The organism is Pseudonocardia sp. GCM10023141 (genome assembly GCF_042653605.1).
Map to the genome: position 1 here is coordinate 53,881 of NZ_JBHSIR010000059.1, position 48,626 is coordinate 102,506.

Annotated in this window: 52 protein-coding genes, 1 pseudogene and 1 riboswitch (1 of these 54 running past the window's edge); of the genes and pseudogenes, 28 read left to right on the top strand and 25 right to left on the bottom strand. The window is 70.0% G+C overall.

Going from position 1 to position 48,626, the window contains the following annotated elements; genetic code table 11:
* The 4 genes from ACFPFQ_RS33560 to ACFPFQ_RS33575 all read left to right on the top strand — a co-directional run.
* On the top strand, positions 1 to 145 hold the final stretch of the coding sequence (locus ACFPFQ_RS33560) for an ABC transporter substrate-binding protein (protein ID WP_379626144.1). 758 nt of this gene lie to the left of the window's left edge; 145 of the gene's 903 nt are visible here — the last part of the coding sequence; its start codon lies off the left edge, out of view; it ends in the stop codon at positions 143 to 145.
* Positions 142 to 1,122 (top strand): ornithine cyclodeaminase family protein, encoded by a 981-nt coding sequence (locus ACFPFQ_RS33565; RefSeq protein ID WP_379626146.1) that lies wholly within the window; start codon positions 142 to 144, stop codon positions 1,120 to 1,122. The genes ACFPFQ_RS33560 and ACFPFQ_RS33565 overlap by 4 nt, the downstream gene beginning before the upstream one ends.
* 179 nt (positions 1,123 to 1,301) lie before the next feature.
* Complete coding sequence (locus ACFPFQ_RS33570; RefSeq protein ID WP_379626148.1) at positions 1,302 to 1,973, top strand: GntR family transcriptional regulator; 672 nt, start codon at positions 1,302 to 1,304, stop codon at positions 1,971 to 1,973.
* 174 nt (positions 1,974 to 2,147) lie between these two features.
* The gene (locus ACFPFQ_RS33575) at positions 2,148 to 2,447 is read left to right on the top strand and encodes a WhiB family transcriptional regulator (RefSeq protein WP_379626150.1); all 300 of its coding nucleotides are present in this window, start codon (positions 2,148 to 2,150) and stop codon (positions 2,445 to 2,447) included.
* Positions 2,448 to 2,562: 115 nt separating this feature from the next.
* Here ACFPFQ_RS33575 and alc read toward each other — a convergent pair whose 3' ends face one another.
* The 4 genes from alc to ACFPFQ_RS33595 are packed head-to-tail and all read right to left on the bottom strand — an operon-like array spanning position 2,563 to position 7,759.
* Positions 2,563 to 3,729, bottom strand: a complete 1,167-nt coding sequence (gene alc, locus ACFPFQ_RS33580; protein ID WP_379626152.1) for an allantoicase — start codon at positions 3,727 to 3,729, stop codon at positions 2,563 to 2,565.
* Entirely contained in the window at positions 3,726 to 5,066 is a 1,341-nt protein-coding gene (gene allB, locus ACFPFQ_RS33585) for an allantoinase AllB (protein WP_379626154.1), read from the bottom strand. The genes alc and allB overlap by 4 nt, the downstream gene beginning before the upstream one ends.
* A 51-nt stretch (positions 5,067 to 5,117) precedes the next feature.
* A complete protein-coding gene (locus ACFPFQ_RS33590; RefSeq protein WP_379626248.1) occupies positions 5,118 to 6,362 on the bottom strand; it encodes a DUF6986 family protein in 1,245 nt (414 codons plus the stop codon).
* Positions 6,362 to 7,759, bottom strand: a complete 1,398-nt coding sequence (locus tag ACFPFQ_RS33595; protein WP_379626156.1) for an NAD-dependent malic enzyme — start codon at positions 7,757 to 7,759, stop codon at positions 6,362 to 6,364. The genes ACFPFQ_RS33590 and ACFPFQ_RS33595 overlap by 1 nt, the downstream gene beginning before the upstream one ends.
* 430 nt (positions 7,760 to 8,189) lie before the next feature.
* On the opposite strand from ACFPFQ_RS33595, the gene ACFPFQ_RS33600 reads away from it, so the two are divergent.
* The 3 genes from ACFPFQ_RS33600 to ACFPFQ_RS33610 are packed head-to-tail and all read left to right on the top strand — an operon-like array spanning position 8,190 to position 11,847.
* Positions 8,190 to 9,683 (top strand): MFS transporter, encoded by a 1,494-nt coding sequence (locus ACFPFQ_RS33600; protein WP_379626158.1) that lies wholly within the window; start codon positions 8,190 to 8,192, stop codon positions 9,681 to 9,683.
* Between the two features lie 39 nt (positions 9,684 to 9,722).
* Entirely contained in the window at positions 9,723 to 11,135 is a 1,413-nt protein-coding gene (locus tag ACFPFQ_RS33605; protein ID WP_379626160.1) for a M24 family metallopeptidase, read from the top strand.
* 46 nt (positions 11,136 to 11,181) lie between these two features.
* The gene (locus ACFPFQ_RS33610; protein WP_379626162.1) at positions 11,182 to 11,847 is read left to right on the top strand and encodes a GntR family transcriptional regulator; all 666 of its coding nucleotides are present in this window, start codon (positions 11,182 to 11,184) and stop codon (positions 11,845 to 11,847) included.
* 54 nt (positions 11,848 to 11,901) lie between these two features.
* Here the strand turns inward: ACFPFQ_RS33610 and ACFPFQ_RS33615 are convergent, their stop codons facing one another.
* Positions 11,902 to 13,110 (bottom strand): acyl-CoA dehydrogenase family protein, encoded by a 1,209-nt coding sequence (locus ACFPFQ_RS33615; RefSeq protein WP_379626164.1) that lies wholly within the window; start codon positions 13,108 to 13,110, stop codon positions 11,902 to 11,904.
* Between the two features lie 151 nt (positions 13,111 to 13,261).
* The gene (locus ACFPFQ_RS33620) at positions 13,262 to 14,569 is read right to left on the bottom strand and encodes a cytochrome P450 (RefSeq protein ID WP_379626166.1); all 1,308 of its coding nucleotides are present in this window, start codon (positions 14,567 to 14,569) and stop codon (positions 13,262 to 13,264) included.
* Positions 14,570 to 14,939: 370 nt separating this feature from the next.
* Between ACFPFQ_RS33620 and ACFPFQ_RS33625 the strand changes: the two genes are divergently transcribed.
* A complete protein-coding gene (locus ACFPFQ_RS33625) occupies positions 14,940 to 15,947 on the top strand; it encodes an AraC family transcriptional regulator (RefSeq protein WP_379626168.1) in 1,008 nt (335 codons plus the stop codon).
* A 71-nt stretch (positions 15,948 to 16,018) separates the two neighbouring features.
* Positions 16,019 to 17,002: an AraC family transcriptional regulator gene (locus ACFPFQ_RS33630; protein ID WP_379626170.1), complete on the top strand. Its 984-nt coding sequence runs from the start codon at positions 16,019 to 16,021 to the stop codon at positions 17,000 to 17,002.
* Between the two features lie 2 nt (positions 17,003 to 17,004).
* Here the strand turns inward: ACFPFQ_RS33630 and ACFPFQ_RS33635 are convergent, their stop codons facing one another.
* The 3 genes from ACFPFQ_RS33635 to ACFPFQ_RS33645 all read right to left on the bottom strand — a co-directional run bounded on the left by ACFPFQ_RS33635 (position 17,005) and on the right by ACFPFQ_RS33645 (position 18,581).
* Positions 17,005 to 17,862: a dioxygenase gene (locus tag ACFPFQ_RS33635; RefSeq protein WP_379626172.1), complete on the bottom strand. Its 858-nt coding sequence runs from the start codon at positions 17,860 to 17,862 to the stop codon at positions 17,005 to 17,007.
* Between the two features lie 9 nt (positions 17,863 to 17,871).
* A complete protein-coding gene (locus tag ACFPFQ_RS33640) occupies positions 17,872 to 18,171 on the bottom strand; it encodes an antibiotic biosynthesis monooxygenase family protein (protein ID WP_379626174.1) in 300 nt (99 codons plus the stop codon).
* 140 nt (positions 18,172 to 18,311) lie between these two features.
* Positions 18,312 to 18,581, bottom strand: coding sequence for a hypothetical protein (locus tag ACFPFQ_RS33645; RefSeq protein WP_379626176.1), 270 nt, complete (start codon positions 18,579 to 18,581; stop codon positions 18,312 to 18,314).
* A 77-nt stretch (positions 18,582 to 18,658) separates the two neighbouring features.
* Here ACFPFQ_RS33645 and ACFPFQ_RS33650 point away from each other — a divergent pair, with 77 nt between their 5' ends.
* A complete protein-coding gene (locus ACFPFQ_RS33650) occupies positions 18,659 to 18,970 on the top strand; it encodes a hypothetical protein (protein ID WP_379626178.1) in 312 nt (103 codons plus the stop codon).
* Between the two features lie 504 nt (positions 18,971 to 19,474).
* On the opposite strand, the gene ACFPFQ_RS33655 is transcribed toward ACFPFQ_RS33650, so the two are convergent.
* The 4 genes from ACFPFQ_RS33655 to ACFPFQ_RS33670 form a co-directional block, all read right to left on the bottom strand.
* A complete protein-coding gene (locus tag ACFPFQ_RS33655) occupies positions 19,475 to 19,732 on the bottom strand; it encodes a hypothetical protein (RefSeq protein ID WP_379626180.1) in 258 nt (85 codons plus the stop codon).
* A 172-nt stretch (positions 19,733 to 19,904) separates the two neighbouring features.
* Entirely contained in the window at positions 19,905 to 20,147 is a 243-nt protein-coding gene (locus ACFPFQ_RS33660; RefSeq protein WP_379626182.1) for a hypothetical protein, read from the bottom strand.
* 208 nt (positions 20,148 to 20,355) lie between these two features.
* Positions 20,356 to 20,829 (bottom strand): hypothetical protein, encoded by a 474-nt coding sequence (locus tag ACFPFQ_RS33665; RefSeq protein WP_379626184.1) that lies wholly within the window; start codon positions 20,827 to 20,829, stop codon positions 20,356 to 20,358.
* The gene (locus ACFPFQ_RS33670) at positions 20,807 to 21,721 is read right to left on the bottom strand and encodes a CPBP family intramembrane glutamic endopeptidase (protein ID WP_379626186.1); all 915 of its coding nucleotides are present in this window, start codon (positions 21,719 to 21,721) and stop codon (positions 20,807 to 20,809) included. The genes ACFPFQ_RS33665 and ACFPFQ_RS33670 overlap by 23 nt, the downstream gene beginning before the upstream one ends.
* Positions 21,722 to 22,087: 366 nt before the next feature.
* Here ACFPFQ_RS33670 and ACFPFQ_RS33675 point away from each other — a divergent pair, with 366 nt between their 5' ends.
* On the top strand, positions 22,088 to 23,185 hold the full coding sequence (locus ACFPFQ_RS33675; RefSeq protein WP_379626188.1) for a DUF2332 family protein: 1,098 nt from the start codon (positions 22,088 to 22,090) through the stop codon (positions 23,183 to 23,185).
* 3 nt (positions 23,186 to 23,188) lie between these two features.
* On the opposite strand, the gene ACFPFQ_RS33680 is transcribed toward ACFPFQ_RS33675, so the two are convergent.
* Genes ACFPFQ_RS33680 through ACFPFQ_RS33690 form a run of 3 tightly spaced genes read right to left on the bottom strand, consistent with a single transcriptional unit; the run spans position 23,189 to position 24,274 of the window.
* Positions 23,189 to 23,578 (bottom strand): Zn-ribbon domain-containing OB-fold protein, encoded by a 390-nt coding sequence (locus tag ACFPFQ_RS33680; protein ID WP_379626190.1) that lies wholly within the window; start codon positions 23,576 to 23,578, stop codon positions 23,189 to 23,191.
* Positions 23,575 to 24,177, bottom strand: coding sequence for a thiolase C-terminal domain-containing protein (locus ACFPFQ_RS33685; RefSeq protein WP_379626191.1), 603 nt, complete (start codon positions 24,175 to 24,177; stop codon positions 23,575 to 23,577). Before ACFPFQ_RS33685 ends, ACFPFQ_RS33680 begins: the two co-directional genes overlap by 4 nt.
* A complete protein-coding gene (locus ACFPFQ_RS33690) occupies positions 24,128 to 24,274 on the bottom strand; it encodes a hypothetical protein (RefSeq protein ID WP_379626193.1) in 147 nt (48 codons plus the stop codon). The genes ACFPFQ_RS33685 and ACFPFQ_RS33690 overlap by 50 nt, the downstream gene beginning before the upstream one ends.
* Positions 24,275 to 24,804: 530 nt before the next feature.
* Here ACFPFQ_RS33690 and ACFPFQ_RS33695 point away from each other — a divergent pair.
* The 3 genes from ACFPFQ_RS33695 (at position 24,805) to ACFPFQ_RS33705 (ending at position 27,415) form a co-directional block, all read left to right on the top strand.
* Positions 24,805 to 25,347 (top strand): LLM class flavin-dependent oxidoreductase, encoded by a 543-nt coding sequence (locus tag ACFPFQ_RS33695; RefSeq protein ID WP_379626250.1) that lies wholly within the window; start codon positions 24,805 to 24,807, stop codon positions 25,345 to 25,347.
* 114 nt (positions 25,348 to 25,461) lie between these two features.
* Positions 25,462 to 25,584, top strand: coding sequence for a hypothetical protein (locus ACFPFQ_RS33700; protein ID WP_379626195.1), 123 nt, complete (start codon positions 25,462 to 25,464; stop codon positions 25,582 to 25,584).
* Positions 25,585 to 25,849: 265 nt separating this feature from the next.
* Complete coding sequence (locus ACFPFQ_RS33705) at positions 25,850 to 27,415, top strand: 2OG-Fe(II) oxygenase (RefSeq protein ID WP_379626197.1); 1,566 nt, start codon at positions 25,850 to 25,852, stop codon at positions 27,413 to 27,415.
* On the opposite strand, the gene ACFPFQ_RS33710 is transcribed toward ACFPFQ_RS33705, so the two are convergent.
* Genes ACFPFQ_RS33710 through ACFPFQ_RS33720 form a run of 3 tightly spaced genes read right to left on the bottom strand, consistent with a single transcriptional unit; the run spans position 27,405 to position 30,139 of the window.
* Positions 27,405 to 28,400, bottom strand: a complete 996-nt coding sequence (locus tag ACFPFQ_RS33710) for an NAD-dependent epimerase/dehydratase family protein (RefSeq protein WP_379626198.1) — start codon at positions 28,398 to 28,400, stop codon at positions 27,405 to 27,407. The two genes, ACFPFQ_RS33705 and ACFPFQ_RS33710, sit on opposite strands and share 11 nt — an antisense overlap.
* A 15-nt stretch (positions 28,401 to 28,415) precedes the next feature.
* A complete protein-coding gene (locus tag ACFPFQ_RS33715) occupies positions 28,416 to 29,135 on the bottom strand; it encodes a PqqD family protein (protein WP_379626200.1) in 720 nt (239 codons plus the stop codon).
* A gap of 47 nt (positions 29,136 to 29,182) precedes the next feature.
* Entirely contained in the window at positions 29,183 to 30,139 is a 957-nt protein-coding gene (locus ACFPFQ_RS33720) for a hypothetical protein (RefSeq protein WP_379626202.1), read from the bottom strand.
* Between the two features lie 135 nt (positions 30,140 to 30,274).
* On the opposite strand from ACFPFQ_RS33720, the gene ACFPFQ_RS33725 reads away from it, so the two are divergent.
* Complete coding sequence (locus tag ACFPFQ_RS33725; protein ID WP_379626204.1) at positions 30,275 to 32,587, top strand: hypothetical protein; 2,313 nt, start codon at positions 30,275 to 30,277, stop codon at positions 32,585 to 32,587.
* Positions 32,584 to 34,149, top strand: a complete 1,566-nt coding sequence (locus ACFPFQ_RS33730; protein ID WP_379626206.1) for an O-fucosyltransferase family protein — start codon at positions 32,584 to 32,586, stop codon at positions 34,147 to 34,149. Before ACFPFQ_RS33725 ends, ACFPFQ_RS33730 begins: the two co-directional genes overlap by 4 nt.
* A 615-nt stretch (positions 34,150 to 34,764) precedes the next feature.
* Here ACFPFQ_RS33730 and ACFPFQ_RS33735 read toward each other — a convergent pair.
* A pseudogene (locus ACFPFQ_RS33735) lies at positions 34,765 to 35,625 on the bottom strand (IS1380 family transposase); the annotation flags it as partial.
* A gap of 729 nt (positions 35,626 to 36,354) precedes the next feature.
* Positions 36,355 to 36,419: riboswitch (Fluoride riboswitch) on the top strand.
* A gap of 114 nt (positions 36,420 to 36,533) precedes the next feature.
* Here ACFPFQ_RS33735 and ACFPFQ_RS33740 point away from each other — a divergent pair.
* The 6 genes from ACFPFQ_RS33740 to ACFPFQ_RS33765 all read left to right on the top strand — a co-directional run bounded on the left by ACFPFQ_RS33740 (position 36,534) and on the right by ACFPFQ_RS33765 (position 39,120).
* Complete coding sequence (locus ACFPFQ_RS33740; protein WP_379626208.1) at positions 36,534 to 36,818, top strand: DUF3040 domain-containing protein; 285 nt, start codon at positions 36,534 to 36,536, stop codon at positions 36,816 to 36,818.
* 134 nt (positions 36,819 to 36,952) lie between these two features.
* On the top strand, positions 36,953 to 37,267 hold the full coding sequence (locus ACFPFQ_RS33745; protein ID WP_379626210.1) for a DUF3040 domain-containing protein: 315 nt from the start codon (positions 36,953 to 36,955) through the stop codon (positions 37,265 to 37,267).
* Positions 37,264 to 37,581 carry a DUF3040 domain-containing protein gene (locus tag ACFPFQ_RS33750; protein WP_379626212.1) on the top strand — a complete coding sequence of 106 codons (318 nt, stop codon included), beginning with the start codon at positions 37,264 to 37,266 and terminating at the stop codon, positions 37,579 to 37,581. The genes ACFPFQ_RS33745 and ACFPFQ_RS33750 overlap by 4 nt, the downstream gene beginning before the upstream one ends.
* Before the next feature lie 9 nt (positions 37,582 to 37,590).
* Complete coding sequence (locus ACFPFQ_RS33755; RefSeq protein ID WP_379626214.1) at positions 37,591 to 38,163, top strand: fluoride efflux transporter FluC; 573 nt, start codon at positions 37,591 to 37,593, stop codon at positions 38,161 to 38,163.
* Positions 38,160 to 38,525 carry a fluoride efflux transporter CrcB gene (crcB, locus tag ACFPFQ_RS33760; protein WP_379626216.1) on the top strand — a complete coding sequence of 122 codons (366 nt, stop codon included), beginning with the start codon at positions 38,160 to 38,162 and terminating at the stop codon, positions 38,523 to 38,525. The genes ACFPFQ_RS33755 and crcB overlap by 4 nt, the downstream gene beginning before the upstream one ends.
* Before the next feature lie 34 nt (positions 38,526 to 38,559).
* Positions 38,560 to 39,120, top strand: a complete 561-nt coding sequence (locus ACFPFQ_RS33765; protein ID WP_379626218.1) for a universal stress protein — start codon at positions 38,560 to 38,562, stop codon at positions 39,118 to 39,120.
* 200 nt (positions 39,121 to 39,320) lie between these two features.
* Here ACFPFQ_RS33765 and ACFPFQ_RS33770 read toward each other — a convergent pair whose 3' ends face one another.
* The 4 genes from ACFPFQ_RS33770 to ACFPFQ_RS33785 form a co-directional block, all read right to left on the bottom strand.
* On the bottom strand, positions 39,321 to 40,415 hold the full coding sequence (locus tag ACFPFQ_RS33770) for a cysteine--tRNA ligase (protein ID WP_379626220.1): 1,095 nt from the start codon (positions 40,413 to 40,415) through the stop codon (positions 39,321 to 39,323).
* A 274-nt stretch (positions 40,416 to 40,689) separates the two neighbouring features.
* Positions 40,690 to 41,508, bottom strand: coding sequence for a sulfite exporter TauE/SafE family protein (locus ACFPFQ_RS33775; RefSeq protein ID WP_379626222.1), 819 nt, complete (start codon positions 41,506 to 41,508; stop codon positions 40,690 to 40,692).
* Positions 41,508 to 41,711 carry a hypothetical protein gene (locus ACFPFQ_RS33780; RefSeq protein WP_379626224.1) on the bottom strand — a complete coding sequence of 68 codons (204 nt, stop codon included), beginning with the start codon at positions 41,709 to 41,711 and terminating at the stop codon, positions 41,508 to 41,510. Before ACFPFQ_RS33780 ends, ACFPFQ_RS33775 begins: the two co-directional genes overlap by 1 nt.
* A 43-nt stretch (positions 41,712 to 41,754) precedes the next feature.
* On the bottom strand, positions 41,755 to 42,075 hold the full coding sequence (locus ACFPFQ_RS33785; RefSeq protein WP_379626226.1) for a hypothetical protein: 321 nt from the start codon (positions 42,073 to 42,075) through the stop codon (positions 41,755 to 41,757).
* A gap of 328 nt (positions 42,076 to 42,403) precedes the next feature.
* Between ACFPFQ_RS33785 and ACFPFQ_RS33790 the strand changes: the two genes are divergently transcribed.
* The 3 genes from ACFPFQ_RS33790 (at position 42,404) to ACFPFQ_RS33800 (ending at position 45,763) form a co-directional block, all read left to right on the top strand.
* The gene (locus tag ACFPFQ_RS33790) at positions 42,404 to 42,571 is read left to right on the top strand and encodes a hypothetical protein (protein WP_379626228.1); all 168 of its coding nucleotides are present in this window, start codon (positions 42,404 to 42,406) and stop codon (positions 42,569 to 42,571) included.
* Positions 42,572 to 43,143: 572 nt separating this feature from the next.
* Entirely contained in the window at positions 43,144 to 44,553 is a 1,410-nt protein-coding gene (locus ACFPFQ_RS33795; RefSeq protein WP_379626230.1) for an MBL fold metallo-hydrolase, read from the top strand.
* 67 nt (positions 44,554 to 44,620) lie between these two features.
* The gene (locus ACFPFQ_RS33800; RefSeq protein WP_379626232.1) at positions 44,621 to 45,763 is read left to right on the top strand and encodes a YeiH family protein; all 1,143 of its coding nucleotides are present in this window, start codon (positions 44,621 to 44,623) and stop codon (positions 45,761 to 45,763) included.
* Here ACFPFQ_RS33800 and ACFPFQ_RS33805 read toward each other — a convergent pair.
* A complete protein-coding gene (locus tag ACFPFQ_RS33805; RefSeq protein WP_379626234.1) occupies positions 45,689 to 47,179 on the bottom strand; it encodes a chloride channel protein in 1,491 nt (496 codons plus the stop codon). The genes ACFPFQ_RS33800 and ACFPFQ_RS33805 overlap by 75 nt on opposite strands.
* 64 nt (positions 47,180 to 47,243) lie before the next feature.
* Between ACFPFQ_RS33805 and lgt the strand changes: the two genes are divergently transcribed.
* The 3 genes from lgt to ACFPFQ_RS33820 are packed head-to-tail and all read left to right on the top strand — an operon-like array spanning position 47,244 to position 48,590.
* Complete coding sequence (gene lgt / locus ACFPFQ_RS33810) at positions 47,244 to 48,083, top strand: prolipoprotein diacylglyceryl transferase (RefSeq protein WP_379626236.1); 840 nt, start codon at positions 47,244 to 47,246, stop codon at positions 48,081 to 48,083.
* Positions 48,084 to 48,129: 46 nt separating this feature from the next.
* The gene (locus ACFPFQ_RS33815; protein WP_379626238.1) at positions 48,130 to 48,450 is read left to right on the top strand and encodes a hypothetical protein; all 321 of its coding nucleotides are present in this window, start codon (positions 48,130 to 48,132) and stop codon (positions 48,448 to 48,450) included.
* Positions 48,435 to 48,590 carry a hypothetical protein gene (locus ACFPFQ_RS33820; RefSeq protein WP_379626240.1) on the top strand — a complete coding sequence of 52 codons (156 nt, stop codon included), beginning with the start codon at positions 48,435 to 48,437 and terminating at the stop codon, positions 48,588 to 48,590. The genes ACFPFQ_RS33815 and ACFPFQ_RS33820 overlap by 16 nt, the downstream gene beginning before the upstream one ends.
* The last annotated feature ends 36 nt before the right edge of the window (positions 48,591 to 48,626 follow it).

Sequence of the window (48,626 nt, forward strand, 5' to 3'; positions counted from 1 at the left end):
CAGCGGCACCTGGACCGGGGTGGCGATCGCCCGCGAAGGGGTCGACAACTGGACGGGCGTCCTCCACGACGCCGGGCTGACCGTCGACCGGGTCGCCTACTCCGACATCGTCACGGACGCCATCTCGAAGGAAGTCTCGCCGTGACACTCCTGTTCAGCCGCGACGACGTCGTCGAGCTGCTGCCCTACAAGCACCTCATCGAAGCGGTGGAGGCGGCCCACATCGGGCTGGCCACCGGTGATGTCACGCAGCCGACCCGGTCGGTCCTCACAGTCCCCGGTGCGGAGACGGTGGTGCTGCCGATGATCGCGGCCTCGCCGAGCTCGTCGATCGCGGTCTGCAAGCTGCTCGTCGACCAGCCGCGCGACCCCGCGGCTCCGCGGCAGCGCTCCACGATCGTCGCGGTCGACCTCGACACCGGGGACTGCGCCGCGATGCTCGACGGTGCCGCCGTCACGCTGGTGCGCACGGCCGCGGCGTCCGCTGTGGCCACCCGGGCGCTGTCTCGGCCCGACGCGCACGTGCTGGGCATCCTCGGCGCCGGCCGGCAGGCGGCCGCCCACCTCGACGCGATCGCGGAGGTGCGTGACCTCACCGAGCTCGTGGTGTGGAACCGCACGTCGGAACGTGCGGAGCCGCTCCTGCGCAAGGCGCGGGACATGGGGCTCGAGACCACCATCCTCGACGACCCACGGGACGTGGTGGCGCGGGCCGACATCCTGTGCACCCTCACGCCCAGCGTCGATCCCCTCGTGTACGCGCGGGATCTGCATCCCGGCCTGCACATCAACGCGGTGGGTTCGCCGCCGCGGCCGCAGTACCGCGAGCTCGCGAGCGACGTCCTCGCGGCCGCCCGCCTCGTCGTGGACTCGGCCGCGGTCGCCGCGGTCGAGTCCGGCGCGGTCGCGATGGCCCTCGGGGACGGCAGCATCGACGAGCACGTCCCGCTGGTCGACCTCGGTGCGGTGCTGACCGGGCAGGCCGTCGGCCGATCCGGCGACCAGCAGGTCACCGTGTTCGTGTCGGTCGGGCTCGGCATCCAGGACCTCGCCGCCGTGTCGCTCATCCTCGAGACCGCACGTCAGCAGGGTCGCGGACACGACATCACCGACCGGCTGTGACCTCCGGGCCCCGCGGAGACCAGTCCCCCGCGGGGCCCGGAACACCACGCCACGAGATACCGCTCCCCCGCATCGCGTCACCTGCCCGTTCCCCACGTAATCTGGACCGCGACAGTGAAGTCCCGCGAACGCAGTTCGCCGCCCTTCACCTCGCAGCACTGCCGGAGGGAGGCACCGTCGTGAGCACCGCACGCCAGGAGACCGGCCCCTCGATGGCACAGTCGGCCTACCTGGCGATCCGTGAAGGCATCATCCACGGCACCTACCCCCCGAGCAGCCGCATCCGCGAACGCGAGCTCTCCGAAGACCTGCGCATGTCCCGCATCCCGATCCGGGAGGCGCTGCGCCAGCTCGAGGTCGAGGGCTTCGTCGCCACCTTCCCCAACCGCGGCGCGGTCGTGAGCCAGCTGACTCTCAAGGACGTCGCCGAGCTCTTCGATCTGCGCCTGTCCCTCGAGGTCCTCGCCGCCCGCCAGGCCGCCCAGGCCGTGGCCGAGGGACGCGCCGACGACACCCTGCGGCGCGTCGTCGCCGAGGCGCATCGCGCCACCACGGCCGGCGAGGCCGATGCGATCCGGCAGGCCAACACCGACTTCCACGCCGAGACCATCGCGATGACCGGCAACGCGCTCCTGATCGCCACCATGGCTCCACTGCTCGGACGCATCCGGTGGCTCTTCGCGCTCACGTCCGACCGCGACCCCCACGCCGAGTACGCCGAGCACGCCACCCTCTGCGACGCCATCTACAGCGGCAACCCCGAACTCGCCGGTGCGCTGGCCTTCGCCCACATCGAACACGGCCGAGCGCCGTCGCTGGCCGGCCTCGCCGACGTCCTCCCACCCTCCTGACCGGGGCCGCGCAACTCGCTGCACCGGATGGCAGGAGGGACGCCCTGCTGACGTTCACCGTCAGGAGGGACGCCCTGCTGACGTCCAGGGTGCGGTCGAACCGTTCGGCGGTGGGATGCGAATGCCGAGGCGACGGCTGTTTCCCCGCGGCCGCGGACGGAAGGTGGTGATGGCATGGCAGACGTTCGGAGGCTCCCGACCCCGGTCGCTGACCACTGGGAGTGGCAGTTGCGCGGCGCGTGCCGCGGCCTCGACGCCACCCTGTTCTTCCACCCGGCGAACGAACGGGGCACGGCCCGGGACCAGCGCGAGGTCCAGGCCAAGCTGATCTGTCGCACCTGCCCGGTCATGGACGAGTGCCGCCGCCACGCGCTCGCCGCGCACGAGCCCTACGGCGTGTGGGGCGGGCTGTCCGAGTCGGAGCGGACCAGCTTGATCCGGCAACGCACGCTCCGCACGGCCGGCACCCCCTGATCAACAGCCCACCCCTCGACCGCCGCGGTCCGTGGTTGCGCCGGATGGCAGGAGGGACGCCCTCCTGACGTTCACCGTCAGCAGGGACGCCCTCCTGACGTACCGGGAGCCACCGCTAGCCCAGCGCGGGGCCGCCGGCCAGGCGGTCGAGGACGTCGGACGGCAGCGTGGTGGAGCCGGTGAAGGGACGCCGGGACACGAGGTCGGTGGCGGCCGCCGCGGCCAGGTCGGCACCCGCGGCGAGGACCTGCACGGCGTGACCGGCGGGAAGCAGGTCGAGCCAGCGCGTGACCGCCGATCGATGCGCATCGGCGAGTAGCTCGCCGTGCACCCGCAGGCGCGCGAGCCCACCGTCGGGGAAGACGTCGAGCCGGACGTGGGTCACCGCAGCCGTGTCCGCGGCGTGGAAGAAGTGCCGGGTGTCGGGTTGCAGGCGCGTCCTCGCGACGATGTCGGTCCACGCACCGTCGTCGGCGAGGTCGTTGCTCGTGGCGTCGATCCCGCGCAGCGATGCCCAGCCCGGCGCGTTGCCGACGAAGTACGAGGTGTCGATCTCGACGCGGCGGATGCGACCCAGGCCCGCGAGCCGGACGGTGACGTGGTCGTTGCCGGGCTCGCGGCGGCGGGCGTTCTCCCAGCCGTCGCCCATGGAGGCGGCCCGGCCGGGCTGCAGGATCTGCGCGGGTGACGAGTAGAACATGTTGGAGCAGTCGACGACGTCAGCGCCGTTCTCGGCCGCGGCGAGGTCGATGGTGCCGTCCAGGAACCGCGGGTCCGGCACCGGCTCACCCCGCACGCGCAGCCGCGCCACCCCGCCGTCGGGGTAGATCGTGAGGCGCACGTGGGTCCAGCGGCGCCGGTCGGAGACGTCGAAGGGATTCTCCGTGTCGCCCTTGAGCGCGGACTTCGGCACGAGCGTCTCCCAGGACGCAGCCTCCAGGTCCTGGGGCGACACCGCACCGTCGACGCTCGTCGCCTCGATCGATGCGAACGGGGGGTAGTTCCCCTTGAACCAGGCGGTGTCGATCACCACCTCGTGCACGACGCCCGGGACCCCGAGCCGCACGATCGCGTAGTCGTACCCGTCCTCGCGCCGCCGCCGCGTCTCCCAGCCGTCGTAGACCTTGCCCTTGTGCCCGAAGTCCTCGGTGGAGAAGACCGCGGGCCCCGGCTTGATCAGGTTCTCGCGCTCGGCGAAGAGCTCGTCGTTGGCGTAGACGACGCTGCCCGCCAGCGCGCGCGACGCCAGGTCGGGAAGGCGGGTGAAGTCCTGCGGGGTCATGCTTCTCCTCTGCTCAGGAGCCGGCCACGCGGCTCGTCGGTGATGTCGATCGGCTCGCCGCGCAACCAGGTGCTCCGCACCACGCCGGTCAGGTGGTGCCCGGAGTACGGGGTCACGGCGTTCTTGTGGTGGAGCCGCCCGACGTCGACCACGAACGACTCGTCGGGCGCGAACACGCAGAAGTCGGCGGCACAGCCGACATCGATCCGTCCCTTGTGGACGAGTCCGGTCTGCCGGGCGGGCGCCTCGGCCATCCAGCGCACCACATCGGTCAGCGCATGCCCCCGCCGCCGGGCCTCCGTCCACACCGCGGGCAGTCCCACCTGCAGCGACGAGATCCCGCCCCATGCCTGCCCGAAGTCGCCGATGTCGAACTGCTTCAGGTCCGGCGTGCACGGCGAGTGGTCGGAGACGACGCAGTCGATCGTCCCGTCCGCCAGCCCCTCCCACAGCAGGTCACGGTTCGCCGACTCCCGGATCGGGGGACAGCACTTGAACTGCGTCGCGCCGTCGGCGATCTCCTCGGCGACGAGGGTGAGGTAGTGCGGGCAGGTCTCCACGGTCAGCCGCACGCCGTCCCGGCGGGCGGACCGGATCATGGGTAGCGCGTCCGAACTGGACAGGTGCAGGACGTGCACCCGGCAACCGGTCCAGCGGGCGAGCTCGATGAGCTGGGCGATGGCGAGGTTCTCCGCGCCGCGGGGCCGCGACGCCAGGAAGTCCTGGTAGCTCCGGCCGTGTGCCGGGGGCGCGTTGTCGATCGCGTGCGACTCCTCGGCGTGGACGATCATCAGCGCTTCCAGCGACCGGGCCTCGCGCACGGCCAGTTCCAGGTCGGCAGGCTCGAGGTGCGGGAACTCGTCGACGCCCGAGGGCAGCAGGAAGCACTTGAAGCCGAACACGCCGGCCTCGTGGAGGCCGCGCAGATCCGCCACGTTGCCCGGAACGGCCCCGCCCCAGAAGCCGACGTCGACGAACGTCTGTCCCGTCGCGGTCTTGCGCTTGACCTCGAGCGCGGCGACGTCCGTGGTCGGGGGGATGCTGTTGAGCGGCATGTCGATGATCGTGGTGACGCCACCTGCTGCCGCCGCGCGCGTGGCGCTCGCGAAGCCCTCCCATTCCGTGCGCCCCGGCTCGTTGACGTGCACGTGGCTGTCCACCAGTCCCGGGAGCAGCACCTCGTCGTCGTCGAGGGTGACCACGCGCGCCGCGGACAGCCCGGCGTCGTACGGCGCCAGTGTGACGATCCGCGCGTCGTGCACCCCCACGGAGTGCGCGCGCCCGCCGTCCGCCGTCAGTACGCGGCGGGCGCGTATCACCAGGTCGAGTTCAGGCATGTCGTCCCTCCGTCGTCGGGTCGCCGATGGCCTTCGGGGTGGCACCGCATCTCAGGCAACCGCGTCGCGCCGGACCAGCCGGTCGAGCGTGTCGCGGTCGATAGCGGACAGGTCGCGCAGCTCGGTCTCGTCGACCGCGCCGCAGTCGAGCCCGCGCGCGAGGTACGAGGCCATCGCCCGCGCGGTCGCGGGCTCGTCGAGGAAGCCCGAGTCCAACCGGGCGAGGTAGTTGCGCAGCCTGTCGGCGGCCTCGACCAGGCCCGCGCGGTAGAACGAGTAGACCGCGAGGTAGCGGCTGGGCAACTGGGCGGGATGCAGGTCCCAGCCCTGGTAGAAGCCGCGCTCGAGCGAGCGACGGACCAGGCGCCGGTGCAGCCGCCACGCCGCCCGTACCGCGTCCCGGTCACCGACCGGCAGCACGTTGGTCGACCCGTCCGACAACCGCACCCCCGTGCCGGCGGCCGCGACCTGCATCACCGCCTTGGCGTGGTCGGCCGCAGGGTGATCCATGCTCTGGAAGGCGGCGCTGATGCCGCATGCCGCCGAGTAGTCGTAGGTGCCGTAGTGCAGGGCGGTGCACCGCCCCGCCGCGGCGTGGATCATCCGCGCCACGAGAGCGGTGCCGTCGGCCCCGAGGATCGACTGGGGTGTCTCCACCTGGATCTCGAACCGCAGGCTGCGCTCGGTGTAGCCGCAGCCCCGCTCCAGCTGCTCGGTGAGGGTCACCATCGCCTCGACCTGCGCCACCGAGGTCACCTTCGGCAGCGTGACCACGAACCCGGCGGGCAGCGGCCCGAGCGCGTCCAGGAACAGCGCCAGCGTCCGCACGCCGCGGCGCCGCGTCGGCGCTTCCAGGCTCTTGAACCGGATCCCGCAGAACGGCGCTCCGTCGCCCGCAGCGACGGCCGCGGCGAGCGACGTCGCGGCGGCACGGGCTGCCCCGTCCTCCTCGGAGTCGGGCCGGTTGCCGTAGCCGTCCTCGAAGTCGATCCGCAGATCCTCGACGGGCTCGCGCAGCAGCTTGGCCCCGACCCGGTCGTAGACCTGCTTCACCGACACCTCGGGCAGGTCGAACGCGGCGGCGAGCTCGGCAGGCGTCGATCCGTGCTCGGCGAGCGCAGCCCGTGCCGCGCTGCCCCACTCGGTCACGGTGCCCGCCGTGTAGGCGTGTGCCGGCACGTAGACGGTGTGCACGGGCTGACGGCCCGGGGCGTCCCCGGGATGCGCGGTCGCCAGCTGCGCGTCGGCCCCGACCAACCGGTCGTCGACCTCGTCGGCGAGGCGCTCGACGTCGATCACGGCCGGGCCGTCGGGTTCGTCACCGCATCGCGCACCGCCGCGGCAACAGCCGGGGCGACCGCGGCGTCGAACACGCTGGGCACGATGTAGCTGGCGTTGAGCTCGGCCGGTGCGACGGCATCGGCGATGGCCGTCGCCGCGGCCAGCATCGCCTCGTCGGTGATCTGATGCGCGCCGGCATCGAGCATGCCCCGGAAGAAGCCGGGGAACGCGAGCACGTTGTTGATCTGGTTCGGGTAGTCCGACCGCCCGGTGGCCACGACCGCGGCATGGTCGCCTGCCGCGACCGGATCGACCTCCGGGTCCGGGTTGGCGAGGGCGAAGACGATCGCGCCGGGAGCCATGGTGGCGATGTCCGCGCCGGTCAGCAGGTCCGGCGCGGAGACGCCGATGAACACGTCGGCGCCCGGGAGCACCGACCGCAGCGACCCGGTCTCGCCCCGCGGATTGGTGTTCGCCGCGAGCCAGCCCCGGAACTGGTCGAGCCCCTGCTGTCCGGAGTGGACAGCCCCGTTGCGCCCGCAGGCCACGATCTCCCCGGCGCCCTGCGCCGCCAGCAGCTGGATGACCGCGTGCCCGGCGGCCCCGACACCGGACACGACGATCCGGACATCCTCGATCCGCTTGTCCACCACGCGCAACGCGTTGGTGAGCGCCGCCAGCACCACGATCGCCGTGCCGTGCTGGTCGTCGTGGAAGACCGGGATGTCGAGCAGCTCCCGGAGGCGGCGCTCGATCTCGAAGCAGCGCGGGGCGGCGATGTCCTCGAGGTTGATCCCGCCGTACACCGGCGCGATCGCGCGGACGATCTCCACGATCTGGTCGCTGTCCTGGGTGTCGAGACAGACCGGCCAGGCGTCCACCCCGGCGAACTGCTTGAACAGCGCGGCCTTGCCCTCCATCACCGGCAGCGCCGCGGCCGGCCCGATGTTCCCCAGGCCGAGCACGGCCGACCCGTCCGTCACGACCGCGACGGTGTTGCGCTTGATCGTGAGCCGGCGCGCGTCGGCCGGGTTGTCCGCGATCGCCTGGCAGACCCGGGCGACGCCGGGCGTGTACGCGCGTGACAGGTCGTCGCGGTGCTTGAGCGGCACCCGCGGTCGCACCTCCAGCTTGCCGCCCAGGTGCAGGAGGAAGGTGCGATCGCTGACCTTGCGGACCACGACCCCGGCCACCTCGCCGAGCGCCTTCTCGATGGCCGTGGCATGACCGGCGTCGACGGCGTCGCAGGTGACGTCGACGACGATCCGGTCCGCACGGGACTCCGCCACATCGAGGGCGGTGAGGGCGCCACCTGCATCGCCGACAGCGCGCGTCAACGCGGCCGTCGTGTGCGGCGAGGCAGGTGCCTCCACCCGTGCGGTGATCGAGTAGCCCGGACCGGGGATCGCCATCACTTCTCACCTGGCCTTTTCCGTATTGTGGAAATCTTCTTCCGTGATATGGAATCTATGATGGCACGGATCTCCGGTTCGAGAAAGTGCCTCGTGGCCACACGGCAGGCCGCTCGACCACGCGCCACCGGGGCTCGTGCGCCTCGAGGAGCATCGAGAGAGATGGTATACGATCTTTCAGTCCGGCGGACCGTCTCATTCCCCCTTTCGCCGGCCGGAACTCGGGCGATCCGGGACAAATCCCCAGCAGATACGCCGCTGGAGCACGGATCGCGGCGTCGAGACCGGGCCTATGAAGTTCTCCGCCTGACGTTGACTCGATCTCCGGTTTGGTATACAAACTTCGGCACCACCTGGCCACACGCCCGAAGCACTGGCGAGCAAGTCCGTGGTCGGTTCCCCTCGGAAGTGCACTCCTCAGGAGGCTCCAATGAGCTCGGATCACGTGCCAGGAGAATTGGCTGCATCGGGCGGTGCGGGCGCGGCCGTCACCGGCCGACCACCCGCCGCCACCGGCGGCCTGGCCGCCGCCATGGATCGGATCGGCTGGACCCGCGTCCACTGGGCGATCGCGCTCATGGTCCTGGCGGGCATGTTCTTCGATGCACTGGAACAGGACACGACGGGCGCCATCATCGAAGGCCTGAAGGCGAGCTTCGGGATGGACACGGCGGACCTCGCCTTCCTGAACACGATCATGATCGTCGGCGGCCTGGTGGGGCGCCTGGCCACCGGCTACCTCGCCGACCGCAAGGGTCGTCGCTACGCGCTCGCGTTCAACCTGCTGCTCTACACCTTGGGCGGGCTGCTCAGCGCGCTCGCGCCGAACGAGTTCTTCCTCCAGATCACCCGGTTCATCGTCGGCGTGGGACTCGGCGGCGAGTTCACGGTCGGCCTCACCCTCGTCGCGGAGATCGTGGCGACCAAGTACCGCGGCACGGTGGCGGCGTCGCTCAACATCGGTTCGGGCGGCGTGGGCAACTTCGTCGCGTTCGGACTGTTCTTCATCGTCCTGGGGCCGCTCAACGGCGTGCTCGGCGGTACGGACACGAGCTGGCGCTGGCTGTTCGTCATGCTCGCCCTGCCGGCCCTGCTCGTGGTCGTCATCCGCCGCTACATGCCCGAGTCCCCACGGTTCCTGCTGTCGAAGGGCCGCGTCCAGGAGGCGAACGCCGCCCTCACCGTGCTGGCATCGGGCCGCCTGACCCGGCACAACGCGCCGCTCGAGGTCACGACCTACGTCACCGAGGCCGACATCCCGGAGACAGCGCACCACAAGGTGCCGCTGCGAGCGCTCGCCACCCGGTCCTCGCTGCGCCGGACGGCTGCGATCGGGCTGGCGTCGTGGATGTCCTTCGGTGCGCAGATCACGCTGCTGGTGTTGATGCCGACGATCCTCGTCGCACAGGGATACAGCATCAGCGACAGCCTGGCCTTCACCATGGTGATGAACTTCGGCAGCCTGCTGGGCGCTTGCGCCTCCGCTTACCTCGCGGGCCGGGTGGGCCGCAAGGTGGTCACCATCGCGGCCGCCGTGCTCGGATGCGGTGCCGCGGTCGCGTTCGCCAGTTTCGCGAACGGGATCGCGCTCATCCTGGTATTCGGCGCCACCTTCCAGTTCTTCGCGCTCCTGCTCAACACCACGCTCGCCGCATGGTCACCGGAGATCTACCCCACCAACGTCCGGGCGCTGGGCACCTCCATCGCCAACGGCATCGGCAATGTCTCCGGCGCGGTGATGCCGCTGCTCGCCGTGCCCGTGTTCATGGCCTTCGGAGTCGGTGGCGTCTTCATCATGCTGGCGATCATGTACGTACTCCTCGCCGTTTCGGCCGGCTTCGCCCCGGAAACACTTCGCCGTTCGCTCGAGGACATCAACCCCGAGGACCGGGCGACCTCGCCCCTCACCGCCGATCACCGCTGACCAGGCTGCAATCGGCTCGACACGACAGGACGTCACATCATGAGCACGAATGGTGCAAGCTCGCGCAGGGTCGAGAGCCTGCTCACCGACTTCGAACCGGATTTCGATTTCGTCGGGGCTCCGCAACTCCCGGAATCGGAGTATGCCGACCGGCTGACCCGGATTCGCCGCGATGCCACCGTGGCCGGACACGATGCGGTCCTCGTCCACAGCAGCCTGGTGGGCTGGTACCACACCTCCAACCCGTTCCTGCGCTACATCTGCGACTGGGCTCGGGAGGGTGTGCTCATCATTCCCACGGATGCCGCGATCGCCCCGCAGCTGGTGTCGTTCTGGACCGAGTCCGCACTGTTGCCGCCGGTGGGCGAACCGCTGCTCGTCGAGGACATCTGGCAGGTGTCACCCTGGGGTCGGGAGAGTGTGGACCGTCCGGGCTCACCCCTGAAGAAGACCGTCGAGGCGGTCGTCGGAATCCTCGAGAAGCTCGGACTCGAGCGCGGCCAGATCGCTCTCACCGGTGACGAGACGGCCAACTCGTGCTGGGCGGGCCTGCGCGAATGTGCACCGGGGGCGAGTCTCGTACCGGATTCCGACATCGTCCTTCGCATGCAGCGCATCCGGTCACCCGCGGAGGTGGCGCTGATCCGGTCGGCCGCGCAGCTGATCGACATCGGTTGCCAGGCCGCCTACCACGCCACCCAGCCGGGCGTGACCGACTACGAGATCTATGCGGCGTTCACGTTCGCCCAGCTGGCCCGCGGCGGGGAGACCGGCGACGGCTACCAGATCGGGTCCAGCAAGTACGGCACGCACTGCGGAAAGCCCTACGGCCACGTCGCCCGCAACGGCGATCTGATCAACCTCTACGTCTCGAACGTCACCTACCACGGCTACTGCGCCCAGTCCGCTCGAATGATCGCGGTCGGTGACATCACGGCCAAGCAGGAGGACGTGCTCGACATGTGCGTCGACGCCGTCGAGCGGGCGGAGCGCCTGATCAAACCCGGTGCGACGTTCAGCTCGCTCCACGACGCCGCGTTCGAGGCCTACGTCGAGCGCGGGTACCTGTCGTCCAAGGACACCCGCACCATGCCGTTCAGCTGGGCAGCACTCGACGACGGTTCCCCACGCCCGATTCCCCGGCAGTACGTCCATGACGAGGACTGGGAGGCCCAGGGGCGCACGATGATGCACGTCTATCCGGCGGTCGCGGGCCCCCACAATCCCAACCTGGGCCATGCCATCGGCATGCCCAAACTGCCTCAGTACAACGTGGCATCCCACAACACGGACCGCATGGAGCCCGGCATGATCTTCGTGCTGCACGCGCAGTGGATCGACCCGATGGTCGCGGGATCCAATGTCGGAAACCTCTATGTGGTCACCGAGGACGGTTTCGAGAATCTCACCCGCCACACCTCGCTCGACACATTCCGGGTCAAGGTGAATTGAGAATCGCAGGCCCAGAAGGCTGCGACCGCTGGGATAACCTGACCGTGTGACCGAAGCCCGAGAGGCCGATGACCAGGGTCCGACCCGGGACGTGATCGCCAACGAGCTGCGCGCGAAGATCATGTCGGGCACGCTGCGGGCCGGTGAGCGGCTGGTCGAGGCCACCGTCGCACAGGAACACGGGGTTTCCCGCGTTCCTGTGCGCGAGGCCCTGCGGCGGCTCGAGGGCGAGGGTTTCGTCACGCTCACGCCGTACCGGGGTGCAACGGTGTCGGAGAACTCGCACCGCGACAGCCTGGAGCTCATGCAGGTGCGCCGCGGGCTCGAGGTGCTCGCGGCCCGCCTGGCCGCCGAGAACCGTGGCGGCACCGTCGCGAACAAGCTGATGAGCGTCGTCGAGCGCGGGAGGCAGGCCGGCAGGCAGGAGCTCCTGCGCGAGTTGCCGGCACTCATCCTGGAGTTCCACCACCTCGTGGTCGAGGCATCCGGCAACCGCAACCTCGAACGCACCCTGGACCGGCTGCTGCAGAGCATCTCGTGGGGCTTCGAGCTCGATCTGGAGCGGCGGATCGACTCCTCGTGGGCCGATCACGCGGCGATCGCCACCGCGATACTGAGCGGCTCCCCCATCCAGGCCGGCTACCTCATGGACGAGCACATCGCCAAGGACGAGCGGCTCTACACCGAGAAGTACGGCATCGTCGGTTCCTGATCCAACGCACCCCTGGCGGGAGCTACCGGGAGGGGCCGACCGGTCGCCGGCGGGTCAGACGTCGAGCGTCAGCGGTTCGTCGGCACCGAGCAGCAGTCGCCCGTACGCCTCCTTGCCGAGCTCCGGCATCACCAGCGCGTGCCGCCCGGCGATCTCGGCATCGCGCCAGATGCGGCTCAACACGTTGGCGTCGGCGAAGGAGGAGGCACCGTTGGCGGTCATCAACCTGTCCAGCCCGTCCTTGACCAGCTCCCCGATGACACCGGTGTCCATGCGCACGCGGGCCCGGGTCAGCCGGTCCAGCTGGACCCCGCCCGCCGCTGCCGCGTCAACGTCCGCGCATGCCCGGCGCATCAGCAGCTCGGCCTGGTCGAACCGGGTCGCCGCCTCCGCGACGCCGATCTGGTGGGTGGGTGAGTTCCGCGCGTTGGTGTAGCAGGTGTACGCGACGTTCTTCTTCGGCAGGGTGGACAGCGTGCGCTCCATGGCGTGGCGGGCGAGGCCGATCTGGGCACCGACGAGCACGAGCGCGGCCACCGGGATGAAGGCCATGTTCGCGTTCTGCTCGTCGCTCTGGCGCGAGGTCCTGAACTCTCCCCCGACCATGTCGATGAAGCGCTGGATCCGGTGGTCGGGCACGAAGTGGTCCTCGACGACGATGGTGTCGCTGCCGGAGCCCTTCATCCCGGCGACGAACCACGTCGGCTCGATCGTCCAGGCGCTCGACGGGATGAGCGCGAGCGCGCGCGGGTCGTCGCCCTCCACACCGATGCCCAGCGTCGCCCAGCTCGCCGCGAACGAGCCCGACGAGTAGGCCCACCTGCCGCTGACCAGGTACCCGCCATCGACGCGTTCCGACTTCAGCGGCGGGGAGAAGATGCCGCACGCCTTCGCCTCGTCGGTGGCGAACATGTCCTGCTGGGCCTCGTCGGAGAACGTGGTCGAGAACCAGGTGCACACGTTGAGCAGTGCGACCGCCCACGCCGTGGAACCGTCGCCGCGGCCGACCTCGGCGACGCACTCCATCATCGTGCGCAGGTTGGTCTCCAGGCCGCCGAGGCGCTGCGGCACCAGCAGCTTGAACAGCCCCGCCGCTTCGAGGGCCTCGACGACCTCGGGGACGACCCGACGCTCCGCCGACGACCGTTCGGCGTGCTCGCGGATCAGCGGTACCAGCGCGGTGGCGCGCGCGATCACCTCGGGATCCGGCTCGACGCCCGCGCCGGTCCTGTTCGTCTGCGGACGATCGAGTGTTCCAGTCATCTCAGAGGTCCTTCGTTCGGTGCTGGATGTTCGGTGCCAGATGTTCGGTGCTGGATGTTGTCGGGGACGCTAGGCCGATCCGGCCCGTCGGCCAGCCGCTTCGAGACCGGCCCGATCCGGAAGGCGAAACGCGACGCTCGTGGAGCGCCCGCTACGCGGGGTTGGCTGTCGGATCCCACTCGACGAGCAGTCGGTCGGGGCCGCGGAAGGACGTGTTGGGCGTGTACACGAACTTCTGGCCGGTGGTCAGCCGCAGGTGCGGCAGCCGTCGGGTCAGCTCCTCGAGGAAGATCCGCATCTCGGCGCGCGCGAGTCGCTCGCCGAGGCAGAGGTGCCGCCCGAACCCGAAGGCCAGGTGCTTGATCGCGTTGCCCCGGGTGATGTCGAAGTCCGCAGGCTCCGGGAAGACGGACTCGTCGTGGTTGGCCGAGCCGGTCACCGCCAGCACCTTGGACCCGGCCGGGATCTCCACCCCGCCGATGACCACGTCCTTGACCACCTCGCGGCGCCAGGCGATCACCGACGAGCTGTAGCGCAGGATCTCCTCGACGGCGCCTCCCGCCAGCGAGGGGTCCGCACACAGCGCGTCCCACTGGTCCCGATGTTCCAGCAGCGCTCGCAGGCCGTTCGCCGTGGCGTTGGTGGTGGTCTCGTGGCCGGCGAAGAGGAAGTTCATCATCGTCGTCGTCAGGTAGTTCTCGTCGAACAGTTCCTCGTTGCCGGGGGTGCGCCACACCTTGATGAGCTCGCTGATGTAGTCGTCGGTCGGTTCCTGCAGCCGGCGCTGCACGTGCTCCTTGGCGTAGGTCCAGTACCGGCCCATGCCGTTCGCGAGCTGCTGCTGCTCGTCGTCGGAGGGGTAGCCCCATGTGAAGAGCGCCAGTCGGTTGGAGAACGTCTTGGCCCGCTCGACGTCCTCGTCGGGAACCCCCATGAGCGCGAAAGCGACGAGCGCGGGGATCTCGTAGGCGAAATCGGCGACGAGATCGGCGTGGCCGCGTTCCACGAACTGGTCGATGGCGGTGTTGGCGAGCACCCGGATGCGGGGAAGCACCGCCTCGATCCGGCGCGGGCTGACGAGTGCGTCACGGATGTGCTGGCGCCGCTGGGTGTGCACCGGCGGGTCCTCGTTGACCAGGCTCGGACCCATCACCATCTGGGCCTTGACCAGCTCGTCGATGGCAGCGGGGCACAGCTCCTTCAACGGCGTGATCGAGATGGCCGCCGAGAACGTGGCGGTGTCCCGGAAGACCTGCCGGACGTCGTGGTAGCCGCTCACCACCCAGTAGCCGAGCGACGGGCTGTAGAAGACCGGCTCCTCCCGACGCGCGACCTCCCAGAAGGCGTACGGATCCTGGAGGTAGGGGTCGGTGAAGGGATCGAACGTCTCGGCGAGGTGACTGACCGGGCACCGGGGCCCGGTGGTCACGGTGGGCTCCTCGCTGAGCGATGACGACATGGGGATCTCCTCGGTTGACGACACGACGGCTGCGCCCGGGACGAGTTCGCGGCGGGTCCGGAACGTGGCGATCCCGGTCACGACAAGCGGAAGGTAGGAGGACCGGCACGTGCCGGAGAGCCAGATCACGTCGGACGTGGCCCCTTCACGAACTCCCGGTGCAGGTAGCGCGACCGAGCAGCCGCAAAGCGAAACGCGGTGGCCGGTTCGCGCAACCGGTCGTCCGCGCACGCGCTCGCGCCCGGCCCGCTGCTTGACACCGCAGAACGGCCCGCATCACCATTCCCTGCAGGCAGCACCACATCCGATGTGCGCACAGGAGCGCCCCGACATGGCAGAGCGCACTACGCCGGCGGCACGGGATGAGCCGATGTCCGAAGCCACCGTGCCGGGCGGCCTGGGTTTCGAGCGGGTGCTGGTCAACCACGAGGTCTGCCGGTCCGGCCCGCTCGATGTCATCCGCGACAGCCTGCGCAGCTACTTCTACCCGGCCCGGGTGGAGACGCTGGACCGGGGCGCGAGCCTAAGCTCGGCGCTCCTGACCGCGGCCCGGTTGAAGCACGTGACGATCGGCTTCCTCCGTTTCGGCTCCGCGGCGATGGTGGATCCGGGGGCACTGGGCGCCTACCACGTCAACATCGCGCTCTCGGGTCGGGTCGCCTCCGAGTGCGGGGGGCGACAGACGGTGGCCCGGGTCGGGAGCGGTGCGGTCTTCACCCCGCGCGAGCACACGGTGCTGCCCTGGTGGAGCGCCGACTCGTCCCAGGTGTGCATCAAGATCTCGAAGTCCGCGGTGGAGAGCGAGCTCGCGGCACTGCTGGGCCATCCGGTGGCGACCGACGTCCGCTTCGAACTGGCCCTCGATCTGACCACTGCCGCGGCCGCCGGCTGGCTCGGCGTCGTCCGGCTGCTCATCGAGGAGGTCGAGCGGCCCGATGGCCTGCTGGAACGGTCGGCAACGCATCGCGACCACCTGGAGAAGCTGCTCATCAGCGGTCTGCTCCACGTGCAGAACCACGACCACCTCGACGCGCTGCTGCGTCCCCAACCACCTGCCAGACCCCGCACCGTGAAGCGGATCATCGACCTCATCGAGGCGAACCCGCAGGTCAACTACACGTTGTCAGAGCTTGCCGGCCACGCCGGAGTCGGGGCCCGTCGACTCCAGCTCGCCTTCCGGGAGACGCTGCACACCACACCGACCGCCTACCTGCGCACGGTGAAGCTCGACCGCGCTCGGGCCGAGCTGCTCGCCGGTGAGGACACGGTGATGGCGATCGCGTACCGCTGGGGTTTCAACCACCCGGGCCGGTTCGCGACGATGTACCGGCACGCGTACGGAGAATCTCCGTCCGAGACGGCGCGCCACGGCCGATGACGATCGAGCGCGTGTCGCCGGGTGCCGGCCGGGAGCCCCCTGTACTGGGTGGCGCCATGTTGGGTGGCGCCATGTTGGGTGGCGCTGTGCTGGGCGGCTTCGAGTTGTGCCGGGCGGTCCGGTTCGACGCGTTCCGTGACAGCCTCAACGGCGTCTTCTACCCGGCGCTGGTCGAGCCGACCGGACACGACGGCATCCTCCAGCAGTCGCTGCTCAGCGCCACCAGCCTGACGCACCTGACGTTGGGCTTCGTGCGGTTCGGCACCGAGACGCGGCTGGATCCCGGCGCGTTGGGGGCCTACCACGTGAACGTCGCGCTCTCGGGCAGCGTCGAGTCGCACTGCGGCCAGCAGCACGTCATCGCCCGACCCGGCATGGCGGCGGTGTTCACCCCTCAGGAGCACACGTTCCTCGCTCGCTGGGGAGCGGACGCAGGCCAGCTCTGCATCAAGATCAACCGCCGCTCGCTGGAGAGCGAGCTGGAGACCATGATCGGTCGGCCGATCTCGTCATGGGTCAGGTTCGCACTCGGGTTCGACCTGACCGCCCCGGCCGGGCGCAGCTGGCTGTCACTGGTGCGGCTGCTGTTGTCCGAACTGGACAGCGAGGACAGCCTGGTGCGGAGTTCGGCGGTCCATCGTGAGCAGCTCGAGCGGCTGGTGATCAGCTCCCTGCTGCGAGCACAGCCGAACGACTTCTTCGAGGCCCTCCACGAGGAGGCACCGCCGGCGCGCTCGCGCACCGTCAAGCGGGTCGTCGACGCGATCGATGCCGCGCCGGAGCAGCCATGGGCGCTGGCAGCGATGGCCGATGTCGCCGGAGTCGGCGGCCGTCGACTGCAACAGGGCTTCCGCGAGCAGATGGGCATGTCGCCGCTGGCCTACCTGCGGACCGTGCGTCTGGAACGGGTGCACCGCGACCTCGTCGCCGGGGCCGGATCGGTGACCGACATCGCGATGCGCTGGGGGTTCACGCACCTGAGCCGGTTCGCTGATGCCTATCGGGAGCGGTTCGGGCAGGCTCCCTCGGAGACACTGCGCGGGAACCGCGGCTGAGATCAGGCCCGCTTCGTCAGGACGATGTCGAACCGGGCGTGCACGAACGGCGCCTCGACCCCGAAGCGAGCGGCCAGTTCGGCGTCGGTGGACTCGGCGAAATCGACGAGCAGCCCCTTCTTGACCGCGAAGACGGCATCGGAGTCGATGTGGGCGCCGCCCGCGACGAAGGCGTGCGTGGTGACGTCCTCATGGCCGTCGGCGGACGCGAGGAAGTGCACGTGTGCGGGCCGGAAGGGATGCCGGTGGGTGGCGTCGAGCAGTTGCCCCACCGGCCCGTCCGTCGGGATCGGGTAGTGACAGGGGACGACGGTGCGAAACCAGAACCGGCCCTGCTCGTCGGTCCGGAACAACCCGCGGCCGTTCCCGGCCGGCTGGACGTCGGGTTGCTGGACGTCGTAGAAGCCGTCCTCGGTGCATTGCCAGACGTCGACGGTGGCACCCGCCAGCGGTTCACCGCCCACGCCGAGCACCGTGCCGGAGACCACGCAGAGCCGGCTGCCGCCGAGCAGGTCGATGGAGTCACCGAGTGATCGCTTCGGGGACCCGGTCATGTGGAAGGGGCCGAGCACCGTGCCCTCGGTGCCGCCCTCGTGCCCGTTGAGCGTCTCGACGAGCATCGAGACCCCGAGCACGTCGGAGAGCAGGATGAACTCCTGCCGTGTGTCCGAGCACCACTGCCCGACCTCCGTGAGGAACCCGATCGCCGCGTTCCACTCGGCGATCGACGGCGCGGCCTCGCGGACGAAGTCGTGCAGGTACCGCGTCAGCATCTGCATGATCTCGCGCAGCCGGGGATCCGGCGTCGCGGCGAAGCTCTGCTCGACGGCAGGGGTCGCGGTGTCGATCGTGAAGTCCACAGCGGCCGCCTAAGCCGTGACCGGGTCGGCGGCGAAGTGCCGCACCTCGGGTGGGCCGTCGAAGAAATGAGCGACGTGAGCGGCGAACTCCCGCCCGGCCGGGCTCGCCGGGAACACGTCGAGGTGATCCTCGAGCCGCTCCCACGTCACCCGCAACAGGTAGGCGCCGGGCTGCTCGACGTCGCGGAACAGCGCTGTCCCCCGGCATCCGGCCGCATCGGCGAGAACGTGCTCGGCCGTGGCGAACGCGGCCTCGAAATCGGCCTCCTTCCCCACCACCACGGTGATGTACGCCTGCTCGACGACCATGTCACTCCTTCGCTCGGATCCCGATCACGGTAGGTCCGCAACTGCATGCCCACGATCCGGATCGCGTACCGGCGATCCGCTGAGCGCAGCGCAGTCCGGCTGGGTTCGCGGTCCGAGTCGCTTGACACGCGGTGCGACGCTCACGAGCCTGGCTCCTGATGAAGGGCGAACTCGTCACCCAGGTGCTGCCGTACGACGGTGGTCGGTCCGTCACGGTGTACGTGCCGCCGGATCGACCGGAGGCGATCGTCTTCGCCGGTGATGGTCAGTTGATCGCGCCGTGGGGCGAGGACCTCGACGACGCCGATGTGCCCTCGACGATGGTGGTCGGCACGCACCGGTTGGACGACGCGATGCGTCGGCTGCATGAGTACACACCCGTCTTCGACGAAGCACGTTTCGCCGAGCACGAAGCGTTCTTCGTCGACGACGTACGCCGATGGGTGCGATCGCGGTTCGGCGTCGCACTTCCGGCGAACGCACGGCTGTGTGCGGCGTATCAGCGAGCGGCGAGCTGTCCCTCGCCGTCGGCCTGCGCCATCCCGGCGTCTACGGCGCTGTCTTCTCCGCATCCCCGGGCGCTGGGTTCACACCTCCCGCGGTGCTGCCGACCGGGTTGCCCCGCGTCTACCTCGTCGCCGGTACGCAGGAGCCGTTCTTCCTGGCGAACGCGACGGTGTGGGCGGACGCGCTGCGCGAGGCCCGTGCGGATGTCGTGCTGCACGAACGGTCGGGAGATCATGGCGACCCGTTCTGGCAGGAGGAGTTCACGCGGATGGCGGCGTGGGCCTTCGGCTGACGCGCGGGTCCACCGATCGGCCGACGCCTGGCTCATCCCCGCGATGGCCCCCGGTCCCGACCACCCCGACCACCGTCGTCGTCCACCGCGGCGGCAACGGCATCCCGGCCCACCACATCATCCCGGTGACGCCCGTGAGCCCCGTCAAGCCGGTCGTGCCGGTCACGCCCGTCACCCCGGTCACACCATCACCCCGGTCGGGCCCAGCGCCGCGATCACGACGCTGCAGACCGAGCTCGGCCAGCTCAACTACTACGAAGCCCCCGTCACCGGGATCATGAACGCCCAGACCACCCAGGCCATCACCTACCTGCGACGCCCACCTGCCCCAGACCGGCACGATGAACGCCGCGCGGCTGGCAACAACCAGTCGTTGATCTCACCCGGCTGGAGTAGACGACCTGGGACTACGCGGGCAGCAGAGGCACGGTCGACCGCCGCAGATGCACGGTGGGACGCGAGTTCATGGACAAGTCCATGGACAGATGATCTCTCGCATTGTCCCTACCGGCGTGGTGAGCGAACTCGCCGCACGAGGTCGCTGATCGCCGTCTCATCGAGCTCGGGTGGCTGCTCGTCGTCGCCGCAGCAGGGCGGCTTCGTCCGGGGCTGCGCCGGGCGGGGGACACCGGCGAGTTCGTACAGCATCCCGTACACGTCCGCGGCGGCGTCCCCGTCGGCGTGCGGGCCGATCAGCAGTACCCAGGCTTCGTCGCCGGAGAACGCGACGACGACCCGATCGTTGCCGCGCAGATGCCTCACGCACAGGTTCGGAAGGGGATCGTCGCCGGTGAGCCGGTAGCCGAGCGCGGCACATCCGTTCAGGGAGAGCTCTTACTCGAACTCGCCGTAGGCCTTCCGCCGTGGCCCGCGAAGGCCGGCGATCTGCCGATCAGCCACCCGGGTGGACCTGACGATGTAGGGCACCGGGCGACTATGGCGAAGGCTTCGCCACCCGCGTGGTTCCCTCGCCGCGGCGCATCTGTTCCAGCGATTCGGCCAGGTCGTCGTGCTCGAGCCAGGTGGCGTCGACGAGCCTGCGGTGGACCTCGTCGAGCAGGCCGGTGGTCCGACCGGCGACGCGCAGGTCCGCCAGCAGGTGCAGGACCTCGTGCACCCTTCTGGCGTCGAGTATCGGAAGCCACAAGCTCTCCGCGACCGCTGCTTCAACGACCACCCATCGACCCCGCCCCGACTGCGCGGTACCAGCAGCACCCCGGAACGCCCCCGTTCCGGCAGCCACGGTCTGGCGATATACACCGCCACTATCTCGCTCTAACCAGCGCGTATTCGATCTGACGCGAACGCACCACGGTCTTCTCACTGCGCGATCCCCGATCCCCGATCCCCGATCCCCGACCCTCGCCCCGCCAGCGCACGCGACCTCACTCCAGCACGTAGCCGCCCGGGCCGTCGGTGACGGCCCGATGCTTGCAGCTGCCCATGCGTGGCGGCTTCTGCAGGGGACCCGAGCTCGCGTCGGACCAGCGGGCCCAGTCCTCCCACCATGATCCGTTGCGGCGCTCGGCGGCGCTGAGCCACGCCTGCCCGCTCGGCGGGAGCGTTGACTCCGTCTCGGTCACCATGTGCCACGCCTTCGGTCCGGGTGGGCTCACGATGCCGGCAATGTGACCGCCATTGCCCAGCACGAACCGCACCGGCCCGCTGACCAGCCCGACCGACTTGTACGCGGCCTCCCACGGCACGATGTGGTCATTGATCGCGCTCACGACGTAGGTGGGCGCCTTGATCGCGCCGAGGTCGATCGTCCGGCCCGCGATCTCCAGGTCACCGGTGGCCAGATGGGCAGCTGAGAGTTCCCCGCTGGGGCGTGAATCAGGTGGATACCGCCGCGGCACGGAAGGGTTCGTCCGGCCGGAGGTTGCCGTAGCTCAGGCGGCCCCGGGTCGCGACGACGACGATCAGCGCCAACACCCCGAAGCCGACCAGTTCCGGCAGGAGCCCGTACTCGTCCAGGAGCGGGGCAGGGAACAGGGGGCCCACGACCTTGTTGGCGAACGTGTTGAACGACGCGTGCATCAGCATCGTGATGAGCAAGCTGCCGTTCACGTTGTTGTACACCCACGCCATCACCACGGTCAGGGCGGTGATCATGACGACGAACATGACCATGTTGGGGATGGTGAGCGGTGTCCACACCCCACTCCAGAAAAGCGGGAAGTGCCACAAGGCCCACAGCACGCCGAGGGTGGCTGCTCCGGCCAGCGGGCCCAGCCGCGACTGCAGGCGGGGCAGGGCGAAACCGCGCCAGCCCGGCTCTTCCCCGAGCGGCCCACCGAGGAGGAATGTCGATGCGAAAGCGGCGGGATAGGACAGGACCATCGCCATCGGCAGCGACTGGTAGAACCCTGCGACTCCCGGCAGGACGATCGCGCCGAACACCTCACTGGCCGGGATGACCAGCAGGACGAACAGGTACCACCGGAGTTTCACCCGCCACTGCACATACCGGCGCAGCAAGCGGCGCACGCCTGCCCGCCCGTCGATGACGCCCGTCATGACGAATGCCGACAGCGTCGGACCGGTGAAGGTCGCGGCGGCGATCGTCAGCCCCTGCACAGGCACGGGAAGGGTGAACGGCAGGATTCCGGTCCCGGTTTGGGAAAGGATGACCGGCGCCTCGACGAGCCATGAGCCGGCGGCAGCGATCAGGAAGAAGAACAACAGCGGATGCCGGGCCAGTACGCCTTTGTGGGCAGTATCCGGCCCGACAGTCTCGGATGGCGACATGCCGAGACTCCTTTCTCGGGGCGATCAGCGTAGGCATCCGCCGGCGACCCGAACCCGCTATGTCATCCCATCGTGTTCCGGAGTACCGGGAGATCAGGGTGCGACGCGTTGCAGGTGCTCGCAGATCAACGTCACCGTCTCGTAGATGACCGGGTTGCCTCCCGGAGCAGGGTGCAGGTGTCGGCGGCGCCCGGCGTCGCGAGGTTCGCCCTGCTGCACAATCGGCCAGATGATCGATCGTCCCCGGAACCGGTCGGACGGGCCCCCTGCGACCCTGCGTGAGAACGGATCTTTGTCGAGCCGAGCCGCTAAGATCAGCGTCCGGCGAGCGAGGGCGGGAGCATGACGGGAACGCAACGGTCGGTCGTGGCAGAGCAGGCTCGGGCGGTCGCCGACGCGTGGTCTCCCCCCGATGCCCCGGAGAGCTGGTGGCTCACGGCCGCCACGTTCGCGGCGATCGCCGAGGAGGACGCGTTGCTGGACCTCGCCGCCGCGATCCCACCCGACCGGCTGCCGCCGCTGCTGCTCGCGGCAGCGGTGGGGTTCCTCGCTCCCGGCACGGACCTTGCCCGCCACTACCCGCAGCCCGGTGGCCCGCAGCCGCCGCGGGATCCCGCTTTCGGGGCGGAGGTCGCCGCTTTCGCCCGCGACCATCATCTCGACCTCGCGGAGCTGTGCGCGGCACACCGCTACCAGATGAACGAGGTGGGCCGCTCGGCCGACGTGCTCCCGGCGCTGGCGCTCATCGCGGCCGACGACGACCGCCCGCTCGCCGTGGTGGACCTCGGTACCGGGGCGGGCCTCGGGCTGCACCTCGATCGCTATCACTACACGTACCGGGCGACGGACGGCTCATCGAGCAGCGTCGGCGACCCGACCGCACCGGTGCGCCTCGAGTGCACCGTGCGCTCGGGCGCGCCGCCGGTACCGGCGCGGATCCCCGTGATAGCCGACCGCGTCGGCGTCGACGTCGAACCGCTCGACCTGACCGATCCGCAAGTGCTGGCCTGGCTCGCGGCATGCGTGCCGCCCGAGGCGGGCGCTGTCACCCGGTTCGCCGCTGCCTCTGCGCTGGCCCGCGCGATGCCGGCCCGCACGGTGCAGGGCAATCTCCTCGATGTGCTGCCCGACGTGATCGCCTCCGTTCCGGCCGACGCGTTGGTGTGCCTGGTCGACACCTACGTCCACGTCTTCCTACCGCCCGCCGAGCTGCAGCGGTTCGACAGCCTGCTCACCGGTCTCGGCCGCGATCTGGAGTGGGTGTCGGTCGACCCCCTCGTGCCGCTGGGACCCGAGGCGCGGGCCACCGTGCAGGGGCTCGAGGTTCCGGACGCGTGGGTACGCGAGAACCGCGACGGCGGCGTGGCCGGAGTCATCGGGCGCGTCAGCGTGCGCGACGGTGAGCGGAGGGGCACGGTGCTCGGTCGGGCCCACCCCGGCGCGGCCTGGCTGGAATGGCAGTAGCAGTCATGCTCCGTCGAGGGTGAACCGGACCAGCGGCCAGGTTCCGTCGAACACCGCCCGGACCCGATCGCCGGGGCGGAGCGCGCCGGGACCGTGCTGGCTCGCGATCAGCTGCGGGCCCTCGTCGAGGCGCACCACCAGCACCACGTACGGCGCTGGTCGGGCCGGGTGCGCCGGGCGATGGACGGTCGCCGCCGCCACGACGATGCCATGGCCCGACGCCGCGGTCCAGACCAGGGCGATGTGGCCGTGCGGGCAGGTCTCGCACTGAGGATGCAGCCATACCCCGCAGTGTGGGCAGCGCGCCAGCACGAGCATGTTGCGTGCGGCGGCCGCCCAGAACGCGTCGGTGTGAGCGGTCGGTCCAGGAGCGATCCGGGCCTCGTCGCTCATGGCGGTCCGTCAGCGACGAGCAGCGCCGCCGACGAGACGGCAGGCCCGGTGAGGAGCGCGTTGCGGCAGCCGGGCTGCTGGTTGCCGGCCGTTCCCCGCAGCTGTCGCACGAGCTCGACCAGCGTGTTCATGCCCTGCACGTAGGCCTCGGCGAGCATCCCGCCCGAGGGGTTGCACACGACGTCGGGCGCGAGCGCCCAGCGCGCACCGGCACCGTGCGCGCACAGCCCGACGGACTCCGCGTCCAGCACGACGCTGAACGAGGTGCTGTCGTGGGTACCGAGCAGTTGCAGGTCGGCGACGGTCAGCCCGGCGGTCGCGAGCAATGCGGTGACGGCGCCTGCGGGCGGTCGGGGCGGGAGCACCCCGCGCAGGAACAGGTGCTCGTAGCCCGGGTCGACCCACTGCGCAGCGGCGGCGATCCGGACCCGGAGTGGGGCCGCGGGCAGCGCGGCACCCGTCGTGACGACGACGGCGCACGCCCCGTCGCTGTCGAGGCAGAGATCCGCGCGCCGCAGCGGCCCGGCGATGCGCGGGCTGCGCCGGTGATCAGCCGCGTTGCCGGACGGCGACGGCGCACAGCCCGGCCTCGAGCTCATCGACATCGCCGTCGCGGCCCAGCCAGGCCTGCGCCATCAGCGCGAACGCGTGTACCGGGACGAGCAGCCCGTGCGGACCGGAGAACTCGCCGCCCACGACGCCCGGCTCGCCCGCCGGTTCCGGCAGGGCGTTCAGTCATCCTGCGCGAAGACCCCACCGGCGGTGGAGCCGGCGCGTGATCGTCGTCGACACAGGCCCGACCGTGGCCCTGCTCAACGACCGCGACGATCACCACGAAGGCTGCCGGGACCTCCTGGCCAACCATCCCGGACCGCTGTTGGTCCCGTCGACCGCGTCGCCGAGCTCGTCGCCACCTACGCCGATCTGCCACTCGGAACGGTCGACGAGTCCGTCATCGCCCTCGCAGAACGGCTCAAGCTGCCCGCAGTGGCAACCCTGGACCACCGTCACTTCAGCATCGTCCGATCACGACACGTGCCGTCGCTCGTACTGCTGCCCTAGCCGAGACGAGCACGCAGCTCCACCACTGCTCAGCGCGAACAGCCTCACGCCGATCGCCGGCATCCCTGGACTCGTGTCCACGACGTGTCACGCGCCCATCTACTGCGCAGTGAGCCGGACGGGCGCTGGTAGGAGCCCCCACGCCCCGATGCTGCTCCACCCAGATCCGGCGACCTTTCACGAGTCCGACGGCGTCCGAGCCGTGTTCACCCGGGAACTCGCCCGCCGGCCTCCACTTCTCGGCCAAGCACGTCGACTTCAACTTCGCCACGGTCGACACCCTGGAGAACGGTGCCGCGTACGCCACCAGGGTCCGCGAGCTCGCCGCCACCGCATACCAGCGGCAGATCGGCATCCTCACCTACGCCTTCGTGATCTGCCGCGACACCGAAGCCGAGGCACAAGCCGTCCGGGACCGCATCCTCGAGGCGGGCGACCGGGAGGGCGCGAACAACCTGATGTCCGTCCTCGGCCTGCAGAGCCAGTCCTTCGGCACCCAGCTGCGACAGTTCCAGGAGCGCTTCGTCCTCGGCTACGGCGGCTACCCCATCATCGGGACACCCGAGCAGGTCGCCGACGAGCTCGCCGGCCTGTCGAAGGCGGGTATGGACGGGGTCATCCTGGGCTTCCTGGACTACGAGCACGAACTCGCGCAGTTCGGGGCCCAGGTCATGCCCCTGCTGGTGCAGGCAGGCGTGCGGTCCTGATCCGCATCCGGTGGCCGCGGCGATCCACACCGTGCCGACCAGCGGGCGGATGTGCTCATCGACGTAGCCGACGTGGGTGTCCCAGGTGCTGCGCTCCCATGTGCTCATCCACAGATGCTGGTCGGGCTGGCGCTGGCCGAAGGCTTCTCCGTCGGGCTCATCTCGCGTGACCAGGAGCACCTCGACGCCCTCGCCCACGTCTCGTGCCGAGCCCGGAACCGGGCGATCGTGGCGTGATCGGGCCGGTGCCCACCGGTGAATCACCCGGAAGGCCACGTCCCGCACACAGCGGCGCTCCAGCTCCCGGGAATCGGGGGTGTGTCGAGGACGGGCGTCACGGGCCACCTCGGAAGGCGACGAGCCGGCGGCGCCTCCCTGCCGCGCCCATTTCATCGGCTTGCAGCCGAGCCTCGCTGCGCGAAACAACCGCAACAAACGCGTCGGAGGCGGAGGGTTCGACCTCGACACTCGTACGCGTCACGACGTCGGTCATAATCCGTGGATGGTGACGACGCAGACCGAGGTCCCGCAGTCGCTGGGGGTGGGCTACGGCGTCGGGGTGCAGATCGTCGACCGCACCGGTCTCGGGCTTGCCGGTCAGGTGCGGGCAGCGCTAGCACCGGAGCTCACCGTCAGTGGGTCAACGGCCGCGGCGGTGGTGACGTACGCCGTCTCCGTCGTCGACGAGACTGCCCCCGAGTACGTGGTCACGGTCGAGGGGCTCGACGTCTACGCCACCAACGTGCCCGAGGCGCTCGTCGACTGGTTGGCGCGCGACATCGACACAGCTGTTGCCCGCGGCTGTGCCGACATGACATTCGTGCACGGCGGTGTAGTCGGCTGGCGGGGGCTGGCCATCGTCATTCCGGGCCGGGAGGCGGGAGCCATCTCGCACCTGGTCGCCGAGCTGGTGCGGCGCGGAGCAGTCTACTACTCCGACCGTTTCGCCGTGCTCGATCGGCAAGGCCGGATCCATCCCTACCGCGTGCCGCTGGAGATCGACGGCGTACGCCAGCGAGACCTCCGCCTGATACAGAACGACGTCATCGCGGAGCCGCTACCGCTCGGGATGGTCCTGGCCTGCGGTGGACCGCCGGCTGACGTGTGGCGGCCCTCGGTCCGGTCGGGTCGGCGCAGCGCTCTGCCGCTGGTCGACGCCATGGTAGGGCCCCGAGACGACACGCGGCTGACCAACGTGGTGGCGGTCGTCGAGCCCACGCTGGTCACCCTGCAGGGACCATGGCCGGACCCCGTGGGCGCCGCCGCCCACCTGCTCGACCTCGTCGACGAGGCCCACGTCAGCTACGCGGTCCATGCGCTCACCGGCGAGGCCGGCGGCATTACCGACCATCTCGCAGGCGCCGCCCGAACACGCCTGCACAGCGAACCCGCCCGGCCTACCACGCCGTTCCGCCGGCTCATCGCAACGCCGTACGTGCAGCTGTCCGACTTCCTCCCGAGCGCCGATCGGGATCAGCTGCTCGAGCACGCGCTCCGGTGGGAGGCGGAATTCGCCGAGTCCGGTGTCGTCGGGACGACGGGCAAGAACAACGTCGACCACGAGGCCAGGAAGTCGCGCACGCTGCCGCCTGGGCGGTTCGAGGAAGTCTGGAACCTGTTCGAGGGACCGCTGCGGGGCGTCCTCGCCTACGCCCGCAAGGAGCTGGGCATCGACTGGTTCCCCCTTGGCAAGCTGGAACGTCAGCTCACCGCGCACGGCCCGGGAGGGTTCTTCGTCCCGCATGTGGACACCGGGCACCCGGTCGCGGCGACGCGGCGGATCTCGTGCGTCTACTACTTCCACCCGAGGCCGCGCCGCTACCGCGGCGGAGAGCTGCGGCTCTACGACACCTGGGACACACCGACCGGCACGACGGGGGCGGCCTCCTGGACGACGGTGACGCCGGAGGACAACAGCCTCGTCCTGTTCCCGTCGACCGCCTTCCATGAGGTGCGGCCGGTGCATACGGAGTCGGACGCTTTCGCCGACAGCCGCTTCGCGGTCACGATGTGGTTCCACGAGGGCGAGCGGCCGGAGCCAGCGTCGTCGGATGGGCTCACGCCGTGACCCGGGCGCGCTCGCGCGCGTGGATCCGGTCGTGGATCCAGCGGTAGGTCTGCTCCATGCCCTCGACGAGCGGGATCTCCGGCGCCCATCCCAGTTCCTGCCGGATCAGCGTGTTGTCGCTACTGCGGCCGCGCACCCCGACCGGGGCGTCGAGGCGGTAGTGCCGGCGTAGCCGGACTCCGGCGATCTCCTCGACGATGTCGACGAGGTCGTTGATCGAGACGAGCTCGGCGCTGCCGACATTCACGGGGGTCGAGACGTCGCCGTCCATGAGTCGCCGGATGCCCTCGACGCCGTCGTCGACGAACATGAAGCTGCGGGTCTGTTCCCCGTCGCCCCAGATCTCGATGTCCCGCTCACCGCGCATCGCTGCGATGACCACCTTCCGGCAGATCGCGGCCGGGGCCTTCTCCCGACCGCCATCGTAGGTGGAGAGTGGTCCGTAGACGTTGTGAAGGCGCGCCACGCGGGTCGCCAGCCCGAAGTCTTCCGTGAAGTGTCGGCACAGGCGCTCGCTGAACAGCTTCTCCCAGCCGTACCCGTCCTCGGGCTGCGCCGGATAGGCATCGGACTCCCGCAGCGGGGTCACGGCCGCGACCGACTGCTTCCCTGCCGCGTAGACGCACGCCGACGATGCGAAGAAGTACCGCTCGACGCCCTGGTCCCGCGCCGCCAGCAACATGTGGGTGTTGATCAGGACGGAGAGCGAGCACTCGGCGCGGTGGGTCTCGATGAACCCCATGCCGCCCATGTCTGCGGCAAGGTTGAAGACCTGCCGGGCACCGCGCGCCGCCGCCGCGCAGGCCTCCCGTTCCCGCAGGTCGAGGCGAACGTTCTCGACGTCAGCGAACCGCTGCCACCATTCGTCGAGCGGTTTGATGTCCACCGCGCGGACCCGTGCCCCTCGCCGGCGGAGATCGGCGATGAGGTGGCCCCCGATGAAGCCACCCCCGCCGGTCACGACGACGAGATCGTCACCGAGCATCGACGACAACCCGGCTCACAGGAAGGTCGGCGTCGGTGTGGGCGTCGGCGTGGGCGTCGGGGTCGGCGTCGGCGTGGGCGTCGGGGTCGGCGTGGGCGTGGGCGTGGGCGTCGGGGTCGGCGTCGGCGTGGGCGTCGGGGTCGGCGTCGGCGTGGGCGTGGGCGTCGGGGTCGGCGTGGGGGTCGGCGTGGGCGTCGGGGTCGGCGTCGGGGTCGGGGTCGGCGTCGGCGTCGGGGTCGGAGTCGGCGTCGGGCAGTGGGGGTCGGGGTGCGTCGGGTGCTCGGGGTGCGTCGGGTGCTCGGGGTGCGTCGGGTGCTCGGGGTGCGTCGGCGGCTGCGGCTGGGGGCCGTGGCCCGGCGACGCCTGGGCTACGGCGCGCCAGTCCAGGAGCTCGACGATGGGCAGCATCGCGACTGCCGCGCCCGAGATGGCCAGGACCCGGATCACCGACCGACGGTTGACGACTCGCGGGCTCTGCGGCGTCTCGAGGACGATCAGTCCGGAGTCGGCGAGCTCGGTGAGCGCGAGATCGACGATCGACTCGTCGGCCGGGAGCCCAGTCCGGCGACGGATCTCGGCGGCCATGTCCGACTTTGAGTGGGCGCCATCGCACAGCTCGTACACCGCTGCCGCGCTCTGGTTGAGCGCGTGGGCTTGGGACGACTCCGGCCGGATCGCGAGGAGCTCGTCGGCGGCACGCTCCAAGCGCACCCCGTGGACACGCCGTGCTGTCATGTCACTCTCCAGTCGACGCCGTGCTGTGGGCCGCGGGCATCATACGCTCATTCACCGATCCCGATATCGAACTGCAGGCGGTCATCACGCGTCAACCAGGGGGCGTCGTTGTTGTCGACGAAGTCGACCGTGATCTCCTCCATCCCGTCGACCCCATAGATGTGCCGCCGGTCCAGCACCGGGCTGAGCACGCGCGCGGTCGGCGAGAGCAACCCCGCCCACCAGCTGAACGACGAGTTGGCCCGGAAGATGGTGCGCGCGAAATACAGCTTGAGGAAGTCGTCGAGCCAATCGAAGACGATGCCCGGGACATACTCCGAGCCGACGGGGTAGCTCCACCCGGCCTGGTAGCGCACCGGCCGCCCGACGTGCCACCGGCCCGTGTGGTCGTCGGACACCCACAGGACCTCGTCGGGTGAGAAGCCGAACTTCTCGAAGGCCGCGAGGTAGGACTCCTTCGCCACCACCGAATACCCCTGAGGGTGGGTGCGGTTGTACTCCGGGTTCGCGATGTCGTCACGCCGCAGGTGGGCGACGTCGTAGAGGCCCTGCATCTCGGAGTAGCGCTGGTAGCAGCGCAGGCTCTGCACCTCGTCGCTGAATGCGCAAAGCGACTGCAAGTGCTGGCGCGAGAGCCCGGCGTAGACCGCGGGGTTGAAGGCGCACCCGTTGCCGTGGCACCAGTCGTGGCCACGCCCTTCGTACGGCTGCGGCACCGACTCGACGTCGACCAGCTCGGCGCCGGGCAGGCGGGTGCGGACCACGGCCATGCGCGCGTCGTTGCCGGCCGGGCCGTCATCAGCTGGACCCGCCAGCGCGCGCCGGATCTCCTCGTCGGGCACGACGGTGTGTGGTTGCGGTGCGAACAGCCGCGTGCCCTCCCACTCCGACGGCAACCAGTACTCGGCGCCGGTACGCCGGGCGTAGGTGGCGCCGTAGGCGTACTGCAGGAGGCGGTTACCGAACCGGCCCTGCCAGCGCAGCTGAAGGAGGGTGTCGCTCACGCCGGCTGGTCCCACCCCTCGTGCATGTCGCGGAATGCCCGACACGGCGAGCGCGGACGCTAGCGGATCGTGGCGTGCCTGGCTAGCGTCTGCGACCACCGAAGGTCGGATCCGGTGCGCCCGAGAGGATCTGTAGTGGCTCCGTTGGAACGCTGGTACGACACCATCGTCGCCGCCCCTCCCCGACTCGGAGCGTGGCTCGACGATCGCCGACCCGCGCTGCGTGACCCGTGGGGTGGCCCGCTCAACGGTCAACCGAAGCGGCAGCAGATCGTCCGGGACCTGCACGCGGCGATCGGGTTCGAGCACGTCGTCGAGACGGGCACCCACCGCGGGTCCAGCACCGCGTTCTTCGCCGTGGTCTGCGGAGTCCCGGTTTCCACCGTAGAGCTCATCCCCCGGCTGGCCGCCTACTGCCGACGTCGCTTGGCCGTGCACGCAGAGGTGGCGGTCACCTGCGGGGACTCCCGCCGTTTCCTCCGGGACCTGGCCGCCCGGCCGCAGGCGCGGCAGGAGACGGCGCTGTTCTACCTCGACGCCCACGGCGACGACGACCTGCCGCTGGCCGAGGAACTGGAGATCATCGCCGAGAGCTGGGCCAACGCCGTAGTCATGATCGACGACTTCGAAGTCCCCACGGATCCCGGGTACGGCTACGACAACCACGGCCCGGGCAAGGCACTGACCCTCGCCTATCTGCCGCGGCTGCCGGGGTGGCGGACCTTCTTCCCGGCCGCGAGTGCCGCGGAGGAGGCGGGCGCCCGGCGGGGTTGCGTCGTACTCGCCTCCCCCTCGCTGGGCGGCGTCGTCGAGACCGTTCCCTCGCTGGTCCGCGGCCCGGACGACCGCGGGGCCGCCCCGGCAGGCGAGGTCGCCGTCACCTACGACAACTCGAACTCCGATGGCGTCGGGTCGCAGCTGCAGCGGATCTTCGGGTTATGGGCCCTCTCGCGCGACCTCGGCATCAGGTACGTGCACACGCCGCTCGGCCGGGTCGGATACCAGGGCCTCATGCCGCTGCTCGAGGGGCACCTCGAACCCGACTTCGTTGACCGGTTCAACGCGTTCTTCACCCTGCCCTCCGACGAATTCGACCGGGAGCGCTGCGAGGTCGTCACGATCCATGGCCCGACGCCCCACGACATCGAGCAGCTGCGGGAACGGGCCGCCGCGACCGGACGGCCGGTGCTGGTGTCGGCATGCCATCCCTTCAACTACACCGACCACGTGCCGGAGGCCTGCTCCCGCATCCGCGTCGTCAGCCCCTACCGCCATCACCGCCCCACCGGGCCGATTCGCGTGTGCGTACACCTGCGGCGCGGCGACAACAGCTTCACCGGCCGCCACGACCGTGACGAGCGCCTGCAGCCCAACGCCTACTACCTGCAGGTCCTCGCCACGCTGACCGACGAGCTGGCCCGGCAGGGCCTGCCGTTCGTGATCCGCATCCACACCGAGGTGCCACCGCACGCAGTCACCCTGCAGCCCGGCGCTGAGGGCATCTACTTCCGCCTCGACGAACCGGGCACTGTCGATCCGGCCGAGATCGCGCTCGAGGAGTTCGCGGCGGTGCCGAACGTCGAGGTCGTGGCCAACGTCGACCCGAAGGAGGTGCTCGACGACTTCGCCACCGCCGACATCCTGGTGCTGTCGCGGTCCTCACTTGGCTACTTCGCCGGCCAGCTCAACCCGCATGGCGTGATCGTCTACTCCGAATGGTGGCACCCGCCGCTGCCGGGCTGGCTGGTCGCGACCCAGGACGGGGGCCTGGACCGCGTCGCGCTCGCTGCTCGGCTGGCGCAGCTGGCGCGAGGCCGCAGGAGGATCCGACGCGCCGATGCTAGCGTGCGCGCGGTGAACCAGGAGCTGCGCGACCGCGGTTACGTCGCCTGCAAAGGCCTGCTCGAACCATCGCTCGCACGAGTGCTCTGGACGACGCTGCTGCTCAACCAGTGGCGCGGTGAGGCCTTCCGCGACAACCACGTCCCGACCGCGGCCAGCGTCGCCGGGTCGGCGACGACCGACGCGCTACTGCTGGACCTGCGGCCGCGGATCGAGGAGATTTCCGGCTGCCACCTCGTGCCCACCTACAGCTACGCCCGCCTCTACTTCCGCGGCGACGGCCTGATCCGCCACCGTGACCGTCAGGCCTGCGAGATCAGCGTCTCCATCCATCTCGGCAGAGTCGGCGGCGACGGCAGCCTCTGCTTCGGCGCCGACGACCGCGTCGACATGGACGAAGGCGACGGCGCGGTCTACCTCGGCTGCGCCACCGACCACTGGCGGGCACCGTTCGCCGGCTACACGATGGGCCAGGTCTTCCTGCACTACGTCGACCGGGACGGTCCCTATGCCCAGCAAGCCTTCGACGGGCGCCCCGAACGCTTCCCCACATCGCTCGTCACCGACCTGACCGCCCCCACGCACACGGCACCCGCACGACCGTGACCGACGCCCGGCGGCTGTTCTTCCCCGGCTACTACTCCGGGTACAGCAACAACAGGATGTCGCTGGACATCGCTGTCGTGCTGGCCCACCTCACCGGCCGCGTGCTGGTTCCCTACCGCTTCCGCATGCCGCGCCGGCACCCGATCGATCCCGACGACGACCGGGTTCTCGCGCCGATGGTGGTTCCGGACCTGTTCGACCTGCCCGTCGCGTCGTCCGACGAGCACCTGCTCAAGACCTGGGTCTCCGTACCCGACGTCGCCCGTTGGGACTGGGAGCCGATCTACGAGTCCGTGATCTGCGACGGCCCCGTTCCACCCCGCGACGATGCCCAGTTCGCCGCCTTCCGCAACGGGCGCAGCCACGTCCACACGATCGGATCCATCGCGACCGATGACCGAGACCTCCACATCACCACGGAGGCCCTCGGCAACTACTCGACGTCCTTCTACCTCGAAGACGAGCGTCGCCACGAGGTCGCCGACCTCATGCGGCAAGTCCGTCCGAAGCAGGCCTACCGCGACGCCGCCGATCGGATCACCGCCCGACTCGGCACCTACAACGCCATCCACCTGCGCCGCGGCGACTTCCTGACCAACGAGCTCTCCCGACGCGGCATCTCCCGCGCCGCAACAACCCACGGGTGGGAGGTCGTTGGCAACCTCGCCACCCACATGGACCGCGACACACCACTGGTGATCTGCACCGATGGCACGGCCGGCGAGGAGATCTTCGGCCCGATCCAGCGTCACTTCCGCCACTCGGTCTTCCTCGACCAGCACCTGCGCGAGGACGCCGCGGCCCGCGACTGCGTGAGCAACCTCCCGCAGCGCGGCGAGGCGGTCGACGCGCTGCTCACCCAACTCGTCGCCACCAAGGCCCACACGTTTGCCGGCACCTTCTTCAGCACCTTCACCGGCTTGATCCACCGCATGCGGGGCTTCGTCGACCCGCACGCCGAGGCCCTCTACTGCTACGACGACTTCCAGTCGCCACTCGTCCGATTCGACCACGGCGCGTTCCTACCCGTCGACGACGGACCCTTCACCTGGAACCAGGTGCGCTACCCCGTCTCGCCCGACGCCTACTCCTGGATGCGCGAATGGCCCGAGGCGTGGCGGCCGGAACAGCCTGCCGCCGGCGTCGCGCCCTGTCCCGACGCGACGCTGAACCTGCCCGCTGACAGCGCGACCCTGCACGGACGAGCACTGCGCTGCGTCGAGGACATCGACGGCCAGCAGGTGCTCATCGACTGGACCGACCCGGCCGATCACCCGTCCTGGGACATGGACGTCGAGGACCGCGGACACTACGAGGTCGAAATCCGATACGCATGCCCCCGAGAATCAGCCGGGAGCGCCTACACCGTTGGCTCCGGCCGAGGTGACGAACTGCTCGCAACCGTGCACGACACCGGCGCCTGGACTAGCTCGTCACCATGGCTTCCGCTGGGGCGGATCGCACTCCCGCCCGGTTCCACGACCCTGTCCGTGCGGGCACACGACCTGCGCGGGCCGGCGGTCATGAACCTCAGCGGTCTGCGGCTACGACCGGTGACTTGAGCCGCCGGCCACAGCCACACAGTCCGAATCCCCACCGACCCGATCGCGCCCAGCCGATCACCCCAGGTCCAGCCAGCTGTGACACGCCCACATGACGACGATCGCTCCGCTCGCTCGGATCTCGACCAGCCTCGCTTACGCCAGAAGACCGGCGCGGCTCGCGCCGCCGACGCTCTGCCGACCAGCCTAGGAGCGTGTCATGAAGGAGGTCCTCGAACTCTTCAGATACCTCATAATCGCTGGTAGCTCGTGGTGGGGCGGGTGGGGTTCGAACCCACGACCTGACGGCTCTCGCGTCCGCTGCTCCGGGGGGCTCACCGGTGATCACCGAGCATCTGTTATCGCAGGTCAGGATGCTCAACGGCAATCAGTGGCCCTATCGGCGATCGCAACGATCAGAACGTAATCGTAGGGATGAGCGCGGGGATTCTCGTGGGCATGATCACCTAGCCCGGATCTTTCGTCCCATAGTGCTGGCATGTTCAACACCGGTGCTGGCCGGTGGGTGAGGGCATTGTGCCCGTTGGATGTGACAGTTCGGCCGAGGTCGCTCGGGGCGCCGGCTCCACTGATCCGGTCGGGGTTCCCGGGTCGTCGAGACGGGCGGGGTGGAGTTCAACCGGGGACGGCGAGCGCGCGCAGGCGTTCGAGGCCGTCGAGCAGTAGCCCGGCCCAGGGGGCGTGGGCGGGCAGGTGCATCACGACAGGGCGGGCGTGACGGGCAGCCTGAGCGGGCGGGGAGAAGATTCGTAGCCGGAGCCGTTTGGGTTCCCACCGCCGTGCGGGGTGTTCGGTGAAGGCGAGCATCTGGGTCCAGGCGGTGATCTCGCAGGCCAACGCGATGATGGCCTGCCAGATCCGGTTCTGGTCCAGCTCGTGCAGAGGCAGGTTGCGTAGCCCGGTGTCCTTCGCGGCGCGGATGCGGTCCTCGGCCCGCGCGCGGCGGCGGTGGCGCAGTTCGAGGTCGGCGAGTTGACGATGTGGTCCGCCGGGGCGGGTGTTGGTGGCGAACGCGGTGTAGCGGTGCCCGTCGGGGTCGGTCAGCCGCAGCTGCGCGCCGGGGTGCGGCCGCTCCTTGCGCACGATGACCCGCATCCCGGCCGGCCAACTGGTCAACGACATCAGGCCGGTGGCCTCGATGACCCACGCTCCGGGTCGGGGTTCGCCGTCGGCGTTGTCGGCGGTCTGCCAGTCGCTTGCCGGCAGCGCGGCGAGCTGGTCGAGCAGGGGCTGGGTCAGGGCGAACCCGACCGAGTAGGACAGCCGTTGTCGGGCAAGCCGGTCGAGTAGTTCGTGGGTGGCGCCCGCGCCGTCGACCCGGATGAGGATCTTGCGGCCGGGCCGGTTCCCGGCCCGATGCGACGGTAGTTGGCGCAGCGCGGCGCGGATGGCGGTGCGGTGATCCGCGGCGGTGTTGGAGCCGGCGTTCCCGGGGCGCAGTAGCGCTGCGAGGGGTTCACCGGTGCCGGTGGGGCCAGTGGATCGTCACGACAGAACGCGCCGCGTGACTGCGGGCGGCTTGGGGATTCGTCGTCCGACGGGAGCGCCGCAACTACACGGACACGACAAATGGCGGGCCACCTACAAGGGGCTCACGAATCGCGTGACCACTTCATGAACTGCGCACGGGCACACCTCCAAACAGGTCCAAATGATTGCTCGCCACCGCGCGTGGAGGGACGGCTGGGCGCCCGATTCGACATATGCCGACGAGCCATCTGATCCGTAGTTGCGACGCCAGTGACGGCATAGCCGGTTTCGTGGGCATTGTGTCTCACACCCAGCGGCAAACTGGGCGACAAAGGCATGAGCGTGCGGCAGTTCGTGGACCAACTCGTGGACCGGCACAGTCCTCTATGGAGCGAGTGATCGACACGACTGCGCAGATCCTTACTGCCGGCCCCGGCGATTCTGCCGGGTCTGGTCCGATGACGATCAACGCGCCGTGACTGCTGACCCGAAGATCGACAGCGCCTCTCGCGCGAGTTCGGATGATTGCCGGATAGGTCGGCGCGTCGGCCGGGCCGCGCTAACCCGGCGTCTTGACCGGGGCGTACCGGCACGGGCGCCGTTGCAGTGTCGCTCCGTAGGCTCTGAGTCAGGCGACGCCGGTCCGGGTGCTATTGCGGCGTCCGCGGTACCACCCGCTCATCACAACTTGCGCGGCCCCACATCTTCACACCCGGCTCCGACGAGCGTAGCCTGCGGAGCGATGGCGATGGGGCTCGCCGATACCCGCCCGGATCCGGGCTGATAGCTCCTACCGACAGATTTTCTGTGGGTAGGAGGCGGGCGATGAGGCCCCTGATCGTTCCGTTTCCCCTCGCGGTATCCACCGATCGGCGTGTCGCCTGCCGCGCGTTGGGGTCAGCGGGTGACCGGCGATGAGCCTGTCGGAGCACGAGCGTCGCGAGCTGCGCGAGACCGGGCAGGCCATGCGCGCCTCCGATCCCCGGCTGGCGGGACTGCTGACCTCATCCAGGCCGGTGCCAGACGGTGAGTCGTTGCGATGGGTCGCCGGCTCTTTCGTGGCGATATCGGTCGGGCTCATCATCGCCGGCCTCCTCATCCCCGACAGCGACCTGGTCGTCATCGGCTGCCTGGCGCCGTCGCTGATGCCGCCCGTCGTCTTGGCGATGGCCGCAGTGACGGATTGGCGGCGCCGATGACTGCCTTGGTTGTCCCTGCTCGTGCCGCACCGGCGTCGCAATGCTCCCCCCGCCTGATCCGCGAGTGCGACCCACCCGTGCCGCCGGTGGCTCGCACCGGCACGAATCCCTATCGCTGCAAGGAGAGGTTGGTCATGACCCTCAACAAGAGTGAGCAGCAACAACTCGACGAGATCGGGCGCTGCCTCGCCGCCGAGAACCCCGCACTGGCCCGCGACCTGAGTACGCCACGGCCGCGCACGCGAGGTGGCCGCGACGGTGGTCGAGCGCGTCGACTCGGGGCGGTGATCGGCTGGTCGCTGCTGATCGCCGGGCTGGCCATGGTGATCAGCGCCGCGATCTGGCACGTGCCGGCGCTGACGGTGGCAGGGGTGCTGATCGCGGCACTGTTCCCCGCAGCCGTGCAACTCGGCATCGACCTCGACTCCTCCACCAGGAAGCCCCGATGACACCCCGACGCCGCGGACCGGTCGGCCCGACCGGTTTGACCCGTCGGCAACGTCGCGAGCTGGCGGCACTCGGGCAGCAACTCGCCGTGGAGGACCCCGAACTCGCCCAGGAGCTGCGCAAGCCCAATCCCGCACGGCTGCGACAACAGGGCGCACGGATCACCCTGCGGCTGCTGTGGTCGGGGTTCGCGCTGTTCCTGCTCGCGGCCGTTCTGGACGTCCAGAGCCTGGTCCTCATCGCCTGCACGGTGGTCCTGCTCTGTTGGCTGCCCGCACATCTTCTGTCCGCCAACAGCACCCCGAAAGGGCGGTGAGTACATCCGGTGAGCTCCACCGATGACCATCCCCAGCGTGCAACCGGGCCGGAGGCACCGGTCGATCCGGACATCGACCTGTCCGTACCGGCGCAACGCCGCGAGTTTGCCTCGCCCCGCCGGGTGGCGGTGCTTGCCGCGATCGGCGCCGGCGGGGTCGCCGGTGCCGAAGCCCGTTATGGCCTCGGTGTCGCACTCCCGCATTCACCCGAGCAGTGGCCGTGGTCGATATTGATCATCAACGTCACGGGTTGTCTGCTGATCGGGGTGTTGATGGTGACCCTGCTGGAGCTGACCCGACCGCACCCGCTCGTGCGTCCGCTGCTCGGGGTCGGTGTGCTCGGGGGCTACACCACCTTCTCCACCTACACCGTCGACACGCTCACCCTGTTCGGCCACGGTCAACCCGCGCTGGCCTTCGGTTACCTCGTCCTGACCCCGCTGCTCGCGATCGCCGCGGTCACGATCGGCGCCGCCGCGACGCGGGCCGGCGCCACCCTCGCCGCCCGCCGCTCGCCTGTCCCGAAGAGATCAGGTCTGCGTCAACCCCGTGAGCGGTCGGACCAGGGAGGCAGGTCATGACGATCGTCTGGGTCGCGATCGGCGCTGCGGTCGGGGCGCCGTTGCGCTATCTGATCGACCGTAGCGTTCAGGCCTGGCACCGTTCGCGGTTCCCGTGGGGCACCCTCACCGTCAACGTGGTCGGCTCGTTCATCCTGGGGGTGGTCACCGCTATCACCGTCTTCGCTGAGCCGGCGGCCGTCGCGGTGATCGGGACCGGGTTCTGCGGGGCCCTGACCACGTACAGCACCTTCGGCTACGAAACCTTCGCGCTGCTGGAGCAACGCGCCGGCCTCGTCGCCACCGTAAATGTGCTGGGCAGCGTCGCCGTCGGCGTGACCGCAGCAGCACTCGGCCTACTCGCGGGCGGGCTGCTCGCATGATCATCACCCGCCCACCCGCTTCGAGGAGAACACCATGACCGCCCCGTCCACGAACACCCCGCCCGACGAGCCGGCTCCGCACGCAGGCAACCGCATCCGGATTGCGGGACCCCGCGTCGAGCGGACCAAGACGGTCCTGGTGCTGGGCCATTCGCGCCATTCCGACAGCGACGACGCGCTCACCGTCGCGGTCGACCTCGCCGCCCGGCTGCACGCCCACCTGCACATCGCGCATGGCATCAACCTCGATGACTACCCCATCGATCCCGACGCCGTGGACTGGGACGAGCAAGCCCGCCGCGTCCTGGACAGCCAACACGCACAGGTCGTATCGATCATGGCCCAGGCCCGGGACGTGAGCTGGACCTATCACGCCGGGCACGGCGACCCTGTCGAGCTGATCAGGGACCTCGCCGAGGAACACGACGCCCTGATGGTCATCGTCGGCAGCCGTGGCGACGGAGCCAGGGCAGCGATCGAGCGCCTGCTCAGCGGCTCGGTATCCCGCGGACTACTGCGCCACCAGGATCGACCAGTACTGATCGTTCCCGCCGGTGATCCACCAGCCGACCTCGCCACGCCGACATCGATCTGACGGTCCCGGGTACTCGCCTTGGCACAGATCAACAGCGACGCCAGCCACGTTGGGCTCAACTGTGGCGGCCTGCGACGGCGTTTGACCGGCTGGTCGAGGCCCGCGGGCATAGGCGGATTCGGCATCCCGGCAGAACCCAACAGAACGACCTGACAAGGGCCCGGATCCTGCGGGCAGCACGGGTTCGAGTGGTGCCACGACTACTGGAGAGCGAGCGTACGGATGACCAGGCGGGCCGCCTCGCCGCCGGCATCGACTGCGGTCCGGACGGCGGTCGAGACGTCGAGATCATCGAGCAGGGCTGCGCGCACCGCAGCAACTCCGGCCTGCGACCCGGTGCGTATCCCGGCGGCGGCGTAGAGCTCCTCAAGGACGCTCGCGGCCGCGTCGAGCGCCTCGGGCTGGTAGTCCCAGCCCTGTTCCCAACGGCGATCCAGCAGCATCAGCCGGATTGCCGGACCCGAGTGTTGGCGCAACAGATCCCCGACCAGGACGAGGTTCCCGGTCGACTTGGCCATCTTCGCTCCGCGAAGACCCACGGTGCCGACCGGCATCCGGCGTCGCGCGAAGGGGGTCGTGCCGGTGGCCGCACAGGCCATCGCTACCTGGTACGCGTGATGGGGGAACGCCAGATCGGCACCACCGGCCAGAACATCGACAAGCCCACCCAATGACGCGAGCGCCATCGCCGCGCATTCCGCATGCCATCCCGGGCGCCCTGGCCCCCACGGACTCGGCCATGCCGGGTCGCCGTCACTCGAGGGATGCCATACCGGGACGTCAAGAGGGCTGTCGCGGAGCTGATCGTCAGGGCGATCGCCGTACTCGCGGGACAGTTCCAGAGCTACCGGTTCAGTGAGTCCTGCCAACTTCGGCACCGTCGCGCCATGGAAGAACACATGACCGTCACGCTCGTACGCTGCTCCGGCCTCCAGCAGGGCCGCCGCAAGTCGCACCACGTGCGTGATGTGATGCCGGGCTCGTGGCACGTGGTCGGGTGAGCGAACACGCAGCGCGTCCATGTCGCGATCGAAGTAGAACTCCTGCTCCAACCCGAACTCGTCGTAGTGACGCCCCCGAACCGTCGCTGCCCTGGTCAGAACGTCATCGACGTCGGTGATGTTGCGCGCGACGACCGTCGCCGTGCCTGCCATACGCATCACCCGCGCCGCAACGTCGACCCAGACGAACGTTGCCGCATGCCCCAGGTGCGTGACGTCGTAGGGCGTGATCCCACAGACGTAGAGCCGAGCCGGCACGGCCAGCGGCAGACGCGCACCGCCCAACGTCAGCACTCCACCCGGAGACATCGCCGTGGCCCCCGCCAAAGGGGACGCCGTCGGGCCGGGACGTTCACTCGGCATGATCACCACTCCATGGTGACATGCTGCTCACCATGCGAGAAGCCGGCCAATTGTTCGAACCTTTGACCGCCTCCTCCCTCGATGACCGCGCTGGCACTCCCTGCAGACGGTCAGCGGGTGCACCTCGGCCCCGAGGATCGCGACGTCGTGGCGGGCGGGTCTCGGCGTTCGCGCCAGGCGAGCGAGCTCGTGGGCTCATACCGGGTCAGATCGCACCGAGGGTGTTGGCGGCGACGTAGCCGCCGACCAGGATCAGCATCACGGCGAACGCATTGGTCAGAGCGTCGCCGGAGAACCGGTCCGCGATGCGTTTGCCGAGCAGGCTCCCGACGATGGCGAGCACAGTGAACGGGACGACGATCCGCCAGTCCAGATGCAGCGGGGAACCCAACCTCGAGGCCATGGAGGACACCGAGTTCAGCGTGATGATCAGAAGCGAGGTGCCGATGGCGTAGGTCATCGGCATCCGCAGGATGATCACCAGCGCCGGGACGACGAGGAAGCCGCCACCGACGCCAAGGAACCCGGTCATGAACCCTATGGCCAGGCCGCTGAGAACAACCTTGGTCGCCGTTGCGAAGTACTGACGCCGATCGACGGAGACGGTCGTGGCCTTCCCACCGGACGGTGCATCGGGGATCTCGCCTTCGGTCCGGGCGTCCGGACGGGACCTGTTGTTGATCAACATGGCGGTCGCAGCGAGGATGGTGATCGCGGCGAAGACGAGCAGCAGGACCCGCTGGTCGGCGGCGTGGTTGAGCAGGGTGCCGAGATAGGCGGCGGGGATTCCGAGGATCCCGAAGGTCAGGCCGGTGCGCCAGTCGATCAGGTTGCCGCGGAGTCGAGCTAGGGTGCCGAACAGGGCGGTGATGCCGACGATGATGATGCTGCTGGTCGTGGCGCTCTGCGCGGTGAGCCCCAGGACGTAGACCAGCAGCGGGACGGTCAGAACGCCGCCACCGCCGCCAAGTGCACCGATGACCAGGCCCATCACGAGCCCGAGTGCTGCAGCCAGAGCCAGCATCAGCCGACCGTGCCCGCGGTGCCGTCGTCGGTGCGGATCGGCAGGCCGCGCACGGCACCGGCCTTCATGCCGCTGGCCAGGTTGCGGATGTGCCCGAACCGCCACTCCTTCGGCTCGCGGACGTCGAGCACCACCGCGCCGCGCCCGACCAGGTCGCTCGCCGTGCTCGGGTCGATCGGCACGATCGGGTCGGCGTTGGTCATCGGAACATCCTTTCCAGGACAGGGACGGCGGGTGGTCGTGCGATCAGGTACTGCCGAGGTGGACGGGGCTGCCGTCGGCTTGTTGGAGGCGGTACCCGTCATGGGCGGCGATGTCGGCAGTGATGGCGAACCGGTCGCCACGGACCAGGGTGTGGCGCCATTCGACACCCAGCCGAGTCGCCACCACCCCGTCACGGCGGACGTCCGGTGCACAGACCACGCTGCGCCGCTCCGGCCCACGGGCCTGGACGGACTCGAAGAGGCTGTAGATCGACCCGATCCGCTGCGCGATCTCCAGCGGCTCGAGCAGCCGAGGGGCACGCCCCCTCCCCGCGATGAGAACCCCCTCCGCGCGCCAAGACATGCGGACCCAGGTCCATCCCATCCGTCAATTCACACCTCCCGCCACATATTGGACCTACCGTTCGAATGTACGGTCATTTCAGGGCGGCAGCAAGGACGGAAGAGGCAACGCACGTCAGCTCATTGCACGTCACGCACCGGAGGTGGTCGAATGACAGGATGACGACAGCGATCCCCCCGAGGCGACACACGTTCTGCGTGTGCCTGCTCGCGATGGATCAGCTGTCGGTCGACGACCGTCACTGTCGGGTGGACCTGCAGTCCCGCTGACCTCGTGGTCCTGGACTGCCCACACCCGCACCGTCGCCGACAGGAAGCACCTCTCACCGATGAGCACCTTCGACTCCTCGGCCGTGTCCCGCGCGGACGACGAGCTGGTTCCGGTCGACGAGAAGGCAGACAGGCGCGTCGACACCACCGAAGGGCCTCCTCGGCGCCTCCTGGACCGCATGTCCGAGGCCGTACGGGCGGCACACACGGCCTCGGTGCCGTTCTGACCAGCTCGACACCGTCGAGGCGCCGGCCTTGCACGAGGCCGATGATCTTCTCCGGGTCCAGCTGGATCCTCGAACACATGACCAGGTACTTGCTGCTGACGTAGGCGCCGTCGTCGAGCGAGACTTCGGGCGATGTCCCGATCGATGCCCACGGCGGCCTGCTGCATCCAGGTCACACCCTTCGGCCTCACCGTCGCCCGAGGCTTCACGCTCGCCTCGACCGGTACATGGCCGTCCCCCGCCCCCAGCAGGCCCGTCATAGTGGTCGGCGCGGGGTCGATGACTGCGAGTCGACCAGCCGCTGCCACGTGAGTCGAGTGGCGACAGTGATGCCTGCGCCGCCCCACCCGGGATGACGATCTTGTGCCACGCCATGCCCGTCACCTTCTGATTGAAGGCGACGGATACATCACCGCAGCGACCAGTGGGTGAGATCACGAGGAATCCGAGCGGCCCGGCGGCCTGATTTGACCACTGAGATTCGCCGCGGGAGCCCCGATCCGGTTGACCGGACGGCGCCGAGGACCTACCGTCGAGGTTCAGATGTCCGGACATTCGAATGGAGGGTCCGCATGCTGAACATCGACGTTATCGCCACCGAGGAGCTCGGAGACCGGAGCTACCTCGCGCACGACGGGACCGTCGCGGTGGTGGTCGACCCGCAGCGCGACATCGACCGCATCGAGTCCCTGCTTACCGAGCGGGGGCTCACGCCGGCGATGGTGGTCGAGACCCACATCCACAACGACTACATCACCGGCGGCTACCAGCTCGCCGCGCGCACCGGCGCCCGCTATGTCGTCAACGCCGAGGATCCCGTCGCCTTCGACCGGGTCGCCGTGCGCGCCGGTGACGAGCTCGACGTCGGGTCGATGACCGTGCGTGTGATCGCCACCCCGGGCCACACCGTCACCCACCTCGCCTACGTGATCAGCGACAACACCCCCGGCGCGACCACGGCGCCGGCCGTGTTCACCGGCGGGTCCCTGCTCTACGGCAGCGTAGGGCGCACGGACCTGGTTGATCCCGCCCGCACCGACGAGCTCACGCGCGCCCAGTACCGCTCGGCCCGCCATCTCGTGGGAAGCCTGCCGGGCGATACGGCGGTTTACCCGACCCACGGCTTCGGCAGCTTCTGCTCGGCCGGACCTACCGTCGGCGGCCCGAGCGGCACCATCGCCGACGAACGGGCCCGCAACGACGCCCTCCTCGAACCCGATGAGGACGCCTTCGTCGCCCGGCTCGTCGCCGGCCTCACCGCCTACCCCGCCTACTACGCCCACATGGCCCCGGCCAACCTCGCCGGCCCTGCCGGGGTCGACCTCTCCCCGCTGCCGATCCTGGATCCCCGCGAGCTGGCCAAGCGCATCGCCGCCGGCGAGTGGGTCGTCGACCTGCGCGACCGCACCGCCTACGCCGCCGAACACCTCGCCGGCAGCGTCGGTATCGGCCTGGGCCCGCAGTTCGCCACCTGGCTCGGCTGGGTCATCCCATGGGGCAGTCCCCTCACCCTCGTCGGCGAGAGCCCGGATCAGGTCGCTGAGGCCCAGCGCCAGCTCGTCCGCATCGGTATCGATCGCCCCGAAGGCCAGGCCACCGGCACCATCGAGGTCCTCGCCGACGGCCAGCCCACCCGCGCTTACCCGACTGCGACCTTCGAGGACCTGCAGGCCGGACGCGGAGATCGCGGCGAGGAGCCGGTGATCGTCGACGTCCGCCGTGACGACGAGTACGCGGTCGCGCACATCCACGGGGCCCTGCACATCCCGCTGCCAGAGCTCGCCGACCGGCTCGCCGAGATCCCCGACCGGCAGCTGTGGGTGCACTGCCAGAGCGCCTACCGCGCCTCCATCGGGGCCAGCCTGCTCGACCGCGCCGGCTTCGACGTCGTCCTCATCGCTGACGAGTTCTCCCACGCCCGGGAGCTCGGCCTGACACCACCGGACCCGACCCGACAGCAGCACTCCCACTTCTTGCGCTGATCCGTCCCGCAACGACGCTGATCCGTCCCGCATCGACGCCGCCAGTTCCGAGTACGAGGAGAGCCGCATGCCACCCCGGCCTCACCCGGCGGGAATCGACACGACCGGGACCTCGAAGGCCACACCGGGCGGTGCCGACAGCCACTCGGCCGCACCGACACCCCGCTCGGCGGGAACGCCGCTGACCACCCGGGTGCGCCGGGCCGGCAATGGCCTGCCCGGGTTCGTGCTCGCCGTCGCCGTCGCGGTCGTCGCCACCTTCGCCGGCATCGAGGTGCCGGTCGTCGGCGGTCCGGTGTTCGGGATCGTGCTCGGCGTGCTGGTCGCCACAGTGCTGCGACCCGGCGACAGGCTGCGCCCCGGTCTCGCGTTCGCCGCCCGCCCCGTCCTGCAGGGCTCCATCGTGCTGCTCGGCGCGACGCTGTCCCTGCAGCAGGTGGCGCAGGTCGGACGATCGTCGCTGCCGGTCATGCTCGGCACCCTCGCCGTTGCGCTGCTCGGGGCATGCGGGCTCGGCAGGCTGCTCGGCGTGCGCGGCGACACGCAACTGCTCATCGGCGTCGGCACCGGCATCTGCGGCGCCTCCGCGATAGCCGCGACGCAGGCCGTCATCAGGGCCAAGGACTCCCAGGTCGCCTACGCCATCGGCACGATCTTCACCTTCAACATCGTCGCGGTGCTCGCCTTCCCCCAGATCGGGCACCTGCTCCACCTCACCCCGCACGCCTTCGGCCTGTGGGCCGGCACCGCGATCAACGACACCTCCTCGGTGGTGGCCGCCGCCTACGCCTACGGCGGCGACGCCGGCTCCTACGCCGTGGTCGTCAAGCTCACCCGCAGCCTCATGATCATCCCGATCGTCACGGCGCTGACGCTGTGGGCAGCCCGCCGGGAGCCCAGCGGGGGTCAAGGCTCGCAGGGGTTCAGCCTGCGAGCGCTTCCCTGGAGGAAGCTCGTCCCCGTGTTCCTGGTCGGGTTCGTTGCCGCGGCGGCACTGAACTCGGCCGGTGTCGTCCCCTCCTCGTGGCATTCCGCGCTCACCGTCACCGGCACGTTCCTCATCACCACCGCTCTCGCCGGGATCGGGCTGTCCCTGCGGCTCGGCGATCTCCGGCGTGCGGGGATCCGTCCGCTACTACTCGGTGCGGGCCTGTGGGTGCTTGTCGCCGCCGCCAGTCTCGGGCTCCAGGCCGTCACCGGCACCCTCTGAACCACCGCAGAGGGACGAGCGGTCCGGAGCCTCGACCGCCATCGACGGCGGGAGAGCCGCGAGCCGTCCGGAGTAGATCGAATAGCCGTCCACCCGCCGCGCGACGGCGGTGGCCAGCGCCGTCGCGACCGCGAGCGGCACCATCAGCACGAAGCCGGTGTGGGTGAGCTCCAGGACCAGGACGAGCGCGGTCAGCGGCGCCTGCATGCCGGCCCCGAGCATCGCGGCTGCTCCAACCAGCGCATAGACACCGACCGGGGTGCCCGGCCACAGGGCCGACCACGCCACCCCGAGGAAACCGCCCAGCGCCGCACCGGTCGCGAGCGTCGGGGTGAGCAGCCCACCGGACGCGCCACTGCCCAGGCACAGGGCCGTGACCAGCGGCTTGAGCACGAACAACGCCAGCAGGAGCAGCACGCCGGTGTTCCCCAGGAACGCGTCCAGCGCGATTCCCTTCCCGTTGCCGAACAGCTGCGGAAAGAACTGCCCGATCCCCGCCAGCACCCCGAACGCCACCAGCGGTGCGCCGAGCACAAGCTTCCCGCGGGCCCGGCGGTGCGACACGACGGCGACCAGCCGGATGAACCCCACCGCCACCAGCCCGATCACCGGCCCGGCCACCACAGCCCACACCAGCGCCGATGCCGTCGCCGGGTAGTCCGGAACGCCGAGGTAGGTGGCCTGCGCCGGCAGGTACACCCACGCCGTCACGGTCGCGATCCCCGAGCACACCAGCGCCGGTAGCGCCACGGGCAGGGTGACGACTCCGATCATGATCTCCGCGGTGAACAGCGCCCCGGCCAGCGGCACGTCGTACACCGCGGCCAGACCCGCACCGGCGCCGCACGCCACCAGCAGCCGGCGCTGCCCGCCGTCCATCCCGGTCCAGCGGGCCAGCAGGCTCCCCGACACCGCACCCATCAGCTTCGGCGCCGCCTCCCTCCCCAAAGACGCCCCGAGCCCGATCACGATCTCCGACAGCACCGACGTACCGAGGCTCCGTGGCCACGACAGCGCCGACCCGAACCACGCGGCCTCGTCGGCCTCCGCCCGCTGCCCCCGCGTGAAACGCCGCAGCAGGAACCAGCCCAGACCCCCGACCAGCCCCGCGACCGCAAGAGCGACCGCGCGCCGGAGCCCGGAGGCCTGCTCCACACCGGACTGGAAACTGCCGCTGTCGTAGCCGAACCCGACATGCTCGACGGTGATCAGCAGCGCCATCATCGCCACCCCGGACAGTCCCGCACCGACGCCGGTGAGGACAACCGCCGCCCAGAACCGCGGCGTCAGCGCAGCCACGCCGTCGCCGCAGGCGTTGGGCTGCTCGGTCGAACCACGCCCGGAGGCGATCCGGTGCGGGATCAACGGTGGCGGCACCCGAACCCGCTCCGACGGACGATCGAGGGGATCGGGCATGCCAGCAGCCTAGGACGGACCCCGGTCTGCCACCATGCATATGTACGGACTATTGGAGGAATCGATGACGCTGGCCTCTCTGCCCAGCCCGCCCGAAGGCGTCTGGTATATCGGGCCCGTCCCGATCCGCGCCTACGCGCTGTGCATCATCGCCGGCATCGTCGTCGCGATCTGGCTCACCCAGCGCCGCTGGGAGGCCCGGGGAGGCCGCCGCGACGACATCATCGACATCGCCATGTGGGCCGTACCCTTCGGCATCGTCGGGGGCCGGCTCTACCACGTCATCACCGACCCCGAGTTCTACTTCGCCCCCGGCCAGCAACCCATCCGCGCCCTCTACATCTGGGACGGCGGGCTGGGCATCTGGGGTGCGGTCGCGCTCGGCGCCGTCGGCGCCTGGATCGGCTGCCGCCGCCGCGGCATCGCCCTGGCCGACTTCGCCGACACCATGGCGCCCGGCCTCGTGCTCGCCCAGGCGATCGGGCGCTGGGGAAACTGGTTCAACCAAGAGCTCTACGGAGGGCCCAGCACCCTGCCCTGGGCGCTGGAGATCGACCCGGCGCACCGCCCACCCGACACCCCGCTCATCGCCACCTACCACCCGACGTTCCTCTACGAGTCGCTCTGGGACATCGGCGTCGCGATCCTCCTGATCTGGGCCGCGAAACGCTGGGTACTCGACAACGGCCGACTCTTCGCCCTCTACGTCGCCGCCTACACCGTCGGACGCGCCTGGATCGAGGCACTGCGCGTCGACCACGCCAACCACGTCCTCGGGCTGCGCCTCAACGACTGGACCAGCCTCGCCGTCTTCCTCGCCGCAGCCGGCTTCCTCGTATGGCGAGGACGGAAGACCTCGGCCGCGGGTAACAGCACCGCCGACACGGCCGATCCACGGGCGTGAGCAGCGGGGCCGACCGTCACGCGAGGTCGGGGTCGCTGCCCGTCCGGTGGACGACCGCCTGATCGGCTCCACGCTCGTGGCCGCGGCCGTGACGGCCGCGGTCCTGATCCTCGCCCGACCGGCCGACCTCACGCCACCGGCACCCAGGCCACCACCAGCGGCTCCGTCGCTCTCCCCCACCGACCGGCTCGCCCTCGACACCCAGGACTGCCTCAAGACCACCCAGACCATCGAGGAGCTCTCGCGGGCCGTTGCCGGCGGCGCCCGGGGACCGGACGTCGCCACGGCCGCCGACCACGCCGAGACCCGCATGGGACGACGCTGGCCACGCAGAACGAGCAGCTGCACGCGGTGTTCTCCGACCTGAAGGACGCCATCGCGCTGATCGACACGCTCGACGCCCGCTGCCACGCCGGCGTCCCCGCCGACCGGCTGACGCCCGCCGGGCGCACCTGCTCCCGATCACATTCAGGAGCGACGGAACAGCCGCCGCCACACACCGCCTGAGCCCGACGTCGGTGCGCAGCTGCACCGCTGAGACGA

Bases quoted from the DNA above. Each gene is read 5' to 3' on its own strand.
- ACFPFQ_RS33625 (WP_379626168.1), top strand. From the start codon at position 14,940: ATGTCCGAAGCCACCGTGCCGGGCGGCCTGGGTTTCGAGCGGGTGCTG.
- ACFPFQ_RS33600 (WP_379626158.1), top strand. From the start codon at position 8,190: ATGAGCTCGGATCACGTGCCAGGAGAATTGGCTGCATCGGGCGGTGCG.
- ACFPFQ_RS33775 (WP_379626222.1), bottom strand. From the start codon at position 41,508: ATGCTGGCTCTGGCTGCAGCACTCGGGCTCGTGATGGGCCTGGTCATC.
- ACFPFQ_RS33615 (WP_379626164.1), bottom strand. From the start codon at position 13,110: ATGACTGGAACACTCGATCGTCCGCAGACGAACAGGACCGGCGCGGGC.
- ACFPFQ_RS33750 (WP_379626212.1), top strand. From the start codon at position 37,264: ATGACACCCCGACGCCGCGGACCGGTCGGCCCGACCGGTTTGACCCGT.
- lgt (WP_379626236.1), top strand. From the start codon at position 47,244: ATGACGCTGGCCTCTCTGCCCAGCCCGCCCGAAGGCGTCTGGTATATC.
- ACFPFQ_RS33800 (WP_379626232.1), top strand. From the start codon at position 44,621: ATGCCACCCCGGCCTCACCCGGCGGGAATCGACACGACCGGGACCTCG.
- ACFPFQ_RS33790 (WP_379626228.1), top strand. From the start codon at position 42,404: ATGAGCACCTTCGACTCCTCGGCCGTGTCCCGCGCGGACGACGAGCTG.
- ACFPFQ_RS33805 (WP_379626234.1), bottom strand. From the start codon at position 47,179: ATGCCCGATCCCCTCGATCGTCCGTCGGAGCGGGTTCGGGTGCCGCCA.
- ACFPFQ_RS33640 (WP_379626174.1), bottom strand. From the start codon at position 18,171: ATGGTCGTCGAGCAGGCGTACATCACCGTGGTGGTGGGGAAGGAGGCC.
- ACFPFQ_RS33670 (WP_379626186.1), bottom strand. From the start codon at position 21,721: ATGTCGCCATCCGAGACTGTCGGGCCGGATACTGCCCACAAAGGCGTA.
- ACFPFQ_RS33780 (WP_379626224.1), bottom strand. From the start codon at position 41,711: ATGACCAACGCCGACCCGATCGTGCCGATCGACCCGAGCACGGCGAGC.
- ACFPFQ_RS33685 (WP_379626191.1), bottom strand. From the start codon at position 24,177: ATGAGCTCGAGGCCGGGCTGTGCGCCGTCGCCGTCCGGCAACGCGGCT.
- ACFPFQ_RS33680 (WP_379626190.1), bottom strand. From the start codon at position 23,578: ATGAGCGACGAGGCCCGGATCGCTCCTGGACCGACCGCTCACACCGAC.
- ACFPFQ_RS33785 (WP_379626226.1), bottom strand. From the start codon at position 42,075: ATGTCTTGGCGCGCGGAGGGGGTTCTCATCGCGGGGAGGGGGCGTGCC.
- ACFPFQ_RS33710 (WP_379626198.1), bottom strand. From the start codon at position 28,400: ATGCTCGGTGACGATCTCGTCGTCGTGACCGGCGGGGGTGGCTTCATC.
- ACFPFQ_RS33700 (WP_379626195.1), top strand. From the start codon at position 25,462: ATGCTGGTCGGGCTGGCGCTGGCCGAAGGCTTCTCCGTCGGGCTCATC.
- crcB (WP_379626216.1), top strand. From the start codon at position 38,160: ATGACGATCGTCTGGGTCGCGATCGGCGCTGCGGTCGGGGCGCCGTTG.
- allB (WP_379626154.1), bottom strand. From the start codon at position 5,066: ATGCCTGAACTCGACCTGGTGATACGCGCCCGCCGCGTACTGACGGCG.
- ACFPFQ_RS33715 (WP_379626200.1), bottom strand. From the start codon at position 29,135: ATGACAGCACGGCGTGTCCACGGGGTGCGCTTGGAGCGTGCCGCCGAC.
- ACFPFQ_RS33765 (WP_379626218.1), top strand. From the start codon at position 38,560: ATGACCGCCCCGTCCACGAACACCCCGCCCGACGAGCCGGCTCCGCAC.
- ACFPFQ_RS33620 (WP_379626166.1), bottom strand. From the start codon at position 14,569: ATGTCGTCATCGCTCAGCGAGGAGCCCACCGTGACCACCGGGCCCCGG.
- ACFPFQ_RS33745 (WP_379626210.1), top strand. From the start codon at position 36,953: ATGACCCTCAACAAGAGTGAGCAGCAACAACTCGACGAGATCGGGCGC.
- ACFPFQ_RS33630 (WP_379626170.1), top strand. From the start codon at position 16,019: ATGTTGGGTGGCGCTGTGCTGGGCGGCTTCGAGTTGTGCCGGGCGGTC.
- ACFPFQ_RS33595 (WP_379626156.1), bottom strand. From the start codon at position 7,759: ATGGCGATCCCCGGTCCGGGCTACTCGATCACCGCACGGGTGGAGGCA.
- ACFPFQ_RS33705 (WP_379626197.1), top strand. From the start codon at position 25,850: ATGGTGACGACGCAGACCGAGGTCCCGCAGTCGCTGGGGGTGGGCTAC.
- alc (WP_379626152.1), bottom strand. From the start codon at position 3,729: ATGACCCCGCAGGACTTCACCCGCCTTCCCGACCTGGCGTCGCGCGCG.
- ACFPFQ_RS33740 (WP_379626208.1), top strand. From the start codon at position 36,534: ATGAGCCTGTCGGAGCACGAGCGTCGCGAGCTGCGCGAGACCGGGCAG.
- ACFPFQ_RS33605 (WP_379626160.1), top strand. From the start codon at position 9,723: ATGAGCACGAATGGTGCAAGCTCGCGCAGGGTCGAGAGCCTGCTCACC.
- ACFPFQ_RS33575 (WP_379626150.1), top strand. From the start codon at position 2,148: ATGGCAGACGTTCGGAGGCTCCCGACCCCGGTCGCTGACCACTGGGAG.
- ACFPFQ_RS33795 (WP_379626230.1), top strand. From the start codon at position 43,144: ATGCTGAACATCGACGTTATCGCCACCGAGGAGCTCGGAGACCGGAGC.